At 55.7% G+C, this 57,671-nt stretch carries 41 protein-coding genes, 5 tRNA genes and 1 pseudogene (1 of these 47 running past the window's edge); 34 read left to right on the forward strand and 13 right to left on the reverse strand.

What is annotated here, in order from left to right; translation table 11 throughout:
- The first annotated feature begins 99 nt into the window (after positions 1–99).
- The 5 genes from IG627_RS16485 (at position 100) to IG627_RS16505 (ending at position 3,787) form a co-directional block, all read left to right on the forward strand.
- On the forward strand, positions 100–1,314 hold the full coding sequence (locus tag IG627_RS16485; RefSeq protein ID WP_193193640.1) for a Wadjet anti-phage system protein JetD domain-containing protein: 1,215 nt from the start codon (positions 100–102) through the stop codon (positions 1,312–1,314).
- Between the two features lie 123 nt (positions 1,315–1,437).
- A complete protein-coding gene (locus tag IG627_RS16490; RefSeq protein WP_193193642.1) occupies positions 1,438–1,875 on the forward strand; it encodes a hypothetical protein in 438 nt (145 codons plus the stop codon).
- A gap of 109 nt (positions 1,876–1,984) precedes the next feature.
- Entirely contained in the window at positions 1,985–2,470 is a 486-nt protein-coding gene (locus IG627_RS16495; protein ID WP_193193644.1) for a GAF domain-containing protein, read from the forward strand.
- Positions 2,471–2,481: 11 nt separating this feature from the next.
- Positions 2,482–3,228 carry a methyltransferase domain-containing protein gene (locus IG627_RS16500; protein ID WP_193193646.1) on the forward strand — a complete coding sequence of 249 codons (747 nt, stop codon included), beginning with the start codon at positions 2,482–2,484 and terminating at the stop codon, positions 3,226–3,228.
- 103 nt (positions 3,229–3,331) lie between these two features.
- Positions 3,332–3,787 carry a ferritin family protein gene (locus tag IG627_RS16505; protein ID WP_193193647.1) on the forward strand — a complete coding sequence of 152 codons (456 nt, stop codon included), beginning with the start codon at positions 3,332–3,334 and terminating at the stop codon, positions 3,785–3,787.
- Between the two features lie 175 nt (positions 3,788–3,962).
- On the opposite strand, the gene IG627_RS16510 is transcribed toward IG627_RS16505, so the two are convergent.
- From IG627_RS16510 to folD, 3 genes are read right to left on the reverse strand one after another with little or no spacing between them, the layout of a single operon-like run.
- Complete coding sequence (locus IG627_RS16510; protein ID WP_193193649.1) at positions 3,963–4,973, reverse strand: class I SAM-dependent methyltransferase; 1,011 nt, start codon at positions 4,971–4,973, stop codon at positions 3,963–3,965.
- A gap of 5 nt (positions 4,974–4,978) precedes the next feature.
- The gene (gene rsuA / locus IG627_RS16515) at positions 4,979–5,671 is read right to left on the reverse strand and encodes a 16S rRNA pseudouridine(516) synthase RsuA (protein WP_193193651.1); all 693 of its coding nucleotides are present in this window, start codon (positions 5,669–5,671) and stop codon (positions 4,979–4,981) included.
- Positions 5,672–5,675: 4 nt separating this feature from the next.
- Positions 5,676–6,521 carry a bifunctional methylenetetrahydrofolate dehydrogenase/methenyltetrahydrofolate cyclohydrolase FolD gene (folD, locus tag IG627_RS16520; protein ID WP_193193653.1) on the reverse strand — a complete coding sequence of 282 codons (846 nt, stop codon included), beginning with the start codon at positions 6,519–6,521 and terminating at the stop codon, positions 5,676–5,678.
- A gap of 394 nt (positions 6,522–6,915) precedes the next feature.
- Here folD and IG627_RS16525 point away from each other — a divergent pair.
- The 24 genes and pseudogenes from IG627_RS16525 to IG627_RS16640 all read left to right on the forward strand — a co-directional run bounded on the left by IG627_RS16525 (position 6,916) and on the right by IG627_RS16640 (position 35,685).
- Positions 6,916–6,992 (forward strand) — tRNA-Pro (locus tag IG627_RS16525).
- A gap of 20 nt (positions 6,993–7,012) precedes the next feature.
- Positions 7,013–7,089 (forward strand) — tRNA-Arg (locus tag IG627_RS16530).
- Between the two features lie 211 nt (positions 7,090–7,300).
- Positions 7,301–7,376 (forward strand) — tRNA-His (locus tag IG627_RS16535).
- Positions 7,377–7,557: 181 nt separating this feature from the next.
- A complete protein-coding gene (gene cysC, locus IG627_RS16540) occupies positions 7,558–8,184 on the forward strand; it encodes an adenylyl-sulfate kinase (RefSeq protein WP_193193655.1) in 627 nt (208 codons plus the stop codon).
- A 425-nt stretch (positions 8,185–8,609) separates the two neighbouring features.
- Positions 8,610–10,823, forward strand: a complete 2,214-nt coding sequence (locus IG627_RS16545; RefSeq protein WP_226865306.1) for a DUF6351 family protein — start codon at positions 8,610–8,612, stop codon at positions 10,821–10,823.
- A gap of 98 nt (positions 10,824–10,921) precedes the next feature.
- Positions 10,922–10,997: transfer RNA gene (locus tag IG627_RS16550), tRNA-Val, on the forward strand.
- 26 nt (positions 10,998–11,023) lie between these two features.
- A tRNA-Asp gene (locus tag IG627_RS16555) sits at positions 11,024–11,100 on the forward strand.
- Positions 11,101–11,406: 306 nt separating this feature from the next.
- Positions 11,407–11,772: an MbcA/ParS/Xre antitoxin family protein gene (locus tag IG627_RS16560; protein ID WP_193193660.1), complete on the forward strand. Its 366-nt coding sequence runs from the start codon at positions 11,407–11,409 to the stop codon at positions 11,770–11,772.
- Positions 11,769–12,554 carry an RES family NAD+ phosphorylase gene (locus IG627_RS16565; RefSeq protein ID WP_226865308.1) on the forward strand — a complete coding sequence of 262 codons (786 nt, stop codon included), beginning with the start codon at positions 11,769–11,771 and terminating at the stop codon, positions 12,552–12,554. The genes IG627_RS16560 and IG627_RS16565 overlap by 4 nt, the downstream gene beginning before the upstream one ends.
- A gap of 75 nt (positions 12,555–12,629) precedes the next feature.
- Positions 12,630–13,652, forward strand: coding sequence for a 1-aminocyclopropane-1-carboxylate deaminase/D-cysteine desulfhydrase (locus IG627_RS16570; RefSeq protein ID WP_193193662.1), 1,023 nt, complete (start codon positions 12,630–12,632; stop codon positions 13,650–13,652).
- 185 nt (positions 13,653–13,837) lie between these two features.
- Positions 13,838–14,710: an NAD(+) kinase gene (locus IG627_RS16575; RefSeq protein ID WP_193193664.1), complete on the forward strand. Its 873-nt coding sequence runs from the start codon at positions 13,838–13,840 to the stop codon at positions 14,708–14,710.
- 44 nt (positions 14,711–14,754) lie between these two features.
- Positions 14,755–16,176 (forward strand): mannose-1-phosphate guanylyltransferase/mannose-6-phosphate isomerase, encoded by a 1,422-nt coding sequence (locus tag IG627_RS16580; RefSeq protein ID WP_226865310.1) that lies wholly within the window; start codon positions 14,755–14,757, stop codon positions 16,174–16,176.
- Positions 16,177–16,226: 50 nt separating this feature from the next.
- Positions 16,227–18,989 (forward strand): glycosyltransferase family 4 protein, encoded by a 2,763-nt coding sequence (locus IG627_RS16585; protein WP_193193666.1) that lies wholly within the window; start codon positions 16,227–16,229, stop codon positions 18,987–18,989.
- 10 nt (positions 18,990–18,999) lie between these two features.
- Positions 19,000–20,835: a hypothetical protein gene (locus tag IG627_RS16590; protein ID WP_193193668.1), complete on the forward strand. Its 1,836-nt coding sequence runs from the start codon at positions 19,000–19,002 to the stop codon at positions 20,833–20,835.
- A gap of 25 nt (positions 20,836–20,860) precedes the next feature.
- Positions 20,861–22,099 (forward strand): glycosyltransferase, encoded by a 1,239-nt coding sequence (locus IG627_RS16595; protein WP_193193669.1) that lies wholly within the window; start codon positions 20,861–20,863, stop codon positions 22,097–22,099.
- Positions 22,100–22,169: 70 nt separating this feature from the next.
- On the forward strand, positions 22,170–23,108 hold the full coding sequence (locus tag IG627_RS16600) for a hypothetical protein (RefSeq protein WP_193193671.1): 939 nt from the start codon (positions 22,170–22,172) through the stop codon (positions 23,106–23,108).
- The gene (locus tag IG627_RS16605; protein ID WP_193193673.1) at positions 23,105–24,043 is read left to right on the forward strand and encodes a hypothetical protein; all 939 of its coding nucleotides are present in this window, start codon (positions 23,105–23,107) and stop codon (positions 24,041–24,043) included. Before IG627_RS16600 ends, IG627_RS16605 begins: the two co-directional genes overlap by 4 nt.
- A gap of 80 nt (positions 24,044–24,123) precedes the next feature.
- Entirely contained in the window at positions 24,124–27,849 is a 3,726-nt protein-coding gene (locus IG627_RS16610; protein WP_193193675.1) for a glycosyltransferase, read from the forward strand.
- Between the two features lie 180 nt (positions 27,850–28,029).
- Positions 28,030–29,199 (forward strand): annotated as a pseudogene (locus IG627_RS16615) (nucleotide sugar dehydrogenase).
- 31 nt (positions 29,200–29,230) lie between these two features.
- On the forward strand, positions 29,231–30,346 hold the full coding sequence (gene gmd / locus IG627_RS16620; protein WP_193193677.1) for a GDP-mannose 4,6-dehydratase: 1,116 nt from the start codon (positions 29,231–29,233) through the stop codon (positions 30,344–30,346).
- Between the two features lie 10 nt (positions 30,347–30,356).
- Positions 30,357–31,325: a GDP-L-fucose synthase gene (gene fcl / locus IG627_RS16625; RefSeq protein WP_193193679.1), complete on the forward strand. Its 969-nt coding sequence runs from the start codon at positions 30,357–30,359 to the stop codon at positions 31,323–31,325.
- Between the two features lie 89 nt (positions 31,326–31,414).
- Positions 31,415–33,328, forward strand: a complete 1,914-nt coding sequence (locus IG627_RS16630) for a WcbI family polysaccharide biosynthesis putative acetyltransferase (protein ID WP_193193681.1) — start codon at positions 31,415–31,417, stop codon at positions 33,326–33,328.
- Between the two features lie 38 nt (positions 33,329–33,366).
- Positions 33,367–34,569, forward strand: a complete 1,203-nt coding sequence (locus IG627_RS21215) for an adenylyltransferase/cytidyltransferase family protein (RefSeq protein ID WP_193193683.1) — start codon at positions 33,367–33,369, stop codon at positions 34,567–34,569.
- A gap of 6 nt (positions 34,570–34,575) precedes the next feature.
- Positions 34,576–35,685 carry a hypothetical protein gene (locus tag IG627_RS16640; RefSeq protein WP_193193685.1) on the forward strand — a complete coding sequence of 370 codons (1,110 nt, stop codon included), beginning with the start codon at positions 34,576–34,578 and terminating at the stop codon, positions 35,683–35,685.
- A gap of 196 nt (positions 35,686–35,881) precedes the next feature.
- Here the strand turns inward: IG627_RS16640 and IG627_RS16645 are convergent, their stop codons facing one another.
- From IG627_RS16645 to IG627_RS16655, 3 genes are all read right to left on the reverse strand, one after another.
- Positions 35,882–36,712, reverse strand: coding sequence for a hypothetical protein (locus IG627_RS16645; protein ID WP_226865312.1), 831 nt, complete (start codon positions 36,710–36,712; stop codon positions 35,882–35,884).
- A gap of 635 nt (positions 36,713–37,347) precedes the next feature.
- Positions 37,348–38,085 carry an ABC transporter ATP-binding protein gene (locus IG627_RS16650; RefSeq protein ID WP_193193689.1) on the reverse strand — a complete coding sequence of 246 codons (738 nt, stop codon included), beginning with the start codon at positions 38,083–38,085 and terminating at the stop codon, positions 37,348–37,350.
- Positions 38,082–38,849: an ABC transporter permease gene (locus IG627_RS16655; protein ID WP_193193691.1), complete on the reverse strand. Its 768-nt coding sequence runs from the start codon at positions 38,847–38,849 to the stop codon at positions 38,082–38,084. Before IG627_RS16655 ends, IG627_RS16650 begins: the two co-directional genes overlap by 4 nt.
- Before the next feature lie 222 nt (positions 38,850–39,071).
- Here IG627_RS16655 and IG627_RS16660 point away from each other — a divergent pair, with 222 nt between their 5' ends.
- Together IG627_RS16660 and IG627_RS16665 are read left to right on the forward strand one after the other, a co-directional pair.
- Positions 39,072–40,184: a glycosyltransferase gene (locus tag IG627_RS16660; protein ID WP_193193693.1), complete on the forward strand. Its 1,113-nt coding sequence runs from the start codon at positions 39,072–39,074 to the stop codon at positions 40,182–40,184.
- Positions 40,184–41,284, forward strand: a complete 1,101-nt coding sequence (locus IG627_RS16665) for a glycosyltransferase family 4 protein (RefSeq protein ID WP_193193695.1) — start codon at positions 40,184–40,186, stop codon at positions 41,282–41,284. Before IG627_RS16660 ends, IG627_RS16665 begins: the two co-directional genes overlap by 1 nt.
- A gap of 130 nt (positions 41,285–41,414) precedes the next feature.
- Here the strand turns inward: IG627_RS16665 and IG627_RS16670 are convergent, their stop codons facing one another.
- The 6 genes from IG627_RS16670 to IG627_RS16695 all read right to left on the reverse strand — a co-directional run bounded on the left by IG627_RS16670 (position 41,415) and on the right by IG627_RS16695 (position 48,814).
- On the reverse strand, positions 41,415–43,181 hold the full coding sequence (locus IG627_RS16670; protein ID WP_193193697.1) for a BatD family protein: 1,767 nt from the start codon (positions 43,179–43,181) through the stop codon (positions 41,415–41,417).
- Positions 43,175–45,031, reverse strand: coding sequence for a VWA domain-containing protein (locus IG627_RS16675; RefSeq protein WP_193193699.1), 1,857 nt, complete (start codon positions 45,029–45,031; stop codon positions 43,175–43,177). Before IG627_RS16675 ends, IG627_RS16670 begins: the two co-directional genes overlap by 7 nt.
- The gene (locus IG627_RS16680) at positions 45,031–46,071 is read right to left on the reverse strand and encodes a vWA domain-containing protein (RefSeq protein ID WP_193193701.1); all 1,041 of its coding nucleotides are present in this window, start codon (positions 46,069–46,071) and stop codon (positions 45,031–45,033) included. Before IG627_RS16680 ends, IG627_RS16675 begins: the two co-directional genes overlap by 1 nt.
- Complete coding sequence (locus IG627_RS16685) at positions 46,064–46,624, reverse strand: DUF4381 domain-containing protein (protein WP_193193703.1); 561 nt, start codon at positions 46,622–46,624, stop codon at positions 46,064–46,066. Before IG627_RS16685 ends, IG627_RS16680 begins: the two co-directional genes overlap by 8 nt.
- 199 nt (positions 46,625–46,823) lie before the next feature.
- The gene (locus tag IG627_RS16690; protein WP_193193705.1) at positions 46,824–47,789 is read right to left on the reverse strand and encodes a DUF58 domain-containing protein; all 966 of its coding nucleotides are present in this window, start codon (positions 47,787–47,789) and stop codon (positions 46,824–46,826) included.
- Positions 47,790–47,842: 53 nt separating this feature from the next.
- Positions 47,843–48,814 (reverse strand): AAA family ATPase, encoded by a 972-nt coding sequence (locus tag IG627_RS16695; RefSeq protein WP_193193707.1) that lies wholly within the window; start codon positions 48,812–48,814, stop codon positions 47,843–47,845.
- Positions 48,815–49,147: 333 nt separating this feature from the next.
- Between IG627_RS16695 and IG627_RS16700 the strand changes: the two genes are divergently transcribed.
- Together IG627_RS16700 and IG627_RS16705 are read left to right on the forward strand one after the other, a co-directional pair.
- A complete protein-coding gene (locus IG627_RS16700) occupies positions 49,148–54,055 on the forward strand; it encodes an NAD-glutamate dehydrogenase (protein WP_377516668.1) in 4,908 nt (1,635 codons plus the stop codon).
- A 70-nt stretch (positions 54,056–54,125) separates the two neighbouring features.
- Positions 54,126–55,151, forward strand: coding sequence for a quinone-dependent dihydroorotate dehydrogenase (locus IG627_RS16705; protein ID WP_193193709.1), 1,026 nt, complete (start codon positions 54,126–54,128; stop codon positions 55,149–55,151).
- Between the two features lie 115 nt (positions 55,152–55,266).
- On the opposite strand, the gene rmf is transcribed toward IG627_RS16705, so the two are convergent.
- A complete protein-coding gene (rmf, locus tag IG627_RS16710; protein WP_193193711.1) occupies positions 55,267–55,518 on the reverse strand; it encodes a ribosome modulation factor in 252 nt (83 codons plus the stop codon).
- 481 nt (positions 55,519–55,999) lie between these two features.
- Between rmf and rlmKL the strand changes: the two genes are divergently transcribed.
- Positions 56,000–57,671: the 5' portion of a bifunctional 23S rRNA (guanine(2069)-N(7))-methyltransferase RlmK/23S rRNA (guanine(2445)-N(2))-methyltransferase RlmL gene (rlmKL, locus tag IG627_RS16715; RefSeq protein WP_193193737.1), read on the forward strand. It continues 542 nt past the right edge of the window; 1,672 of the gene's 2,214 nt are visible here — the first part of the coding sequence; it begins with the start codon at positions 56,000–56,002; its stop codon lies beyond the right edge, outside the window.

Genomic DNA, 57,671 nt, shown 5'->3' on the forward strand with positions numbered 1-57,671 from the left:
GGGGGAAACCTTAATGGGGGGCGCATCCTCCGGGTGGGGGGGGGGGGGGGGAGGCCCCCCCCGCCGCTCCTAAAAAAATAGCCATAAAAGGAGACGCAGATGGCACGGCAGTTACCCGAGTGGGCTGCGGCAAATCCGGTGATTATGGGGCTGTTGGAATATGTGCTGGAAAAGCGCGACAAGCAGATTCTCAGCGGTGACGAAAAGCCGATTTCCGTTACCCTGAACCCGCAAAATCCCCCTCGTGCCCTGCGCGCCGCACTGGCGCCATTCAACGATCCCACCCACGATGACGGCCTGCTCTGGGACGAGCTGAAATGGCTGGCCAACGAGTACCGCTGTTTCTCCATCAGGCCGGCGGGCCGCCGCTCCGCGGGTCGTGCGCCGTGGGAAGGGGCGCGGCTCAGTTTCAGGGATGCCAGTGAACCGCTGATCCGAGACTGGCTGCAGCGACCGCGCCCGCTATTGGTGAATCCACAGTGGCGAATGGCGCTGGCGCGATTCGAAGGCTATTTCGAGAATGTGGACGCCTTTCCTGTGGACGGCCTGGATCTGGAGCCGGGATTCGAAGATTTCGAGGAATTACTCGCCTGCTGGAGCTCCATTGGTAGAGAACTGGAGACTTCCAGCAACATGTCCTGGCGACAGCTGTCGGCCCGCTGCTTTCTCGGCGACTCCAAATACCTGGATAGCGGCTGGCGCCAGTCCCTGGTTTCCGCACTCTTCCCGTCGATGGGCAATCGAATTCGCGAGCGTCCGCTGCTGATGCATCTGTACCTGCCGGCACAGATGGAGCGGGTATTGTTGATCGAGAACCAGGACACTTTCCTTTGGTTGGCGGATCTGGAGCCCGCTGTTACGGCGCTGGTGTATATCGAGGGCTACCGCGGCGGTGCGGCGCGGGTTCGCGCCCCCGGCATTGCCCGATTCAGTACCCTGAATGAAATCCCCATGGAGGCGCGACGAGACTTCCTGCAGTGGTGGCAGGGGCAGGCTTTGCGGGCGCTGCCGGTCTATTTCTGGGGCGACCTGGATTATGAGGGCATGCATATCGCCGCCGCGCTCAGGCGCAGCTTCCCGGATCTCGAATGCTGGCAACGGGGGTATCAACCACTGCTCGACAGGCTGCTCGCCAGTGGTGGTCACCTGCCGCAGCAGGCGGGGAAGGAGAGGCACAAGGCAATACTGTCGACGGGATGTGCCTATGCCGACAACCATCTGATCCCCGCTCTGGTGGATTCGGGGCGCTGTGTGGATCAGGAGGCGGTGACCGCCGGACAGCTGATTGCCTCAGTGGACGATAGCGACCTGTGAGTTGACCGGGGCTGCGCAGTCAGTTTTCAGTATTGCGTTTTATGCGCAACTTCTCGGAAGATGCGGCAACTTTGCTGTAAAAATAACCTTTCTATTGATAAAGGGAATTTTCCGGAGATTGCTATGCGTCAATTTTCCATTCTGGTCATTTTCGTTTTGGCATTTGGCGGCGCCGCTGTGCTGTATGAAAAAGAGAGCCGCAAGGTCAAGGGTGTCCTCACCCAGATAACCGAACTGCAGGCGCAGCTGGGCGACCTGCAGGCGGAGGTCAACCGCCTCAATGGCGAACTGGAGGCGGTCAAGCTGGCCGAGCGCCGCCGTCCGAACCTCAAGACCATCGCCAGCCGTATCCGCAGCGAGGAGCGCCCGGCCACCACCGCCACGGCCCCTGCGGCGACTACTGGCAATGCGCGCCAACTGATTGCCTCCGACGTCACCAGCGCGCCGCCGGCCATTCGAGGTCGTGACGGTGAGGAGGCGGATGACAGTGGTTGGAACAAACCCACAGTTGACGCCGAGCAATACCAGGCTGAGCAGCCGGTGACCGACCCCTATCAATAACTGGGGTATTGAATCCTGACCCAAAGCCCCCAGATTGTTCGCAGTCGCGGACAGTTTGGGGGCTTTGTCATTGCTGGCAAAGCCCGGATTTATCGGCCCGGAGCGGATTATGCCATCGAACAAATTCTACTCTTCACTCAACGAACAATTGGCTGGCCTGCTTTCCGGGGAGCGGGACTGGCTGGCCAATACCGCCAATGCCAGCGCGCTGCTGTTTATGGAGCTGGCGGATATTAATTGGGCCGGTTTCTATTTTCTCTACGGCGACGAGCTGCGCCTGGGGCCCTTCCAGGGCAAGCCGGCCTGTACGCGGATTCCCGTCGGTGCCGGCGTCTGCGGTACCGCTGTGGCGACCGGCGAGTCCCAGTTGGTGGAGGACGTACACCAGTTTCCCGGTCATATCGCCTGTGACGCGGTTTCCGCGTCCGAAGTGGTCATCCCGCTTTTTGCCGGCGGGCGCTGCCTCGGTGTGCTGGATGTCGACAGTCCCAGTGTTGCCAGGTTTGGCGTCGAAGACCTGACCGGGCTGCAGGAGTTTGCCCGGATCCTGTTGAACTGCTCCGAGATTCCCCCGGTTATTCCACACAGCCGCTAGAGTGCAGCTTTATGGCGCTGTTATGGCAGAGGCGGGCAGGGGGCAACCACTATGAGGTGCGCAGTCACGGTGCCAGCGTGCGCCTGTATAGCAACGGTGTCTTCCATTCCCAGTGGAATCCACGGGATCCGTTGAAGGGATCCCTGTGGGAGCTGTTGCTGTTGCCGGCCTTCTTTCTTCCCGGGCGCCAGGTCCGGTCCGTACTGTTGCTGGGTGTTGGCGGCGGCGCCCTGATCCGCCTTCTGCAGCAGTTTGTCGGACCGGAGAAGATTGTCGGTGTAGACCTGGATGCGACCCACCTGCGCATTGCGCGAAAATATTTCGGTGTACAGGGGGCGCAGCTGGTGTGTGCCGATGCCCGGGATTTCGTTGCCGATCAGCTGGCCTCCAGAGGAAAAAATTCCTTTGACCTGATCATCGACGACCTGTTCGGCCACGGAAGCGGCGAGGCGGAGCGCGCTGTTGCGGCGGACCCGGCCTGGTGTGGCAAGCTGTTGCAACTGCTGGGCGACGATGGGCTGCTGGTGAGTAATTTCGGCAGTCGGCGCGAGTTGCTGGACAGCGGCTGGCGCGAGCGGGATATTAGCACCCAGCTGCGCGGCGCCTGGACCGCGGAGATGACCGCCTACGAAAATGCTGTCCTGGCAGTCAGCAGGCAACCGCTGTCCCTGGCGGCGCTGACCGCGCGAGCGCCGGACAGGATCAACCCGCAAAACCCCTCCCGTCGGCTGAACTGCCGATTGAAGCGCCTGCCCTGACAAATCCGTAATTCGGGCTCTCTGCCGCGCCAATGGTGGTTGGCGCCCTTTGTCACTGCGTGTCTATACTGATAAAAGGCAATTGTTTTCCCGGGAATGGCCGATGCGCTACAAAACAGTGGAGGATGTGATCCAGGAGGGGCGGGATTTTCATGCCAAGCTGGCGCAGCAGTACGGTGAATACGAGCAGTTGGCACCCAACAAGCGGGTCGAGCTGCTGCTGGACCAGCTGAAACGGCGCGAGGATTCCATGAAGCATTCACTGGAAAATTTCCACGCCGACCTGACGCCCGGTGCGCTACACACCTGGGTTCAGTTTGCCCCCGAGGGGCGAGACAAGGAATTCCTGCAGCGATTGCGCAATATCGACATCAACGACCTGGACGAGATCGCCAGACTGGCGATGGATATCGAGATCTACCTGGCCGACCAGTACCGCGACCTGGCCCAGGGAGCGGAAACCCCCTCCGCGCGGGATGCCTTCGAGCGCCTGCGGCAACTGGAAGAGCTGGAAGAGCATACGCTGTCCATGAACCTGTTTAATCTGCGGGATTACTGACGCGCATACGATGGGAAATCGCGGGAATGAGGTATCAGAGCGGACCTTGCGCTCGCCCTTATAGCAAGGCTTTCTCGTCATTCCGGCGAAGGCCGGAATCCAGGCGTCCCCGAAACCGGATACCGGCTTGCGCCCGTATGACGAATCAATGAATGCTCGAACTGCAACAGAGTATCTACAGGTCGAGTCTGTAGACGCAAAAGCCCTGGTCTTTGGCCAGCAGTTGCACCCCTGAAAAATAATCCCGGCCCTTTCTCACCAGCGGAATAAATTCATTTACCACAAACAATGCATAGCCAGCAGTTTTGAGCAGGCGCGCGCTCTGTTTGAGGAAGCGATCAGTGAGATCGCCTTCGACTTGGAATCCCTGGTGAAAGGGCGGATTGCAGACCAGCAGGTCGGCAATTCTGTTTTCCAATTCGGCGCCGGCGTCCGAGGGTACCACGACGCCTTCCAGTCCCCGCTCGCGAAAGTTCCTCTCGCAGGCCTGCAGGGCGGCAGCGTTGTTGTCGGTGGCGGTAAAGTAGTAGTTTCCCCGGATGGCCAGTTGGGCACTTAAATAGCCGTAGCCGCACCCCAGGTCCACCACATGCGCGCCGTCATTCGGCAGGAGTGTGGCAAACTGCTCCGCGAGCAGGGCGCTGCCGCGGTCGATTTTGTTCCAGCCGAACAGACCCGGCTTGCTGTAGAGCCCGCCCAGTTCCTCGAGGCGGCGCAGTTGGGTGTAATTCAGGTCATCGATCTTTTCGCCGCCGCGGTCCTGCAGTGCATTGGTGCTTGAGTATTCTGCCCCGTGTTTCTGCAGTTGTTTTGCGCAGCCGAAGCGCTGTGCGGCCTTGGCCGCGTAGGTTTTGATGCCCCCCTGCTTGCCGCCCACCAACACCAGCTCGCCGCCCTCGCCGAGGAATTCCGCTGCGCGATTGACGATGTGGTGCACCAACGCCTTTTCCTTGGAGACCGTGTAGACGATGCGGCGGTATTTGCGCCCCAGCTCTTCGAAGTGAAAGTCGCTGAAAAAGCTGCGCCCGGCCTTGTCCTCCGCCAGTTTGGCGATATCCCAGCGGTTGCTGAGCAGGTCGCCGGCGAAAGTGAAACCCTGTTGCAACAGGGCCTTGCTGTTTTCATCGGCAATCCACAGGGTTTCCCGCGGAGAGACTTGGAGTTCCTGGTCGAGTAGGGCGGACATGGGCTTTATTGTACCGAGGCGATTTCTTCCGGGGTGAGGAAGCGGTAATCACCCTCGTGCAGTTCCTCTTCCAGCAGGATTTCGCCGATCCTTTCCCTGTGCAGTTCCAGAACCCGATTACCGAGCGCGGCGAACATGCGCTTTACCTGGTGGTAGCGGCCTTCACTGATGGTGATGCGCACCTCGTTGGCGAAGAGGATCTCCAATCGGGCCGGCTTGGTTCTCTTCTTTTCGTTGTCGAGCCAGATGCCCTTGGCAAACTTCTCTACCGCGTCTTCGCCGATCCTCTCCGCCAGGTGCGCATAGTAGGTCTTGTCGCAGTGGTGGCGGGGGGAGGTGACCTTATGGGACCACTGACCGTCATCGGTGAGCAGCACCAGTCCGGTGGTGTCGATATCCAGGCGGCCGGCGATGTGCAGCTTGTATTTATTGGGTTCATCGACCAGGTCGAGCACCGTAGGGTGCTCACTGTCCTTGGTCGCGCAGACATAGCCCAATGGCTTGTGCAGCATTAAGTAGCGCGGCCCCGGCTCCAGCAGCGGCTCTCCATCCAGGCACAGGGTGTCGGATTCCTCGACCTTGGAAGAGGGGGCGGTGACCACTGCGCCGTTGACGGTAATGCGCTCCGCCCTGGCGGCGCGCTTCACCTCGGCGCGCGAGAGGTCGGTTACCTGGCTGACGGCCTTGTCGAGCCGCATCGCACTAGCCAATCTTGCGCTCGCCGGAATCCACAGACTGGTAGATGAGGGTGTTGATGGTCATGGGACCGACACCGCCGGGTACCGGGGTGTAGGCGGCAGCACGCTCCGCCAGTGGGCCCAATTCGATATCGCCGACACCGCTGGGGTGGTAGCCGGCGTCCACCACGACGGCGCCGTCCTTGATCCACTCGGCCTTGATAAATTCCGGTTTGCCCACGGCGCCGACAACAATATCCGCGCGGTGGATATGATCGGCCAGGTCCCGGGTGCGGGAGTGGCAGATGGTCACTGTTGCGTTGGCGTTCAGCAGCATGGCGGCCATGGGCTTGCCCAGGATGGGGCTGCGGCCGACGACGACGGCGTGCTTGCCCTCCAGTTCGACTTCGTAGGCTTCCAGCAGCCGCATAATGCCCTTGGGCGTCGCGCAGCCGTAGGCCTCTTCGCCCATGGCCATACGGCCGAAGCCGAGGCAGGTAACGCCGTCCACGTCTTTATCCAGTGCGATGGCGTCGAAGCAGGCGCGTTCGTCTATCTGCGCCGGCACCGGGTGCTGCAAAAGTATGCCGTGCACATTGGGGTTGGCGTTCAGCTCTTCGATCTTGGCTAGTAGCTGCTCGGTGGTGGTGGAGGAGGGCAGCTCCACCTGCAGGGAGTCCATGCCGACACGACGGCAGGCGTTGCCCTTCATTTTTACGTAGGTGGCGGAGGCGGGGTCGTCACCCACCAGGATGGTCGCCAGGATCGGCGTCTGGCCGCCGCTCTTTTCCTTCAGTGCGGCCACACGGGCCGAGAGTTCTTCCTCTGTTTTCTGTGCCAGGGCTTTGCCGTCCAGAACCAGTGCAGACATAGATGCTATCTCAAACAATAAAGAATCTTGGGCTTATGGCCGGAGGCGATTTCCTGTAGGAGCAGCGGGGCGGCCATCCGCCGGTGGCCGCGATCAGGCTTTCAGGCAGCCCGTGAGATCGATCGCGGCCACCGGCCGCTCCTACAAGGTATCTGTCCATGGCATCCGGCCCGGATTGCGAAGCGCGCTATTTTCGCACAGGCCGCGAATAATTTCCCCACCTGGTCACAAGCCCCGACTGACGGTCTAAACTTCTGCAAAAAGAATAGCTTAGCGCCGTTGACTCACATGGGGGCTGTCAGTATTATGCGCGCTCTTCGCAGGGGAGGCGGCTTCGAAGCTGCATTACAGCAGCTGTTCGCGAGACGTGACCTCGGCGATGGAACAGGTTTTTCGGGGCATAGCGCAGTCTGGTAGCGCGCCTGCTTTGGGAGCAGGATGTCGGGGGTTCGAATCCCTCTGCCCCGACCAGACTTTTACCGGGTTACCTTGCGCCCGTAGCTCAGCTGGATAGAGCATCCGCCTTCTAAGCGGATGGTCGCAGGTTCGAGTCCTGCCGGGCGTGCCAAACTTTTGGGTGGCTTTGGGCTTGGCAGTTTCGATAGAATCCGCTGCCAGTTTTGAGTCGCAGGACTATTCCGGCCCATCAGCAAGCTGATGGGTGCCAGAACGACTGCAAAGCGGTGCTTTGCAAACGGTCGCTCTGGCCCTGCCGGGCTTTGTGCCAGGTTGGGGTTCTCAGCGTCGCCACAAGACGTTGATGCATAGCACTTTTAATGGTGGCCGTAGCTCAGTTGGTAGAGCACAGGATTGTGGCTCCTGAGGTCGCGGGTTCGATCCCCGTCGGCCACCCCATTTTCCAGAAAGCCCGGCTTATGCCGGGCTTTCTCGTTTTCGGGCCCAGATACTATAAGCAGGTGCTTTACGGTGCCTGCGCCGTTGCCTGATAATAAACGCCTCGATCTTCTGATAGCTTTTGGTTATAAGAGCTGCGGAAGAGACACGGAAATGAAATATTGAGACTTGGGAGTGATCGGTGACCGTTACTACACTTGAGCGCAAGGCGACCAATGTACATTGGCATGAGGGCGACGTAACCCGCGATGACAGGGCGAGCATCCTCGGTCACAAAGGCGTCACCCTGTGGTTCACCGGCCTGTCCGGATCCGGCAAGAGCACCGTCGCCGTCGCCGTCGAAAAGGCGCTGGCTGCCCGCGGTGTACTGAGCTACCGCCTGGACGGTGACAATATCCGCCTGGGTATCAACTCCAACCTGGGATTCTCCGCCGAAGATCGCCAGGAGAATATCCGCCGTGTGGGCGAGATCTCCAAGCTCTTCGCCGATAGCGGGGTGGTGGTGCTGAGCAGCTTTATCAGCCCCTACCGCGAAGACCGCGAGCTGGTGCGCCGCATGCATGCGGAAGGCGACCTGCCGTACCTTGAAGTCTTTGTCGACTGCTCGCTGGAAGAAGCGGAATCCCGCGACCCGAAAGGTCTGTACAAGAAGGCCCGCGCCGGCGAGATCCGCGGCTTTACCGGTATCGACGATCCCTATGAGGCGCCGATTTCTCCCGAGTTGCATCTGCGCACCGACCAGATGGCCCTGGAAGAGGAGGTCGATATGATCATCTCCAGCCTCCAGGCCCGCGGCATTATTGCCTGAGTACACCTTGTCTGACCGCCCACTCCCGTAAGGTGCGCCGCGCGCATCATATGGAAGTGGGCGCAATCCCCGATGCCCTTTGATGCGCTCGGCGCACCCTACCTCTCTACCTGTGGGAGCCTGCTCCGGTTCCGCCGTGAATGGCAGGCCACAGATCGCTGTCTATTGATGTTCCATTCGGCGCCAACTGCCGGTCGCTCCGCCTATCCCTACATATACTCAAGCTGTACCAAATAACGAAGTAAGCAGCTGTGGAGGCGAGTATGTCGGTGCGGAGAGCAAGGATACTCTCTGGGGTTGTATTGGCCATTGTGGCCTTGGTGGGGGTTGGCGCCTGGTATGGATATCAGAAGCTGCCGAGAATTCCCGGTGTGCCCGAAGCCCCGGTAGTCGGGGTTCCCAAGGGGGCGCTTGAGCACCGCCCCATGCCTGCCTATGCCGGGCCCCACCCGCGGGTGATGAAGCGCCCGCCGGAATACTTCCCCTTTCCGATCACTATCGGCGAAATAGGGCCGGTGGAGACGCTGTTTGCCGGCCCCTCGAGCTATCCCTTCTACTGCGGAGAAAACGAAGTCACCAATCGCCAACCGCTGGTGGATAACCAAGGGGGCGAGGGGGTTCCCGTATTTGCCCTGGATGAAAAAGGGCAGAAGACCGGGGAAATCATCGGCTACAGCCGCGATTGCAGCCACTCGACCCAAGTGACTTATTTCTACCGCAGTACCAATGACGGAGACTTCCATCCACTGGAAGAGGCCAATGGCGATATTGACCAGGTCACGGTAAACGGCGAGGTCACCGACTTCGTGGTGCGCCTGGAAACCGGCACCATCAACCGCTTCTTCTACGCTGTAGCGGCACTGAGAGGGGAGGGGGAATCGGCCGGCAGGCCCAGCGCCAGCAACTGGAATCGCCGCCTGATCTACCAGCTCCGCGGCGGTGTCGGCATAGGTCGCCGACAGGGGGATATCAGCAAGGGTGATATCGTCTCCCGCCGCGCGGACCAGCTGGCACGCGGCTATGCGATTGTCTATTCCACCGCCAACCAGACCAGCAATCACTACAATATCTGGCTCGCAGAGGATACCGCGTGGCGACTGAAGAGGCAGTTCACGGCCCTCTACGGCGAGCCGCTCTACACCGTTGGCCTGGGCGGGTCCGGTGGGGCCATACAGCAATATCTGTTCGCGCAGAATGCGCCGGGACTGCTGGACGCGGCCATCCCTCTCTATTCCTATCCCGATATGGTCAGCCAGACCATCTATGTGTTCGACTGTGAGCCGCTGGAGTATTACTTCGACGTGGTCGAGGCGGACAATCCGCGCTGGCGGGACGCAGCGGAGCGCACTGCCATACAGGGGTTGTCTGCCAGTAGTGACGCCACCAGCCGCTTCCATACGCTGAAGCTGGCCGCCTCCCTGTTCGACGGCCGCTACCGCGACGGTACCGAGGGCGCCACCGAGTGTACGCAGGGCTGGCGCGGGTTGGTGCCGCTGGTGAACAACCCCAATTTTGTCCACTTCATCAAGAACTTCGCCGACGATGTGGCGCGCAAAACACATTGGTCTCACTGGGAGGATCTGCGCCAGTTTTATGGTGCCGATGCCACCGGCTATGCCAACAGCGCCTGGGACAATGAGGGCGTGCAGTACGGACTGGAGGCGCTGGTCAGTGGCAATATCTCGGTGGATACCTTCCTCGAGATCAACGCCACCATCGGCGGCTGGAAGCCGCAGCAGGACCAGGGCGATGAAAAACTGTGGTTCCTGAATGGCGATGTCTTTCCTGCCCGGCTCTCAGTCTGGAGCGAGCAGAATATGAATCTGGGTAACCTGGACAGGCCCGCCAAACGCAGTCGTGCCAGTCGGGAGGCAATAGAGGGCATCTATCGCTCCGGTCATGTGTTCCTCGGGGATGTGGAAATTCCGATGATTGACCTGCGCCACTACCTCGACCGAGACCTGGATATGCACCACAGCTCCGCCTCCTTCTCCGCCCGCGAGCGCATTCGCCGCGCCCGCGGTCACGCCGACAACCAACTGATCTGGGTGAGTCACAGGAACTACACCCCCCTCGACGAAGCCCTGGATACCATGGATCGCTGGATGCAGAACATCATTGAGAATCCGGGTGCCGGCGTCGCCGCCAACAGGCCCGTAGATGCCAGTGACCAGTGTTTCGATAGCGAGGGCAACATATTGGCGGCAGGCCCGGATGTCTGGAATGGCGTGTGGAACAGCCAGGCCACTGGTGAGTGCATGCAGGAATACCCCATCTACAGCACCCCGCGTCAGGTGGCCGGGGCGCCGATTTCCGGAGATGTGTTCAAATGCGCGCTGCAGCCAGTTGAAAGGGCACTGGCCAAGGCCATCTACGCGCCCTACACGGATGAGATAGCGGCCCGTATCGAGGATATGGAGCGGATTTTTCCGTCCGGGGTCTGTAACTACAATCAACCCGACCTGGCGCGACCGCAGGAAGACCTGATACCCGGCGATAGCCCGGTGAAAATTGCCGGTCAGCTGATCGAGCCCGATTACCGGCGGTCTGTAGATCGCCTGGCGAAAGAAAAGCTGGAAGAGGAGAAGGCGCAGCCGGTATCGGTCACCCTGCCGGGAGGGCAGGGTGCGAGCCACTAGCCGAGAATTCTGGCGCGCTTTTTGTTGACAGGCCAGCGCAATCCGGTATGATGCGCGTCGCTCGAGGGGCAAGGCCCCGAACATCAGAGCAGCAAGATGGGTGGTTAGCTCAGTTGGGAGAGCGGCGGCCTTACAAGCCGTAGGTCACAGGTTCGACCCCTGTACCACCCACCACTCCTTCAAGGGAGTGCATCTACCGCGGACCGGTAGTTCAGTTGGTTAGAATGCCGGCCTGTCACGCCGGAGGTCGCGGGTTCGAGTCCCGTCCGGTCCGCCATTTTTCGAAAAGGCCCTCATGAGAGTGAGGGCCTTTTTCGTATGCGGGAATCTTTGTGCGGGCTGACTGCCGGGGTGGAACACGCGAGTTCAGGAGCCACAATCCTGTGCTCTACCAGTCCTGATTGAATCTGTTTAACAAGGCCCCGAGCATTCAAGTTACTGGGTAACGCTGGTGCATCGGTGCCTTATCCGTAGGATGCGCCGCGCGCACCAATTCCTTACCGATCCTTTCTGGCATTGCATTTTGACCGATTTAGCTCTATATTTCGGTCAAGTGACCAAATCCACTGTATGAGGCTCACCAATGAGCTCACTTCCTAATCACCAGCCCCAACCCAGCGGCGACGCAGTCCTCCTCGAAGCACTGCTAAACACCGCCGACCACCTGGGCTTGAAAAAGAAAGAGCTCGGCGAAATCATCCACCTGGACGACCGCACGCTACGTCGCAGAAGCGGCCTGGATCCTGATAGTGCTCCCGGTCAATTGGCCCTGCTGCTGGTGCGCGCCTACCGCGCCGCATTCGTATTGATGGGCGGTGCCGACGGCGCCCGCTACTGGTTCGCCACGCCCAACCGCGCCCTCAACGGCATACCGAAGGAACTGGCCAACCGCATCGATGGTCTGGTGCGCATCGTCACCTACCTGGATGCCATGCGGGGCAAGGTTTGAGCGCGGATATTTCCCGACGCATTGAATCCGGCAAGGTTCGCCTCCTCGGTCGCCTCTACCGCATCATCGAATCTCAGGAAGAGGTCGCCACCCGCAGCCTGGTCGACAACCTGCAGAAACAGCGGGTATTGGAAGAGTTGCTGGAGCAGAGCAAGCCGCAGCGGCTGCCTGGCAGCGAACAGCTGCACTACCTTCTCGCCACACCCTTTCGCTACCCGCCGCTGCCCTGGGGATCCCGCTTCGGCGGCACTGCGGAATCCGGCATTTTCTACGGAAGCAAGACAATTCCCACGGTGCTGGCCGAAGCTGCCTACTACCGGCTGCTGTTTATCCACGATATGGACCCGGCCCCGCCTAAGCCAGTGACCAGCTACCACAATATATTCTCCGCCAAATACTGCGCCGATCCGGGCATACGCTTGCAGGCTCCCGCCTGGGAGCAGGACTGGCCGGCGTTGACGCACCCAATGGACTACCGCTACTGCCTGAACCTGGGCCGCCAGCTGCGCGATGCCGAAATCGCCGGCCTCGAAGCGCCCTCGGCCCGCGCTTTGCTGGCGGGTTTGGCCCAGTTGCCAGCGAACAACTCCGAAGGCATTAACGTGGCCTTGTTCGAGCCCGGGGCGCTGCTCAAGAGGCCGCCAACACAGGAAGCGGATGTAACTGCGGAAACTGGTAGCGAAGAAGTAGTATTTCTGGTGAAGTCAGGCGACAGGACGGAAACGCGGAGTTTCGCTTTGGAGGCTTTCGAGATAGACGGCATACTGCCGCGGCCAGCCTAAGATCATCTCTACAACTCGCGAATCCGCTTATTACCGTAGGGTGCGCCATGCGCGCCAACACAACCCGGCCAACACATGCAGCTCCGCTATTTAACCAGCCTTGACTTGGACTCCTTCATCAAAGCCGCTAGCGAAGTCCCATACCATCGCATAGAAACCGACCTCTTCCCCAACATCCAAGTCTGGATCCGCCGAGACGATCTCCTCGACCCCATCATCTCGGGTAACAAAGCCTACAAGCTTCTCTATAACCTGATCGAAGCAACAGAGCAGGGCACCGACACTCTGATTACCTGCGGTGGCGCCTGGTCAAATCATATTCACGCCACCGCAGCTGCCGGTACCCGCTTCGGCTTCCGTACCATAGGCATAATCCGCGGCGAACGCCCGCCAGAGCTAAGTGCCACCCTACAGGATGCCGAACGCTTCGGAATGCATCTCAGGTTCGTCACTCGCGAGCAATACAGACAGCGCAGTCAGCCGGAATTTCTGAAGCTTCTGGGGATAGATGAGGGGAATGCCCTCTATATACCAGAGGGAGGCGCCAACCTGGCCGGTGCCAGAGGTGCGCAGTTATTGGGAAAAGTAATTGAAGCGACAGCTCCGATCAGATTCGATCAACTATGGCTAGCCTGCGGCACCGGCCTGACCCTGGCGGGCCTGGCTTCTTCAGTCACAAGCCTCCCAGTCTACGGCGTAGAAGTCCTAAAGGCAGGTGACTCAATTCGCCGCGACGCGCAGCACTGGCTGGAGGCACTGAAAAGCCCCTCTCCCGCTTGCGGGGGAGAGGTTGGGGAGGGGGGAACGGGAACTCCTACAAGCAACCTGTCTAGATTTCCAGCTGATTTTTTTTTGATCAATCAGTGCCACTGCGGCGGTTACGCTAAATATCCCCCATACCTACAGGAATTCCAGCGAACCTTCGAACACCAAACCGGCACCCTCCTGGACCCGGTGTATACCGCAAAGCTGATGTACGGCCTGCACCAAGAAGCCATTAGTGGTCGCATCCCCCCCGGCAGCAAGATACTGGCGGTACATTCCGGTGGCCTCCAGGGTCGGCGCGGATTTGAACCAACTGCGTCGAACAAAAAATGAATAGCTCGGTTCAGGCGAACTCCACTGACTCTCCATCCTCGTTCGACTCCCCAGGCAAGCTAAGGCATAATCGCCTGTCACAATTTTGGGGAAGCTTTTTCCACCGGTGCACAAAAAATAATCAGGTGGGCCGACAGGAAAAGCATCAATCGCCGGGCCCAGATTCGGGCACCATTGGGGGAGCGGTGTCGGAATTTCAGAATATTGGCCTGATTGGCCGTACAGAAAGCGATAGTGCCGTCCTCTCGCTCAAACGCCTGATGGCGTTCCTGGAGCGGGAGGGCTTCGCAGTGGTTCTGGAGCAGGAAACCGCCAGTGCAGCCCCCAACCACAACGCCCGTGTGGCACCAAAAGGCAAGCTTGGCGAACTCTGCGACCTGGTCATCGTCGTCGGTGGCGATGGCAGTCTGCTCGCTGCCGCCCGCGCGCTGGCCAAATTCAGCGTACCACTCCTGGGGATCAATCGCGGGCGCCTCGGCTTCCTCACCGATATCACCCCGGATGAAATCGAACAGAAAGTAGGCGAAGTGCTGGCCGGCAAATATATGGCCGAGAGTCGCTTCCTGCTGGATATGTCCGTTACCCGCGACGGCAAGCCGATTGGCAAGGGCTCTGCCCTGAATGATGTGGTACTTCACCCGGGTGAATTTATCCGCATGATCGAATTTGACCTCTATATTGATGGTCAATTCGTTTACACCCAGCGCTCGGATGGGTTGATTGTGTCGACCCCCACCGGCTCCACGGCATACGCCCTGTCAGGCGGTGGGCCCATCATGCACCCTAAGCTGGATGCCATAGTGCTGGTGCCACTGAACCCGCACACTCTCAGCAGTCGCCCGATCGTCGTAGAGGGCAGCAGCGAGTTCAAAATCATTGTGGGTGAACACAACACCGCCAATCCGCACGTAACCTGCGACGGGCACGATCAGGTCATCACCGAGCCGGGCGATGTGGTTCGCATTCACAAGAAACCGCATCGCCTGACCCTGGTGCACCCGCTGGAACACAACTTTTATGAAACCTGCCGATCAAAACTGAATTGGCAGGCCTCTTAGTGATTAATAAAACCAAAATGACGAGAAGTAAAAAGGGGATCGAGATGGATTTAAGCAGCGTAGTACCGGTCATTCTGTGTGGCGGCTCCGGTACAAGACTGTGGCCTAAATCCCGGCAGAAGCTGCCCAAGCAGCTGCTCAGCCTCACCGGCGAACACACCATGCTGCAGCAGACGTTGCAGCGCGTTACCGATTACGCGCGCCCTATCATCGTCTGCAACGAGGATCACCGCTTTATGGTGGCTCAGCAGGCCCATGAACTCGGCATAGAAGTATCCATCGTTATCGAGCCTGTGGGCAGGAATACCGCCCCGGCCATCGCCTTTGCCGCCATGGCCGCGCTGGAAGCAAACAAAAACCCGGGCCTGCTCGTACTCCCCGCAGATCACCTGCTGAGCGACATCGATCATTTCCACGATGCGGTCAAAACCGGTATCGAGAAGAGCGAGCAGGGCGGCTTGGTGACTTTCGGCATAGTGCCCGACGCCCCCGAAACCGGTTACGGCTATATCAAGATGGAAGGCGGCGACAACAAACTGATCGGCAAGATCAACAAGTTCGTCGAAAAGCCCTCCCTCGACACGGCAAAAGAGTACCTCGCCTCCGGCGATTACTACTGGAACGCGGGCATGTTCCTCTTCCAGGCCGAAACCTATATGGCTGAACTCGCCGTGTACGCCCCAACAATCGCCAGTGTATCTACTGAGGCAATGAAGACTTCTGCCAAGGAGAGCGATTTCACGCGCCTGGATCAGGCGGTGGTCGAGAAAATCCCGCCCGACAGTGTGGATTACGCAGTAATGGAGCACACCCAGAACGGCTATGTAGTGCCGTTGAAGTGCGGCTGGTCGGACGTGGGCTCCTGGGCTTCCCTGTGGCAGGCGCTGGATAAGGACGCCCAGGGCAATGTCGCCTTAGGCGACGTTATCCTGGAAGACTGCGAAAACTCCCTCGTATTCGGTGAAGACCATCTGGTAACGGCCATTGGCGTCAAGGATCTGGTTATCGTCGATACCAAGAACGCGGTCATGGTGGCCCCGAAAGACCGCGCCCAGGAAGTCAAAGCACTGGTCGAGAAAATCCAGCAAGCCGGCCGGGACGAGCATCTGCTGCACCGCGAAGTCGTCCGCCCCTGGGGTAAATACGATTCCATCGGCAATGGCGATCGCTTCCAGGTCAAGCGAATCACCGTCAACCCCGGTGCCAGCCTGTCCCTGCAGATGCACCACCACCGTGCCGAGCACTGGGTAGTTGTATCCGGCACGGCAATCGTTCAGCGCGATGAAGAGGAGATCATGCTTTCCGAGAATGAAAGTGTCTATATCCCCATCGGCGCCAAGCACCGGTTGACTAACCCCGGTCTGCTGCCCTTGGAAATCATCGAAGTACAGAGCGGCAGCTACCTGGGTGAAGACGACATAGTCCGCTTCGACGACATCTACGGAAGGCAGGCCCAGCCGGCATAAACCCGTATAAAGCCAGGGATGGCCTGAGCGGACGTCAACACAAGCCAGGTATGGCCGTAGGGTACGCCGCGCGTACCAAAGAAAAATTGGAACACATTCTTGCTGCTTATCTAGCGCGGAATCACTCCAGACAAAAATTCATTGCGGTTTCAGTTAAAACTCGAGTTGTACAAATGAACCAAGGCGTCAAAGAAAAATACGGTAGGCTGGTCATCGTCGACCCCCAGCTAAAAGACTGCAAGGGGCACAACTACCGCTACGCCAAGGGTATCGCCGAAGAACTGGGCCTCCCGGCTGTCGTACTCTCCCACAGGCAATTCGGTGGGGAGGGCGATAACGCCATCGACGTGCGTCCCTGCCTGTCATTCGACCAGTACAACAACAGCGCCTTCAAAGACGGCTACCGCCCCAGCTTCTTCGAAAAGCTCACCCGCTTCAAAGACCACGTCTTTACGCGCCTGCAGCAGAACAATGGCATCTGGGAAAAGAAGTCCCCGCTCGGTACCCTGGTTGCAATCTCCGTAGCCATCGGTAATTTCCTGTGGTTCCTCCCCGCGCTCTTCCACCAGCTGTACCTGCTCACCTTCGGCCGCGGCACTTCCGCCCACACTGACCTGGCGGCAAAGGAACTGAAAGCGGCGTTCGAAGATGTAGGCCTGCGTCAGGGCGATCTGCTGGTCATGCAGACCATGCTCTGGCCGACCTTCGAATCCCTGCTTGAACTGAAGATCCAGGCAAATAAAAACTACGGCTGCGATGCACTGTTCATCGTCCATGAAGACTGGACCATCTACAACACCGTGTACACCCGTTTTTCTCCGGCAAAACTGAAAAAGCGGGTGCTTGAATCCCTGCCGTTCAATCGGGCGAAAATCGTCTCGACCAACAAGCCCCTGAGCGAATACTGCCAGGAGTGGTGCGGCTACTTCCCTCAGGTGGTAAACGAAATCAATTTCCCGCTCGCCGAGGGCCTTCCGCACAGAGCCATCGACGACAAGGGTCGGACAAAAGTCCTGATACCCGGTGTATACCGCGGCGACAAGAACTTCGAAAGTCTGGAACAGTTGTTCGCCAGCATCGCCGCCGAAGAGCGCGATGTGGAATTCTGCATGCACGAATCGGTCGTGGCCCGTGTCCGCCTGCCCTCACAAGGTAACTGCACTTACAGTGGTTATTCCAGCGTGGACGGCGCCTACGCGTGGCTGGAGTTTTTGAGCAGCTTTCACCTGATCCTGATTCCCTACGGGCAGGAGTACCGACACCGCATCTCCGGCATTGTGCACGAAGCGCGCCTGCTGAATATTCCGGTGGTCTGCCACAAAGGCATCGCTGATGCCAGCCTACTGGCGGACGAGCGCTGCACATATGGTGACAACGGTGAGGGCATAGCTGATGCCATCCGGATTGGCGCCAGCCTGGCCAGCACGGGTGCCGCCTTCAAACCCGAACATGCGCCGGCGATCGATGCGGTACTGTTGGATGAAGCAGGCTGGGTAGAGGGCCGAGAAAAGCCCATAGCCGTGCAGGTCAAGCCTGCCTGGACCCGCTGTGGCACTTCCGTCGTGCTGGATACGCAGATGGATTGCCTGGTGGAGCAAGGCTACTTCGTAATTGAAATATATGTGAAGACAGAACCCTGGCAGCTGCGTCAGGGCCAGGTGGACACCTGTTACCAGGTAATGCGCGCTGGCCGCGAGTTCAGCGGCGGCATGGCCGTGCGCGTACTTCTCAAGAATATTACACTGCCGCGGATGGCTGCGTACTTCTACCAGCTACTGCGCAAGCGCATCCCCGCTTTTTTCAAGCGCGAGAATATCCACAGTACCTGGAGTGATCCTGACAAACCCCTGATCCGCTTCCTGCAGAGCAACAATGTTGAGCTGGCACTGGTCAACCATATCTTCAATAACGACTTCGCGCGCAAATATATTCCTGCGAAGAAGTTTGTCTGCGAAACCCACGATATCCAGATCAATCAGTTGCTGCTGCGCCGTCCTGAACTGCGGGATCGCTATGATGCCGAGCTGGACTATGAGCTGAAGCTGCTCAATACCTATGATGCGGTGGTAAACCTGAACCGGACGGAACACAAGATCATCGAGCAGGCCGTGGGGGACAAAGCGCATTTTATCGCTCCGCCAATACTGGCTCGGCGGCTTAAGAAACGCTACCCAAGCCTTGGAGCTCTTCTGGCAGCAGAATCTCGCTTCGATAGACTCGGTAGTCTGCCGGAGACATTCGACCTGTTGATCATAGCGGATGGCCACCCGGCCAATATCGAATCGGTAACACATTTTCTGGAACAGGTTTTTCCCCGTTTACCGGAAAACACTACCTTGGGATTGGTGGGAACCATCGGCAAGTACCTCAAAGTGAAACGCAGCCTGAAGACTCAAGTCTTCTCCATCGGATATGTGGAGGATCTCGCAAACCTGCACGAGTTTACGCGGGTGACTGTGTTGCCGGATATCGCGGGGGAGGGCATTCCCATCAAGACCAACGAGGTCCTGGCCCTCGGTTGTCCTTTTGTCGCCACCGTTCATGCACTGCGCGCATTTACTGCCGAAGAGCTGGAGTTGAGTGGTATTACCGCTGCGTCAGCTCCGCAGGAAATGGCTGAGCAGATCCAGGTTCTGCTCGAGAGGCAACAAATATGGAAAGAGGTCGGCCCAGCAATACAAAGGCTCGTGGGCTGTTACAGTATGAATGACTACCTGCGAAACTGGGAGTGTCTTCTGAAGGGGAGCCCAACAGCAATCTCTCCCCAGGAAGACAACCTGAACTCAGAAAGACAATTGAATTCGGTATCTTAGGCTTCAAAATATGAGTAACACCCTTATTGTCACCGGTTACGATTGCCCAATCTATAAGCAGGAACAACACTCCGTCGTAGGTGAGAGCTCTTCAGCTCCTCGCTTATTGGAAGAATTTTGTCAGCAGTTCGGCGACACCATCGAGTGGCGAGGTGTCCGTAGTCCGGGAAGCGTACTGCCAAGTGAAGCTGGCAATAGCCAGAAGGGCTGGGCGGATGCAAGTAGCTACAAAGTACTGGATCAACTGAAAGCTGCTAGTGCAGAGTACCGCTTCCTGCTGGTCTACCAAGCGCCGGAAGCGGTATTTGCCGGCGTATATAGAGCCACGGGTGGTGACCTGTCTAAGGTGAATATCGCGCTGGAAGCCTGGGCCCAGGCTAATCGGTCGATTCTCAACTTTTTCCAATGCAACCGGGAGACCAGTGCTCTAGTTCACATCTTTGCGCCCCAAGAGCAAGCTTTAGATTTCAGCGGTATCTACAGCAACTTGATGGGGGGGGAGGCATCGCTCGCTTTCATGAGGGCAAGGGCCGCGGATTCGGTGCTTGAAGCGCTGGCTCCTCAAATGGTTGAAAAGTTCACTGCCCACCAGGAGCTGTATGGAAAACTGCAGTTGGCGGCCTCCCTGCCTGGTGCGGATCTCGATCAAAGTGGCAATCCCTATTCGAGAAGCGAATACCTAGCCTCCCTCGCGGCCGAATCGTTGTTAACAGGGAATGGTAAAAGTAATAAGGAGCTCGAGGATGAACTCGGGCTGTCCCTGCTGCAGATCCATCAGCTGCAAGAAGAGTTGGAGCACTACTTCCTGAAATACGAAAAGTTCGGGGCCGGTGCAATAGAGCACGGCTCTCCGGCAGCCCTTTCCCACTCGTCGGATTATTCCTCGGTGTCGGCCGTAGAAATAGTTGGAAGCTATGCGGAAAGTGGATATAGAGATATCCATTTAAAGCTATCAAGCCTGGTATTGGCCGACGGCCGCGACTTTGACAGCCTCTCATGCAAACTAGTATTGAAGGCTGGTATGGCAGCGCTAGAGCTCCGCGCAAACGAAGGTGGTGTGAATGCCTTGTCGTCATGGCCGAATGAAATGCATGATGATCACGGTCCATTCTTGCTATTTATTCCTGATGCTGATAAAGAAGAGTGCACTCAACAGCAACAGTTGCTAGCGGAAATGAATACTGAAGATCGCCAGCTTGTATTTAGTATTGTCAATGTGCTGAGAGATCACTTTACAAGTGGCAGCATACAAGGTGCAGAAAGTCTCTCAATAGAAGATATACGCGACTGGCGTTTGGTTGCCATCGAGCTGGCGAAGAAAGCTGAGGGAGTGAATTCCTTCATTTCGGTTGATGACGTGCACCTCCGGGAAGAATTGGTCTCGGAAGGTTACAACCACATCTGGTTTGATTGTCGCAACTTACAGTTCGGTACGCGCATATACCCAAGTTACAGTTTTAAATTTACTGCAGCTGAACACAGGAACAGGTACAACTTGGCACTGGAATTCCGGGAACTGGAGGGCAATAAACCGCCGCTGGAGGCTTGGCCTACCGAGTTTTCTGACGAATTCGGCAACAAGTTGCAAGCCAGTTTGATTGTTAAAGCAGGAAGTATACATATTGATCTGAGTGAGCAGATAACCGGCGCGGACGGAGCAATGTTGTCCTCGATTATCAAAAAATTGCCAATCCTGATTGAGTCGCTGGCGGGAAGCGGCCTAACGTCAACTAAAGGCTGGGACTTCTGGTGGAAACAAGTTGCAGGCCTAGACCAGAAAACTGTGACTTATAGAGTCGAAAAGAGGAGCCTGATGGGGCGAGTGAAAGCGCGTCTAAGGCGGTAACCACTACTGTTTGAGAAGTCTCTGCATGTCCCGTAATGCCCTGAAAAAACTGGTGGTGGTGGATCCCGCGTTGATCGCAGCAGGAGGGCACCACACGGGGTTTGCCCTGATGGCGGCGAGATCCCTTTCCGAGCGCAACGAGTCCGTTGAGCTAGAGTTCGTCTGCAGCCACTGCATTGATGAGACGATAAAAGCTGAACTTGAGGGATATGGCTGCCGACTTAAACCGGAATTCCATTTCAACTTCTACGAAGTTTTCGGACAAGAAGTCAGGTTGGCGGAGGTCCAGCCCTTTATCAGACAAGCGACCCTAGAGTATGCCCGTGTGATAAGGGACGTCGAAGAACGTTCTTATGGGCAGGAATTGATATTTTTCCATCCGAGTCTGAGCTGGGAGCACGCATATGCGCTGTCCTTGGCGCTTAAGTTTATTGGTGATCAAAACACGTCGACCCATATAGTGTGTGCCATGTTCAACCCGGGTATAACGCATAATGGGGTGACCACTGACTCGAGGGCAAAAATGCAATATGCCCTGGGTTTTCGGTGCCTGCGGTCTCTGGCAAACGTAAAATTATATGCAAGTGATTATGAGTTAGCGGAAACTTACGCACGCTTGCTGAATTTGCAAGAAAAGTTGCCTATACACCCCTGCTATCTGGCGGACTGGGATCGCCTGTATCAGGCCCAGAGAGTTATGGATGGGCAGGGTAAAAATACGCGCAAGAGAGTGATCCTCTACATGGGGGATGCCAAGCGAGACAAGGGGTTCTATCATCTTCCAAGATTGATTAAAAATGCCTTGAAATCTGTGGGCGAAGATCAAGAATTGTATATTCAATTTTCGATTCCCTGGCCCGATACCGAATTGCACTCCGTCGCGATGGAGCTGCGGGACTTAGCAGCCAAGTACAGCAGTATAGTTATTGAAGAAGGGTTTTTAGGAGAGGCTGAATTGCATCAGCTGCTTGGCTGTGCATCGATGTTTACGTTCAATTACTGCTCCGAAATTTACAAAAACAAGAGCTCCGGGTTCTTCTGGATAGTGGCTTGGTATGGGATACCAATATACTGCTTTGGCAACTCCTGGATGAACAGGGAATCGCGCAGACTTGGGCGGCCATTCCTGAGTTCAAGAGGCGGTATGGTTGGATTCCGCAATGCTCTGGCGAATTTGCGGCATTCGAAAAACATACCACAAACGTCTGACAATCCGTACTGGAAAGCAGTATATCGGAGCTTTTGGAGCTGGATATGTCAGTGATGTCGTGGGGCTGCATAGATAATTGTGGAAATCCAGAAAAACAAAATTACAAAGATGAGGTTCTATTAGCGTGCTAGGCACTCAGGTTTTAGATTACGTTAAAGATAAGCTTTTATTATCTGGTGTCCCGGCTGGCTCCATAGTACATGTTGGTTGTGGCGCCAATGTTGAAATCGACTTTTACGTGGATATGCGATTCCAAGAAGTATATCTTTTCGACGCCAGCGAAGAAGTTTGTAATCAATTGGAATTCAGTACTGCTGCACATGCCGGTGTCCACATACGGCATGCGGTTGTGGCAGATACTAATGGAAGACGTAAGATACATCGGACCAATAACCAGGATTTTGATTCTCTGGAAGACCCAGGGAAGCTGACGGATTTCTTTCCAAATCTAAAAGTGGTGGCTACTGAAGATGTAGAGACAGTAGCCTTGGGTAAAGTACTGCAACAAGCGGCTGCAGATGAGGAGAGGTTTAATGTCCTTATTGCGGAAATTGGCGGGGACAGTTGCAAACTTTTCCAAACAGTGAGTGCTATTGATTTACAGAGGTTTTCGATTCTAATAATCAAGAGAGCTAACTTGAACGTCGGTAGTTCCGTTTCTGGCGGCGGTCTAGATTCTTGTCTGGAAAAAAAATATTTTAATCTGGAATTCCAGGATGAAAGTGAGTATCCATTCAGTTGCAGGATTTATCTGCGTAATGAAGATGCTATCCACATTGAAGCGTTGTCCGCGGAAAGAGATCAGTTAAAGGCGGAGAAAAATAAGATTGACAAGATTCTCGTCAAGGCACAGGCAGATCTGGATGACCTACGCAAGCAGTATGGTAATCTGAGGCGGGAAAAAGCCCGGCAGAACGGTGTGATGGTGCAGGTAGCACAGCGTCTTCAGAGCGCCTCGGATCAGTACCTCAAGCTTGTGGAGAAATATCCCGAGTTGCGGGAGCTAGGCGAGACGGTTTTCCTGCCAGTTATGGGCGGTGTTCCCGAAGGTAAAACCGAATGAACAGAGAGGAGCTGCAGAAAATAGACGGCCTTTTCCGAGAGCTTACGTCTATTTCCCAGCTGGCTGCGGATGGCGCGGTGGATGTTTTAGAGTCGGTAGCTCTTCCAAACGACTCCGTGTCTTTGAGCGAGCAAATACAGCAGCTAGGCTCGGAGAGCGAGCGAAGGCCGACCATCCGAACGATTCATCATTTTGCCTGTACCGGGGGGACATTGATTTCAAAATGCCTCAGTGCGCTACCGAATGTTTACTTATTAAGTGAGGTGCACCCTTACTCTCACCTGAGTCGTGTTGATGGACGCCCGCAATTTGTCCCTTCTGATATTAGAAAGCTATCTTGTTGGGCTGGTATTCCAAATGTTAATAATTTATCTGAAAAGCTGTTTCTTGAGTCAATGGTTGTGGCTGAAGAGCATGTGGATACATTAGGGGGTAGGCTGATTCTACGGGACCACACGCATTCTGATTATTGCGTTAACGCTTACTTTGACCAAGAATCTACAGTGTTGAGGTTGCTTCGTGAGCGCTTCTCTATCTTATCTGTAGCTACTGTTCGGCATCCAGTAGAAAGTTATTTATCACTCAAGGCTAATGGTTGGGTTCATTTTCAGCCAAGTACATTCGATGAATACTGCCGAAGGCAGCTGGCATTCTTGAAAAATAATTCTACTAGTGCGGTTTTTAAATATGAAGCATTTGTAGAGCAGCCAGGTTTACAGTTGAAGGCCATCGCTGATGTGTTAGACCTTAACTATAGCGAATCTTTTCAAATGATTTTTAATATTTTTAAGGTCTCTGGAGATAGTGGTCGAAGCTCTGGAGTGATCGAGAAAAGAGACAATAAAAATCTGCCCAGTGATTTTCAGAGCGAATGTATAAACAGTAAAAACTATTTCGAATTATGTGATTTCCTCGATTACCAGCCCCGCTGTTAAGCTTTCTATGGGTGCTGCTGGGTTTGCGCCCATTAATTTTTATAGAAAAAAGTAAGTTGAAGCTAAGTTGAGATTGATTTGTGAGCCATTTGTTAAAGATTAGAAGTCTGCTAAATTCAGGGGAGAATAAGCTGGCAGTGTCTGCTTGCAGGCAGGCAATTTCTTTGTATCCATCGTTTTATGTTTTTTATGAATTGTTGGCCGAGCTGTACTTGAAGATTGACAGCAAGGAATTGGCTCTCGAGACCATAAAGGCTGGCTTGAGGTGGCAGCCTGATTCGATCCGGCTGCTGAAATTGCATGAAACATTAATTGAGGTTCAGCCTTCTCGCAAAGACTGTGAAACATTTTGCGGAAAATATATAGAGTTGCCTTCCAATGAGAGCCGTCGGATCGTAAGTGGAGGGTTAAGGCTTAGTGGAAAATTAAAGCAAGCAAAACAAGGCAAGCCTCTTGTCTCAATCGTTACCGTAGTTTACAACAATCCTTCTTCGCTAGAGCGTTGCATAAAGTCAGTTATATCTCAAACTTATGAGAATATTGAGTATATAGTAATTGATGGTGGTAGTGACAATCCTACATTAGATATTCTTAAAAAATATAAGGGGGGAATTGATTACTTTGTGTCCGAAAGCGATAGAGGTATTTACCATGCGATGAATAAAGGGATTCAGGTCGCGCAGGGTGATTATATCTGTCTCTTAAATTCAGACGATTATTACCATCCGGATTTTGTGAGTCGGTCTGTCGATGCTGTGTTGGCTAAAGGTTCCGACATAACATATAGCGACTATTTTGCAGGTGGTTCGCAGCTGGTCGCTGAGCCTATTACTGATGGATTGTTCCTTGGGCATATGAATGTTTGTCATTGTACTTTTTTGGTTTCTAAAGAATGTTACAACATTGTTGGGCCTTATGATGAAGAGCTGAAAATCGTAAGTGATGTACTTTGGACACAGAAAGCGTACGAGGCTGGGTTTACTTTTTCTCATATAAATCAAGCCTTGCTTAATTTCAGTGAGGGGGGCTTGTCATCTGGCTCGACTGAGCAGAATCGCAGATTAATTGTCCACGAAATCGTAGACAGTTACCTGCAGCGCTTTCCGTTTCTTTCTCCTGCCGAGGCTGAAGATATATATTTCTTGCGGTTTGATAATACACGTCTAGTTGATGTTGCAAGTCTAGGGGGAAAGTACAAAAACAAAAAAATATTTTTAAGTGCTTTGCGCAATTATATTGTTTATTGCATGAGGAGAGACAACTATAGGCTTTCGCATGAAGAGGCATCTGGTGTTTTCCTCGACTACATCGCCGCATGTGAAATGCTCGGGATTGATAAAAGATACATTCGTATAAATACGAAGCATGGGTATCTTTCAGATGTTCTTGAAGAGATTTTAGGAGTACTTGACAGAAGGGATATAGGCCGTAAATGCGTTCTGCATTTTGCTTCAGTTTTCTCTGCGCCATCTGAGACGTTTATATACGATTTACTGGTTCGGATGGACAGCGATGGGGAGTATGAGAACTTTATACTTTGCGATGAAAGGAAGCTTTCTTCCGAAAGGCCTTTTCAAAATGCGATTTGTGTGCCGTGGTCCGATTTTCGGCCGGAAGTTCGGAATGAAATTTACAAATATATACTCGAGTATCTTAGCCCTGTTGCATTAATAGCGCATTTTGCGCTGAATGAGTGGAAGCTGAGCGTGCGCCTAGCCTCGCTAGGTATTAAGATTCCAACACTGTCCATGACTCATGGCATCGATGTATTTATGCTAAAGTCTAATGCGGAGTATAGGCGTTATATATTAGAAGATTTTTGTTCTCGGACTGATACAAAATTTACGGCAGTATCCAACTATCTTGTGGACGAACTTGTTAAAAATGGCGTTCCAAGGCACAAGGTGGAACGCATTTACAACACTGCAAATCCAGAATTTTATAGAAATAGAAAAATAGATAGTTTTTTCAAGTATGATCGACAGCTGAATATTTTAGCTGTGGGTAGGTGTATACCTCTTAAAGGTCATAGTGATCTATTGATAGGTTTAGGATGGTTTGTTAACAATTGCTGTTTAAATACGAAGTTAACTATTGTTTATGGAAGAGGAGATGAGTGCCTCAATGATTTAAAACAGCAGTTATTAAGTTTGAAGTTGCAAAACCATGTTGAGTTCATTCCGTTCGTGGATTTCACTCTTGAAAAATCATTTTTTACAAATTTTGACATATTTGTGCAGCCCTCAAGATATTCAAATGATATTTTAAACAGGTCTGAGAGTTTCGGGGTGTCGGTTCTCGAAGCAATTTTTTCAGGACTCCCAGTTATTACAACTGACGCCGGAGGCTTACCGGAGGTGCTTGGGCGGAATTCAGACTATGGCAGAGTTGTTCCGCACGGTGATGGAATAGAAATTGGTAAGGCACTGAAAGATTTTTATGAAAACCCAGAGACATTTACTGATAATGTTGAATATGCTCGAGAGCGATTTGAATATTTTTCAGAGGGAAAACAGCTTGCGTCTTTGAAGTATGAGCTTCATAGACTTACGGCTCCAGAAGTTAAAGTTGCTATGTTTACTTCAAGTACTGCAGGTGGTGCTGGTTATGCTGCTTTTCGATTGTTTAGAGGCTTGAGAGATCAAACAGCGATCGCTCCATCCTTGTTTGCAATTACACATAACGGAGACAAGGAATCTGATGTCAGGATTGTGAGACACCCGAGTGGAAATAATGAAGGGTGGTTTGCCAGGCAGAATCCACTGAACAGTAGGCCAGGGTTTACCATTTTTACTATCGATCACTCCAATATTGGAAAGGGTCATTTATTGGAAATGGTGGATGATTGTGATGTCATCAACCTTCATTGGACTGCCAGATTTTTGTCGGTTGACAATATAGCCTTTTTGAGTAATTTGAATAAGCCTATTGTAATGACTGTTCGTGATATGCAGCCAATTACAGGAGGGTGTCATTTTTTTCATGGCTGTGAGCAATGGAAAGCCGATTGTTCGGGCTGTCCGCAATTAATTGACAATTTTAGTGATTTTCCTAGCAAGGTGCTTAAGAAAAAGCGAAATAGTTATAATTTTAGTAATATAACACTGGTTGCATTAAGTGAGCACACTAGAAGAATATTACAGTCGGCTCCGCTCTTTAATGATTGCCGAATAGAGGTTATACCAAATTCCATAGAGACTGATGTTTTCTCTCCTGTTGATAAGATTAATGCGAGAAAAGCTCTTGGTCTTCCGCTTGATAAAAGAATAATTGGTTACATACCTTCATATTCGAGTGAAGTTAAAGGCTATAAAGAAGCGAAAGAAGCATTTGACATTTTAGATCAAATGATGGGTGAGGATAAACCTATAGTAATGTTGGTTGGCGATAAGACACCGGCGAACGAATCTATCTGCTTGGAAACAGTCTCGTTAGGGTTTGTGTCGGATAATGCCAAGTTGGCATTGGCCTATGCCGCTGCTGATGTGGTTATCGTTCCCTCTCGAGAGGAAACTTTTTCTAATACTACGGCTGAATCTATATCATGTGGAACCCCTGTTGTTGGGTGTAAGACTGGGGCGATTCCGGATCTAGTTCAAGATGGTATTACTGGAGTCGCAGTAGAGGTGGGTGATCCACGGAAGCTAGCGATTGGCATTTCTAAAGTTTTGAGGTCACCGCCTCTTTCTGAATCTTGTAGGAAATTTGCGCTTGAACACTTGGAGTTTTCCTTGCAGGCACGCAAGTATGACATGCTGTTTCATGAATTGGTTAGTGAGAGTGTTAGAAATCGCTCAGCATCATAGAGTTAAAGTGGCTATTTTATAACTACAGTGTAAAGATTATTTGTGTATTTAAAGTTTATATCTCAAGCTGTATGGCGGCTATTACCGTCATACCATGCTGAGGGGCGCATCATCTTAGCCGATTTTGAAGGCTTGGAGATTATCAATGATGCCTATTTTAAATTGATGTGAGAGTTATTGGTGGTTATTACTATAGTTGGTGCTGGTTACGTTGGTTTATCCATGGCTTTGCTTCTTGCAAAGGGGAACAGGGTTACTGTTCTAGATATTGATGAATCTCGGATCGATCTCATTAAAGATCGAGTTTCTCCAATTGAAGATCTGGAAATTCAGGCCACACTCCAAGATCCGTTGACAGAGCTTAATGCTACTACAGATGCTCGATAAGCTTTCATTGGTGCTGAATATATTATTATTGCAACACCAACAGACTATGATACAAGTGCAAATTTTTTTGACACAACCAGCATTGAAACTGTTATTGGTCAAATATTGCCAATCAATAAAACAGCAGTTTTAGTAATTAAGTCAACAGTTCCGGTAGGCTATACAGAAAAACTTAAGGAAAAATTTGGATACGAAAATGTTATGTTTTCTCCCGAGTTTTTACGTGAAGGAAAGGCGCTTTATGATAACTATTTCCCTTCGCGTATCGTGGTGGGAGAGAGGTCTGAGAGAGCCTCTCTATTTGCTGATTTTCTACTTGACGCTGCAAAGATTGATAATGTTCCAGTTTTGTTTACGGACTCGACAGAGGCTGAGGCCATAAAGCTTTTTTCAAATACATATTTGGCAATGCGTGTGGCATATTTTAATGAGCTGGATACTTATGCCGAAACCCACGGGCTTAATACAAAGCAAATAATTGATGGTGTATGCCTCGATTCCAGAGTGGGCTCACATTACCATAATCCTTCTTTTGGTTATGGTGGATACTGTCTGCCCAAAGATACCAAACAGTTGCGCGCAAATTATAAAGATGTGCCCAATAATTTGATTCGAGCTGTTGTCGATGCAAATACGACGCGGAAGAATTTTATTGCTAAGTCAGTCATTGACAGATGTCCAAAGACCGTCGGAGTTTACCGACTTGTTATGAAGCAAGGTTCTGATAATTTTCGTTTTTCCTCTGTCCAAGGTGTAATGAAACGTATTAAAGCTAGAGGTATAAACGTAGTTGTTTACGAACCTGGGCTGAAAGAGGATACATTTTTCGGATCTAAAGTATATAAGGACCTTGACTGCTTTAAGCTGGAAGCGGACCTGATTGTTACAAACCGTAACTGTAGTAAACTTGGAGATGTTTCCGAGAAGGTCTATACACGAGATATTTATGGTTCGGATTCCTGATTCGAATTTACTAATTTGGGGCTAATTTAGAATGAAAAAAGCTTTAATTACTGGCATCACCGGACAGGATGGATCCTACCTTGCTGAACTGTTGCTTGAAAAGGGCTACGAAGTTCATGGCATCAAGCGTCGAGCTTCATTGTTTAATACTGAGCGAGTCGATCATATTTACCAAGATCCTCATGAGAAGGATCCGCGTTTTTTTTTGCATTACGGTGACTTGACCGACTCTTCGAACCTTACTCGGATTGTCAAGGATGTTCAGCCGGATGAGGTCTATAACTTGGGTGCTCAATCCCATGTCGCCGTCTCTTTTGAGGCGCCTGAATATACCGCAGACGTTGATGCGATGGGGACACTACGATTGCTGGAAGCGATTCGTTTTTTGGGCTTGGAGAAAACAACTCGTTTTTACCAAGCCTCTACCTCAGAGCTTTATGGTCTAGTTCAGGAAGTTCCGCAGAAGGAGACCACTCCTTTTCATCCGCGCTCACCCTATGCGGTGGCAAAGATGTATGCCTACTGGATCACTGTCAACTACCGGGAATCTTATGGCATGTATGCTTGCAACGGGATTCTCTTCAACCATGAGTCGCCGCGCCGTGGTGAGACCTTTGTTACTCGGAAGATTACTCGAGGTATTGCCAATGTTGCGCAGGGACTTGAAGAGTGCCTTTATATGGGCAATCTGGATGCACTGAGAGATTGGGGGCATGCAAAAGACTATGTACGCATGCAGTGGATGATGCTCCAACAGGAGCAGCCCGATGACTTCGTCATTGCCACCGGCAAGCAAATTTCTGTGCGGGAGTTCATTCGCATGTCCGCACAGTATACCGGCATCGATTTGGAGTTCTCCGGCGATGGTGTAGATGAAATTGCGACGGTAGTTGCCGTGAAGGGAGATAGCGCATCTGGAGTTTCCGTTGGCGATGTGATTGTGCGCGTTGATCCGCGCTATTTCCGTCCGGCTGAGGTTGAGACGTTACTTGGCGACCCGTCTAAAGCCAAGGAAAAGCTCGGCTGGGAGCCTGAGATCACTGTGGAAGATATGTGTGCCGAAATGGTCGCTGCCGATTTGACGAAGGCCAAACAGCATGCCCTGCTCAAAGAGCATGGTTTCGATGTTTCCGTGGCAAAGGAGTAGAGGCTCCGCTATGAGTAGAAAGCGTGTATATGTTGCCGGCCACAGAGGCATGGTGGGGTCGGCTATAGTCCGCCAACTGAATTCCCGCGATGACGTGGAGCTGGTTGTTCGTACCCGAAAGGAACTGGACTTGATCCATCAGGGGGCAGTACTGGATTTCTTCGGTGCGGAAAATATCGATGAAGTATATCTTGCTGCAGCCAAAGTTGGTGGTATTCATGCCAATAACACCTATCCGGCTGAGTTCATCTACCAAAACTTGATGATGGAGTGCAATATCATTCATTCCGCACACCAGGCAGGTATCGATAAGCTGTTGTTTCTCGGTTCTTCCTGTATCTATCCGAAATTTGCCGAGCAGCCAATGAAGGAGTCAACACTGCTTACCGGGGTATTGGAGGAAACCAACGAACCTTATGCGATAGCGAAGATCGCCGGTATCAAACTGTGCGAGTCCTACAACCGCCAGTACGGGCGCGACTATCGAGCGGTAATGCCGACCAATCTCTACGGTCCCAATGACAATTTCCATCCGGAAAATTCCCATGTGATTCCGGCGCTACTGCGGCGCTTCCATGAAGCCAAGGAAAGAGGGGATGCCGAGGTCGTGGCCTGGGGCAGTGGCAAGCCGATGCGGGAATTCCTTCATGTAGACGATATGGCCGCGGCTTCCGTGCATGTCATGGAACTGGACGAGGCCCTCTATACCGCAAACACATCACCGATGTCGAGCCATGTCAACGTCGGCACTGGTGTGGACTGTACCATTCGCGAGTTGGTCGAAACGGTTGCTCGAGTGGTGGATTATCGGGGTGAGATTATCTGGGATTCCGGCAAGCCGGACGGTACGCCTCGCAAACTGATGGATCTCAGTCGTTTGGAGCAATTGGGATGGAAGGCGACAATCGGGCTCGAAGAGGGGTTGGCAGATGCGTATGCCTGGTTTTTGAACAATATGGAGGCAATTCGCACTCGGTGACGCTTCGGCGCGGCAGGTCAGATCCGGTATAATTGGCGGTTTCGGCCGTGCTTAGCGGCCTGATTTTGCATAAGTGGTGAATAAAATCAATGCAAAAAGTACTAATTTTGGCCAATTGCCAGGGCCCTGCGCTGGCTAAGATTCTGGACGAGGTCATCGACGGGCAGGGGAACCGCCTTTTCGAGGTGCTCAACCTGAAGCCGGTCTACGAGCTGACCAAAGAGCAGCAGCCCTTGCTCGAAGATCTGTGCCGCAAGTGCGATATTCTGCTCTACCAGCCTCATATCAAGTACAAATTCACCCCAGAATGGCGCACCAGTGACTACTGGGTCTCGGTAGCTTCCGCCAAGCATACTATCAGTTTCCCTTCGCTGTACTTTAGCGGCTACAACCCGGAGCTGACCTACCTGCGCAACAAGAAGAACCAGCACCTGAATGCTGGTTTCGTGGACTACCACGATAAAAGGATCGTCAAGCTGTTCCTTGAGGGCAGGTCGGATGACGAAATCAAGCACAGTTTCTGCCGCTTACAGCCTGTGCGCGAAGACGTTGAATCGGTGCTCAAGGAAACCCTGGCGGAGCTGCGCAGAAGGGAGCAGGAGCAGGGGCTGGATATTGGCGTTACGGACTTCGTTGAGCAAAACTTCACCAGAGAGCGCCTCTTCTATACTTACAACCATCCCGCCAATGCGGTGCTATATGAGGTTGTCCGGCAGTTTCTGGACAAACTGGGTTACAGCGAAGCGGAAGTGCCCAGGATCGAAAAGGAGCTGCTGCGCTACGACTACTTCCCGATCGCGCCTGCGGTAAGACAGTATCTCGGTCTGCAATTTGGCGACGATGGCAGGCAGTACCGGGTGCAGAATGAGGATATTCAGCGGGAACAGGTGGTGGATCGCTATCTGGATATCTACCGCAACAATCGCGCCTGGGTGGTCGAGGCCGCCACTTTTGCCGATGAAAAGTGGCTGAATCGCAAGAAGCTGATTCTGCATATCGGCCAGTCCAAGACGGGAACCACATCCTTTCAGAGTTTCTGCTTCAAGCATCGCAAGAAATTGTTGGCCGAGGGGACGCTCTACCCGGAGGCCGGGCTCCACTTTACCCACCACCGGAATCTGGCCAAGCACTACAAGGGTGAGCAGCGCGATGATGCGCTTGTCCAGCAGCTGAAACGAGAAATTGCCTCTACTGAATGCGAGCGAGTATTGATCTCCTGCGAGTCATTTGAGGACCTGGGCTATAACCAGGCCCAAGAGCTACTCGACGATTTCTCGGATATGGATGTCTCCATCGTTTGTACTCTGCGCAATCGACTCAATTGGGTGCAATCGATGTATGCGGAGTATGTAAAGAAAGCTTGGTTCAGCGGCAGCTTCTCGCAATTTATCGGGTACCGAAATGTGCACTCGCGGCTCGACCGAATCTTGAACTGGAAGATCGGCCTGACTCGCCGAGAGAACCAGATTATTCGCCATGTGCACAAATTGCTGAGCGACAGATCCAGCCTGAGCTTCTGGCTCGACCTGCTACCCCGGGAAAAACTGATCTTCGCAAGCACGGAGGAATCGCGCTTGTGGGAACTATTATCCCGTGAATGCGGTATCAACAAGCCTGATGTGGAAGAGGGAGCGGAAAAGAGATTGAATCCCAGCCCATCCGTTCAGGCGGTGGAGTTTGCGCGCATGCACTTCCGCCGCCAGGGTATTCGCGATCTGCATTATCCGATCGCCATACACTTTTCATTGCGACTCGACAAAGACTTTGAACCAAAAAATTCACCTGACAGCTTCTTCAGTTCCAATGCGCAGATTAAGAGTTTTCTGTCGCGATATATGGCGGACGATATCTGGCTACAGCAGAATTTTGGTTTCAGCCGCTCCGGTGTATCTCAGCTTTCCGGGAGGTCCCTGTCGACAAAAGGGCATCTACCAAAGGAGTTCAATGGGCGGGCAGAAGATATAGCCGCAACTTATCAATCGGTACTAAACAAATTTTCCTGAGATTCCCGAGCGGGCGTCTAATTAGAGACAAGACAGTTATGGAAGTAGCCGAACAGAAGGTGGATCTGCACGATTTTTTCAGGCGTGTGATTCTGAACGATGGCATTATCGCCAGCTATTACCGTTTCTACGATGTGTTTCGCCAGGTTCTGGAGCGCAACGGCGTAGAATTCTTCGCTCATTCCGGGACCATGCTCGGTGCTGTCCGCCACGAGGGCATGATTCCCTGGGACGATGACCTGGATGTGATGGTGGAGGAAGTATTTGAGGATGACTTCCTAAAACTGATCCCGGAGCTTGAAAAGTACGGCGTTACTCTCAAAGACAAGCTGTGTGAGCATCTATACCAGTTCAAGTGCACCAGCAAAAAAATCTGCCCATCGGGAACCTATCTGCAGATAGACGTTTTCATCGGCAAGCGCGAGGAAATCGATGGTGAACTCTGCCTGCACTACAAGACGCCTGAGTTCCGCAAGTGGTTCAAGAAGCGCTATATCCGCGTCCAAGACCTCTATCCACTGAGGGACTACGACTTTGGCCCACTTAAGATCAAGGGAATAGGGGATTACCGCCACTATTTTGCACAAAGCGGTTTTGGCCTGGATGAAGCGATAGTCGCCCGGCACAACAATTTCGACCATTTCAAGCCGGAGATCGAAGTCCTCAAGGAACAGGGCGTGTACCCGATTCGGGATGAGAGCATACTGAATTACTGTCATAACATTCCGGAATCCAGCGTAAATCACCCCCTGGATTACTATGCCGACGGAAAAGTTAAAACGGTTCTCACCTACGGTACTTTTGACCTGTTCCATGTTGGCCATGTGCGAATCCTGAAGCGGCTGCGGGCGCTGGGGGACCGGCTGGTGGTGGGGCTATCCACTGACGAATTCAATGCCAATAAAGGCAAGAAGTCCTTTTATTCCTACGAGGAGAGAAAGGAGATTCTGTTGTCTTCTGGTTATGTAGACGAAGTCTTTCCGGAAAACGATTGGGAACAGAAAAGGGCAGATATCAAGCGTACGGGCGCAACTGTATTCGGAATGGGGGGGGACTGGCGAGGAAGGTTTGACGAGCTATCAGAGGCTTGTGAAGTTGTTTATCTCGACAGAACGGAGGATATATCGACTACCGATATTAAAAAATCTCTTGCAGGAATAAGGCCGACAGATATTGAAGGTCTGGAGAAGTCACTGCATTCCGCTTTGGAAATCGTGCGCTCACTTGCTCAATCAGTTTGATTGCCTATGTTATCTCGACTAAGAAAAAAAATTACCGGTATTGGAGAATCTCAGAATAATAAGAATATCTATATTCATATAGGTATTTCCAAGACCGGAACAACAGCGATCCAAAAGTTTTTTCATCAGAATACGGGGCTGCTGGCCTCAAGAGGATTCCATTATATCCGTGCTGGTAGAGCAGAGGGCGGAGCGAGCCACCACCAACTTGCCAGGGTCTACAAAATGGATGATGCATGTTCTGGTGAAGTCTCTGCCATTCGAAATGAAATCGGCAACTCGGATTGCCATAGCTTTATCATTTCGAGCGAGATGTTTGAATATTTGACTCGTTCCCAGATTAAGCAGCTCAAGCGCGATTTTGAAGGATTTGAGTTGATATTGGTGGTGTATCTCCGATATCAAGACCAGGCTTTATCCTCAATGTACAACGAGCTGGTCAAAAAACATGCCTGCACCGTCTCGTTCTCTGAGCACTTACGTGATACGCCGAGAAAGGGCCTGTTGCTTTATGGGGACATGCTAAAATCATGGGAGAGGGAGCTCGGAAAAAAAAATATACGAGTGCGAATCTTTGATCGGGAGAAGTTGACCGGGGGAAACGTCATAAAGGATATGTTGACGGCAATTGGCATTAATGATTTGAATGTAGATACTCCCGGATTTGCAGCCAATCAGTCGGTGTCTTCCGCCGCTATTAGTGTGCTTCGCGATATTAATGCGCAGATGGATTATTCTGTCGATCATGCTGCACATTATGGTTTGGCCTGTCGGCTGGCGTTGATTCTCGATAAACTGGTCCGGAGTAAATTTCCTGAGCTTGATCACGATACGAATAATTACTTTTCCACTAAGAATGATTATGAAGAGTTAATGGAATACTATCGCCGGGACAATGTCAGAATTTCTAGACGCTATTTTTTTGGGGGTAATTTTTCATTGAGAAACTTTTCTCCTGCTGGAGAAATAACAGAAAAGTCCAAAAGAGATATTCTGATGGCGCTAGTGGAAAGGCTTGAAATTTCGGCGGAGCGCGTAGATAAGAGTGCGACTGAGTTGACAAAGTTAGTTGCGGAATATTGGTCTGAAGAGTTGAGGAGGTTGTGCGGTTCTTAATGGAGGTGCAATTAGCTTAGATTTGTTAATCTTCAGGTGTTTTTATTTCTGGTTGTAGGTTTTGTATGAAAAGCCATATCTTGGTGGTGCGCATCATAAAACTGGTTCCAAATGGACTTTAAAGGTTTTTCGAAATATCGCCATTAGGTTGAAGGATTCATGTATTAACTTATCAGGGTTTTTCTGATGGATTGGATTAACCTGGAAACATGCAGTTGGTTACACGCTTGGTATCGGTGTGAGAGCCGCAGCGAATTTTAATTTCTTGAACTAAATGGTTCGTTTTTTTTGTATTTAAGTTCGCGCTGATAGCGATAGCAGCACTAATGCAGTATTGAAGTTGGTCTGAATTGTGGCTGTGTGCAATTTTTTCTTTAAGTTTGCTATCCAAAAAGAGTCGTATTTCTTCGACTAATAGCTCTTCAACTACTTCTTTTCCTGGGCGGCTAGCAGGCATGGGTTGATTCTGGTTTAATTCCGTGACGGCGGCGGGATCAATTCCAAAGGCTCTTCCATTCAACCATTTTTCTGATAGCTGGCGGTTGCTCTGTGAAAAGCGATTTAAGAATTGTGTGCGTTCTTCTCTGGATGCCTGAAGTTGCGGTATTTCTGGTGAGTTATTTCTGGAATTTATAATGTGAGTTCTTAGCTCAGAGCATATCTGACCGTGCTCCCCGTTTGATTGCTGGATTTGACTCAATAGAAGCAGCAAGTTCTGTTTGTATCCGCTAAGGGCTGTGTTCTTTCTTGCTGGACGTAAAAATCCACACGGGCGTTCTATTTTAATTTCATTTAGGAAGTCTTTATAGAGGCACTGATTGTTGGATTTTATCTCGTCGAATAGCCGAATTGAAATGTTCTCTGTGCTAAATACGCTTGCCCACATCTCAATAAGATTGAGGTAGTCGTAATAGCTGCTGTCAGGGTTCTGTCCTGCGTAAAGCGGGTTATTTCCTGCGCCACCATATTTAAGAGCTTCATTGAACAGGGTCAAGGCCAGCTTGTCCTGGCGGCGCAGGTAAACCACTATTTTAAAGTGACTGTAATAGGGGCTTAAGAGCTCTTTAAGATTTATTATTTCGTCGACACTTTTAATTCGAGAGTGGAAATGCTCGGAAGTGATTACAAGGTTGTTATACGGATGCGCTTTCTATAATTGTCGGTCGACGTTTGATTTGAATTTGCTTTTCCAGTTCAGGTGCTGAACAGGATCGTTTATATTGAGTAAATTTAACAGCGCTTTTGTTGGGTGCTCGGATAGCGGTCAATACAATATGCGACGAAATCCATGTGATTGGTCGGGCAGTGGATGTTGGCGACATGGTAGCCACGCTCTCGAAGGACTGCGCTGTTTTCTTTAAGGAGTGCCTGGATCGATGTGGAACCGGTTTTTTCGGTTCCGATATGGATATATGCAGTTCTCATCGCCGCCGCTTCCCCCGATTTTCTGAGACACTCTTATTTCTGGCTGTGTTCTGCCAGTCTTTCTCAGTGGGAGTATGATGAGCGGCGACTGTTTCGGTATTAAGACAGCCAGGTTACGGTTTGGGAGCAGCGGTGAGCACTGGCTTACAGTTTCGATTGAGCTGTATGTGTTTCGATTGGAAGCTGCTATTCGTGCAGTCGTAGGGCGGGCAGGGAGCTGCCCGTACGGTTGGCTTTTCAGGCGGCCGTAGCTGTTGTTGTTTTGCTGGGGCTATTACCGCGAGTCGGAGCTGTTTCTTCGTATTCGTCCAGCACAGTATCAGCTGGGCCGAGGGCTTTGACGGCACCTTCTTCGATCCACAGAACCCTTTCGCAGAACTTGCGGATAGTCGTGGGAGAATGGGAGACAAGCACCGCAGTCTGGTCGGACTGTACCCGTTCTTTCAGGGCCTTGCCGGATTTAACCTTGAATTCCTTGTCGCCGACGCCCAGCATCTCATCCAGGAGCAGAATGTCCGGCGTTGCCTGCATGGCTATGGCAAAGCCGAGTCTGGCCCGTTCGCCGGCGGAATAGGTGCTGACGGAGTGATCCATCAGGTGTCCGATGCCGGAGAAATCGATTACGCCTGCCACCAGCTCATGGGCTTCTTTGATAGTCTTGCCCTGAGTGACCAGCGACATGATGGCATTATCGAAACCGCTGAGTTTGTGAATAAAGCCCAGGTTCAGGGTCAGCAGCTGCGAGCGGATGCCTCTTTCCTTGCTTATACTGCCCTGGTTCGGCGCGATAATTCCGGCCAGCAGTCGCAACAAGGTACTTTTCCCCGCTCCGTTGCGGCCGATTACGCCGAGCACTTCACCGCGGTACAGCTGGAAGCTTATGTCCTTAAGCACCCAGTTCTTTTCAGAAAAGGGGTTCAGGCTGCGACGATAGGCGAGCCCGACATTGTCAAAGGTCATGATCTCGCGATTCATGGTAGGGCTCTCGGGTAGTAGCGGTCGAAACGAACAAGCAGTGCAATTCCCGCGGCAAAGGCGGTGATGCTGGCTATAACGGGGTAGGCAAGTGCCGAGAAACTGGCTGTTCTCCCGTGCAGAAGAACATCCCGATATCCTTCCAGAATAGTCACGAAGGGATTTAGGCGCAGTATTGCCTGTATCTCATCGGGCCTTTCGCTGATATCAAAGAAGATTCCAGAGGTGAACATCATCGCCATGATGACCAGCGGAACCAGGTGTGTCAGGTCCGGGATCAGGGGCACTGATGCGGCCAGGAGAAAGCTGACGCTCAGATTAAACAGTATCTGACACAGGATCACATTCACGATTGTCAGCCAGCCTGTACTGGGTTCGTAGCCGCCTATGATTACCAATAGCAGCATGAGAGGAAACACGAACGAAAATCTGATCAAAGCTGTCAGGTTGGCAACCGAGGGAAATATCCACTTGGGCAGGTAAGTCTGGCCGAGTATGCCTTTACTATTGATCAGCGAGTTGGAGCCGCCTGTCAGAGCGGAGGCTGTCCATTTAAAGGGAAAGAGCCCTGTGAGCAAAAAATAAACAAAATTGCTGCCGGATTGACCTTCGCCCCTGACGCCACTCGCAAATGCCAGATAGAAAAGGGCGGCCATAAGTAGCGGCTCAAGCACCCACCAGAGCATGCCGAGATAGGACTGCTTGGTGTCGGCCTTGAGCGCGCCGATTCCGCGCAGCCAGATGAGATCCAGGTATTTCCGCATATATGTCTAACAGCCTAAGGCGGATATTCGCATTTAGTCCCGTCGCGAGAATTGAGAGGGGAGCTCAGGAGGCGCAAGATGCCTGAAAATCGACATTCTTCATGGCGCCAATCAGCCGCTTAATATACAGTAACCTCCGTAAAAACAACAGGTTAACGGCGGCGCGGAAAACCGGTAAAGCCGTGCCGCTCCAAAAGCGATCAATAAATATACTGCTTATCTATGAAGGTTCTCCACTGCTATCGCACTTTCTACCCGGAAACCCAGGGGGGGATCGAGCAGTCAATTTTTGAGATGGCGCGTTACACGGCTGGTTCCGAGGTGCTGACCCTGTCCAATACGCCCGGCGCGGTGTCGGTGAACGGCATCCCGGTAAAAGCTGAGCGCCGCTGGCTTTCCATGGCTTCCTGCTGTATGGGGCCGAGCCTGGTATCGGATCTGTACAAAAAACAGGCTGATATTGTGCATTTGCACTTTCCCTGGCCATTTGGGGATCTGTCGTACTTGTTGGGTGGCCGGCGCCGGCCGCTGATCGTGACCTACCATTCCGATATTGTTCGGCAGCGAGCCCTTGGCGCCGTTTATGGGCCCCTGATGCGGTTGTTCCTGAATCGGGCCGACAGGATCGTTGCCACTTCGCCCGATTATCTGGCCTCCAGTCCGGTGTTGCGGGAGTTTGTCGACAAGGTGGAGGTGATACCCTTGGGTATATCCGAGTCCAGCTACCCGCAACCTGCCGCCAAGTCTGTCGAGACATTGCGTGAGCGTTTCGATGACGGATTTATGCTGTTCGTCGGGGCGCTTCGCTATTACAAGGGGCTGGAATTCCTAGTGCGCTCTGCGCCCGGCTTGCCATTTCCCATCCTGATCGCTGGTAAGGGGCCGGAAGAGAAGCGACTCAGGGCCCTTGCGAATTCCCTGGGGGCGGAGAATGTCCACTTTCTCGGCCATGTCGACGACGAAGAGAAGATGGCACTGCTCCACCTTTGCCGGGCGGTGGTCTTCCCATCGCACCTGCGCTCTGAGGCTTTCGGGGTCACGCTGCTCGAGGGCATGATGGCCGGCAAGCCGCTGATTTCCTGTGATATCGGCACCGGAACCAGCTTTGTGAATCTCGACGGAGAGACCGGGCATGTGATTCCACCGGCGGACGTGAGCGCGCTGCGAGCGGCCATGCTGGATCTCAGCGGAAATCGGGAAAAGGCGGCTGACTGGGGCAGTGCCGCGCGAGCGAGATATGAGGCGACGTTTACCGGTCGGAAGATGGCGGAGGCCTACGGGCACTTGTATCGCCGGGTACTCACCGAGCGCGCCGACAAGCAGGCAGTTGCCTGATGTATCGAATAGCGGTAGATGCAAGGCCCCTGTCATTTCCGACTACCGGAATAGGGCGCTATACGCAGGCCATTCTGTCTCGCCTGGTTGAGCAGGGCTGGGATTGGTACCTGTATAGCGACAGGCCTTTGTTATGGCCAGAGCAGTTGCCTGAGAATGTTCGGGTTCGTTTCCCGGGATTTATGCCGCCGGCGGCCGGCTCGTTTTTTTCCCAGCTAGCGTACCCGGTCTGGTGCCGAAAGGACAAGATCGATCTCTTTTGGTCTCCCCGGCATCATCTGCCATTGCTGTTGGGGAGCGGCATTCGTTCGGTAGTGACGATTCACGATCTGGTGTGGAAGCGCTTCCCGGAAACCATGTCCCGCTTTGGGCGTATTCTGGATGCGAACCTGATGCCGCCTTCCATTCGCAAGGCGGATGGAGTGATCAGCGTTTCCGATTCCACTACGGACGAAATTCAGTTCATCTGCCCCGAGGCAGACGTCACTACGATTTACGAGGCACCATTCCTTGCGCCCGCCGAGGGTTGTTGTGAGGGTGACTACTTCCTGTTTGTGGGCACGCTGGAACCGCGGAAAAACCTGTCGAACCTCCTCCGGGCATACCGTCAGTGCGTGAAGTCGTGCGGGGAGCCTTTGCCCTTGAAGATCTGCGGCGGCAAGGGCTGGGGCCTGCCGGCGTTGCAGCAGTTGATCGCCGAGCTGGATCTGGGCGCGCATGTGGAGTTACTGGGCTATGTACCCGATACCGAGCTACCAGGCCTCTATCGAAATGCCCGCGCATTGTTGATGCCGTCGCTGTATGAAGGGTTTGGTTTGCCCATTGTTGAAGCCTACAGCCAGAACACGCCGGTAGTGACTTCGGACCGAGGCGCTATGCGGGAAGTGGCGGGTGACGCGGCGCTGCTGGTGAACCCGGAGAGTGTCGAGCAGATGGCAACGGCTTTAATTTCTTTGACGCAAGAATCCGACACTGTGCGTTCATTGCAACAAAAGGCACGGCTTCGAGTTCAGAAATTTTCCTGGGATTCGGCGGCGGAGCAGACGTTGGGGCTTATGGAGTCTTTGCTAGGGCGAAGGTTCGGTCATAAATCTTTGTAGAGCGGCTGGACTGATCGCGGCCATGGGCGGATGGCCGCCCCGCCGCTCCTACATTGTGTCCGTAGGGTGCGCCGTACGCACCAACTGGGCTTGCACCGCGCAGAGATGGTTCTGGTGCGCGCGGCGCACCCTACTGGGTGAATAAGTCCGGCAGGGGATTGTCGCTCTCCGTTTTGCTATCTTTCAGCTCTCTTTTCAATAACCGGCTTACCAGTATCTGCACCTGCTGCCGGTTTAGCGGCTTTGGCGGTGTCAGGTAGAGGGCCGCGTCCAGCAGTTCCTGCAGTTTCTCCAGCTCTTCGAAATTCAGTTGCCGGTTGGCTTCGCTAAGGCTGTTTCCGTTTACCCGGGGCCAGCGGGTGCGGAGCCAGTTCAGGGCGGCCTGCTGGATATGTGCGGGGTCTCCGCTCTCTACGGCTCTTTCCAGCGCCCGTGCCTGCTGTTCGGCATTCGGCGGGCGCTTCGCGGCTGCGGGGCTCTGGTTGTTGGTTCCGCCGCGCCGGCGATAGAAATACAGCAACCACAGCAGGTGCGAGGCGAGGGCGGCTATGGCCAGGTTGCGCCAAAAGTTGTCCTGCATCGCGGTCGGCGTGGCGCCGGGCTTGAGGTCGGGGATGCTGCCGGGCTGTTGTGTTGTGGTGGCTGCCGCGCCGCCGGCGACGGTGAAGCGAAAGGCGGGCAGCTGGGTGGCCCGCTGGCGGCCGGTTTTGGTATCCCACCAGGTGATGGTGACCGGCGGCAGTTGGTAATCGCCAGGTTTGGTGGCGACTATGGCGGTGGTCTCTATGCGACTGCCGGTGATGCCATTCTGGCCGACTTGGTCGTCCTGTTGCGGTTGGTCGGGGTAGGTCTTCAGGCCCTCGACGTTGAGTCTGGGCAATGGCGGCAGCTGGGCGGCGCGCAGGCCTTCGGCGCGCAGGGTGACTATGCGGGTGATGGGCTCGCCGACGGTGAAGGATTCGGGATCCTGGCTCCAGCTCTGCACAATTCCCACGCTGGCGGCGGGCAGCCAGTGGGTGCCGCTGTAGCTGTCGGGCTTGGGCTGCACTTCGATGCTCTCGGCCTGGGAGCGCAGGCGCAATCGCTGGCTGTTGCGGTTGAACAGGGAGAAGGGGTCGCGGCGGCCGGCGACGGCGACGTAGTTGAGTGCCGGTATGGTCAGCTGGCCGGAGCTCTCCGGGAAGACGGCATAGGTGAGTTCATAGACGGCGTGGCCTATGCCGTTGATGCGGCGCTCGTAGCGCTGTTCATCGACCTTTTCCACATGGGCGCCGGGAATCTGCAGGGGTTCTGTGGCGATATCGTGCAGGCCCACCTTCGTGTAGAGGCGCACTTTTACCAGCAGTTGTTCCTGTACGTAGACCTTTTCCTTGTCCAGTTCGACTTCCAGGAAGGCCTGGCGATCGCCGGCATCGGGGCCGGCGCCCGCTTCGCTAACGATGATCGGAATGGCGTCGGACACCTGGCCCTTGTAGTGCAGGGAGGGGACGAAGAGGTTGCCCTCGCGTTTGGGGGCCAGGGTCAGCATCCACTCGACGAAGCTCTCGGCGCGGCCGTTAATGACACGGTACTGGTTGGACTGCTGGCGGGAGAGGATGTCGAAATCCTGTTCCAGCAGTTCGAAGTCGGGCTGGCCGCCGGACTCGTCACCGGAGTAGCGCAGGCGCAGGTTCAGGGTTTCGTCTATGCCGATTTTGTTGCGGTCTACGGTGGCGGTGAGGTCGCTGGCTTGGGCGAAGTTGGTTATTAGCAGAAGTAGGAGCGCCTGCAGGATTCTGGCGATCCAGAGGGTACGGGGAGATCGATCGCGGCCATGGGCCGCTCCTACAGGTCCGCGCGGGGAGAGGTTGCGACCAATTCCGCATTTCGCATTCCGCTTTCCGCATTTACTTACCATCGTTGCGTGGCTCCGTTTGCCGGGGGCTGCCATTCGCCGCTGCGGTAGGCGCGGCGGCGCTGCAGGCTTTCGTATTTGAATTTCTCGCGCATCAGGCCGGCGGGGTCGTCGGGGATCTGGCGCAGCCACTGGTCCAGGGCCTGTTGTGTCTCGGGGTCCAGGGGGCTCTCTTCGGCGCCAGCCTGTTGTTGTTCGCCCTGCTGTTGTTCCTGTTCCTCGCCTTGCTGCTGGTCGGCCTGTTGCTGCTGCTCTTGCTGATCCTGTTGTTCGCCGTTCTGTGCCTGCTGCTCGGAGGGCTGCTGCTGTTGTTCGGACTCGGACGGCTCTGATTGGGAGCCGGCATCCTGCTGACTCTGTTGCTCCTGGCTCTGCTGTTGTTGGCTGTCACCGGATTGCTGCTGTTGTTGCTCGTCGGACTGCTGTTGGTCCTGTTGCGATTGCTGTTGCTGTTGTTGCTGCTGTTGTTGCTGCAGATCTTTCAGCTTTTCGGCGATGTCGCGATTGTGTTCGGCATCGGCAAGTTGCGGATCCTGCTTCAGCGCTTCGTCGTACGCATCTATGGCCTCGTTGTAGAGGCCCTGCTGGGTCAGGCTGTTGCCGAGATTGTACAGGCCCTCGGCATCGCCGCTGCGGGAAAAGTCTTGCTCGGCCGCGGGGAAGTCGCCGGCGCGGTAGTTGGCGGCGCCGCGCCACTGTGGGTTTTCGAAAGTCTCCGCGGCCTGTTCCGCTTCGCCTTGTTGCAGCAGGCGTTCGGCCTGCTGGTCTTCGCGCTGCCACAGGTCCTTCCATTCGAATGCCTGACTCTGTTGGGGTGACGAGAGTAGCAGCGCCCCGAAAGACAGGGGCAGGGCGCAGGCGAGAGCGCCGCGGCGGAACAGCAGGGCGGCCAGGGGAAGCAATAGTAGTACGAGCCAGGGGCCCTCCTCGCGCCACTGATCGAATTCCCGCTCGGTGAGCTGGGCCTGTTGCGGCGCTTCGGTATCCGGCAGCAGCTGGGCGATATCGCTGTCGTCGACACTGATCCTGGCGTAGAGGCCGCCGCTGTCGCGGGCCAGCTTTGCCAGGTCTCTCGCATCAAAATTGGCAATGATAATGGCCCCATTGTCGTCGGTGATAAAACCACCGCCGTTGCCGCGGGGAATTGGGCTGCCCTCGCCGCTGCCGACGGCGAGAATACTCAGCTCAATGTTGGCGCCGGCCGCCAGTCCGGCGACGGTATCCAGGGCCATCTCGTCGATACCATCGGTAATCGCCAGCAGCTGTCCGCGGCCGGCGGCGCCATCCTTCAGCAGGCGAATGCCGGTTTCCACCGCCATCTCGATATTGCTGCCGGGTACCGGCACTATCGACGGCGACAGTGCCGGCACCAGGTTGGCGATGGTGGCGGTGTCGTCGGTCAGTGGCGTCACCACATGGGCTTCGCCGCCGTAGGCGACCAGAGCGGTGAGGCCGTCCTTGCGTTGGCGCAGTATGTCGAGGATTTTCAGGCGCGCGCGGGTCAGGCGGTCCGGCGACAGGTCGGTGGCCATCATCGACGGCGACAGGTCGAGCAGTATCACCAGGGCATCCTGGTTGCTGTAGACCGGTGTTGGCAGTTTGCGCCAGCTGGGGCCGGCGAGGGCGACGATGGTGCCGGCGAGCAGGGCGAAAATCAGAGCGAATAGCCAGGGGCGTTTGGCGCCGCCGCGCAGAATCAGGTGGGGCAGTAAATCCGGGTCGACGATTCTCTGTAGCTGGCCGCTGTTCAGCACCGTGCGCGCCAGGGCCCAGCAGAGCAGGGCAGCGGGGATCAGCAGCCACAATAGATGGGGGCGCAGTAAGTGGAACTGGTGGAGTTCGGAGAAAAACATCAGGCTGATCGGCTCCGATTGAAGGTTTCGCTAGCGGGGCCAGTTCCCACGGAAAGGCGATTAATCAATAGCGGCACTGACGCCCAGAGCAGGGCTAGCAGCAGCGCGGCGCCCAGTGGCCAGATATACAGAGATTTCAGCGGGCGGTAGCTCTCGGCCTCCTGCTCAACAGGTTCCAGCCGATCCAGCTCGGCGTAGATTTGTGCCAGCTCCTGCGGGCTGTGCGCGCGGAAGTAGCGGCCGCCGGTCTTGTCGGCGATGGCCTGCAGGGTTTCGCTGTCCAGGTCGCGAGAGGGGTTGATTCTGCGGCTGCCGAAGCGGCTGCCGAGCAGGCCCGGCTGCACCATCTCCTCGGCGCCGACACCGATGGTATAGACGGTGACACCCGCCTGTTGCGCCAGCTCGGCGGCTTTCAGTGGCGACACCTCGCCGGCGGTGTTGGCGCCGTCGGTCAGCAGTATCAGTACGCGCTGTTCCGCCGGGCGCTGGGTCAGGCGTTTGACCGACAGGCCGATGGCGTCGCCGATGGCGGTGCCCTGGCCGGCGAAGCCGATCTGCGCCTCTCGCAGCAGCGTGCCGACGGTTTCGCGGTCGTAGGTCAGTGGCGCCTGCAGATAGGCGCGGGTGCCAAACAGCACCAGGCCCAGGCGATCGCCCTGGCGACGCTCGACGAAATCGCCGACCACCTGTTTGACCGCATCGATGCGCATCGCCGGGCGGCCGCCCAGCAGCATATCCGGGGTTTCCATACTGCCGGAAATATCCACCGCGACAAGCAGGTCGCGTGCACTGCTGACCTGGGAGATGGGTTCGCCATACCACTGGGGTCGCGCCGCGGCCCCGATCAGCAGAATCCAGAGCAGGGTCAATAGCAATAGATTCAACAGATTGCCCTGTTCGCCGGAGCCGCGCAGGGACAGCTCCGAATAAAAGGGTACTTTCAGGGCGCTGCTGAGCGGCCTGGCGCGTGGCAGCAGCCAGCGGGCCAGCAGTGGCAGTGGCAGCAGGGCGAAAACCCAGGGCCAGGCGAACTCAAACACGGCTTGCCTCCGCTGCGGTCTGGCCGGCCGCGGGGAAGGTATCGCCGTGGCCCTGCACCCATTGCATAGCGTAGTCGCGAAATGCCTCGTTGCCGGCCGCATCGGTTGTGTCTTTGCGGTAGAGGTGTTGCAGCACCACCTGTCTTACTTGGTTAGTGCAGTCGACGACGGCCGTGACCTGCAGAAATTCCAGCCAGGCCTGGCCGGTCAGGTTGCCGCAGGTGGTGCGGCCGTAGCTGGTGACGGCGACGCGTTTGAGGAGTTCATTGATTTCCTGGGGGGCCACCGGGTCGGCGGTGTCTATCTCTTCGAGAAGTCTGACGGCCTCGACGCGATAGCGGTTGTGCAGCTTTTGCCGGCGTTTGTGGCGCAGCCATAAAAAGATGACTGTGGCGCAGGCCAGCAACAGGAGCGCCAGCAACCACCAGCCGGGAGCGGGCGGCCACCAGCTGATCGGGGCCGGTTCGCGGATATCGCGCAATTGGGCCAGCAGCTCCTGGGCTTCGGGCGACAGCGGCGGCGTGGATTGCTGCTGTTGGAGAAGTTGTCTCACGATGCCGGCTCCCCGGTTGTTGCGGAGATCGATCGCGGCCAACGGCGGGCGGTCGCCCCGCCGCTCCTACAGGGAGTGCTGCGGAAAGTATCGAAGTACATTGAATGCAGTCGGTTACCGCTTCGTAGGGTGCGCCGTGCGCACCATTGGGGTCTTTCGGTGCGCACGGCGCACCCCACGGAAGCGGGAATTGGAGGCTTCACTTTGCCCGCCTCCGGCGGGTCTGCTGGCGCGCGCCGTAGAATGACAGCAGGGCCGGCATCAGCGGCTGGGTGTTGTCGAAGTCCAGTAGTGGCAGCCGGTGCTTGCGGCAGAGTTGTTCGACATCCGTGCGGGCCTGGGCCTGCTTTTCGGCAAAGTGTTCGCGCAACGGGCGGCTGGCCGTGTTCAAAAAGGTGCGGCGGCGGCCGTCGGAGATGGTCAATGGCTGGGCCGGTAGTTGCCGTTCCAGCGGGTCGGCGATGCGAATCACCTGCAGGTCGGCGTGGCGGGTCAGCAGGTAAAGTGGTTGGGAGCAGCGATGGTCCAGGTCGTGGCAGTCGCTGATCAGGAAGAGGGCGCTGCCGGGGCGGGCGATGCGGCGCGCCTCCTCGAGCAGCGTTTTCATCGACTGACTCCCGCTTTCGGCAATGGGGCTCGTCAGTTCGCCCGCGCGGGCGACTATGGTGTGGATCATCGCCAGCACCGCGTGGTGGCTGCGGCGCGGGCGCACAGTGTCTATGCCGTCGTCGGCAAAGAGCAGCGCGCCTATGCGATCACTGTGTTGCAGGCCAGCCCAGCCGAGGGCAGCGGCTATACCGCTGGCGGCGACAGACTTGAACGCCAGGTGGCTGCCGAAAAACATCGGTGAGCGCAGGTCGAGCAGTATGACCACGGGTCTCTCCCGCTCCTCCTGGTACAGCTTGGTATGGGTTGCCCCGGTGCGTGCGGTCACGCGCCAGTCGATGGAGCGCACGTCGTCGCCGGGCTGGTAGTCGCGCACTTCCTCGAAGTTCATGCCGCGGCCGCGGTAGCGGGTGAGCAGGCCGCCGGCCTGGTCGCTGCGGGCCAGGCGGGGCCTGAACAGCTGCAGCTGGCGGGCGACATGGCGCAGCTGCACCAGCGGCTCCACCTGGGGGTAGGCGCCGCGGAGTTCCAGTTCTTTGTGGTTCAATGCTTCGACCAAGGTGATTTTTCCCTCTCCCCCGGCCCCTCTCCCGCAAGCGGGCGAGGGGGAACTCAGATCGCCGGCACCTGATTCAGCAGCCGCGCAATCACCTGGTCGGCGGTGACGCCGGCGGCTTCGGCTTCGAAACTGAGCAGCAGGCGGTGACGCAATATGTCCGGGGCCACTTCCATCACATCGTCCGGGGTGACGAAGTCGCGGCCGGCGAGCCAGGCGCGGGCGCGGGCGCAGCGGTCCAGTGCAATGGTGGCTCGCGGGCTTGCACCAAAATCTAGCCAGGATGCCAGCTCGCTGTCATACTTCGCCGGCTCGCGTGTAGCAATGACAAGTTGGACAGTATAGGTCTCCACCGCCTCCACCATCTGCATCTCCAGGATCTGGCTGCGGGCGCGGAAAATGGTTTCCTGGCTGATCAGGTCGGAAGGGCGATTTTCGCCAAGGCTTGCCTCGGATCTGGCCAGGCGCAAAATTTTCGCTTCCGCGTCGGCACCCGGATAGGCAAGATTCACCTGCATGAGGAACCTGTCCAATTGTGCCTCCGGCAGCGGATAGGTCCCTTCCTGTTCTATGGGATTTTGTGTCGCCATCACCAGGAATAAATCCGGTAGCGGATAGGTCTTGCGGCCCACGCTGATCTGGCGCTCGGCCATGGCCTCGAGCAGTGCCGACTGCACTTTGGCCGGCGCGCGGTTGATCTCGTCGGCCAACACCAGGTTGTGGAATACAGGCCCGGGCTGAAAATGGAACTCTCCGGTTTCCGGTCGGTAGATATCGGTGCCGGTAATATCTGCCGGCAACAGGTCCGGCGTAAATTGGACGCGATGGAAATCACCCTCAATAGCCTCGCCCAGCGTTTTGATCGCCTTGGTTTTGGCCAGCCCCGGCGCCCCCTCCACCAACAGGTGGCCGTCCGCCAGCAGGGCAATCAGTATGCGGTTGACCAGGGTCTCCTGGCCGATGATCTGCTGCCCCAGCCAGTCGCCCAGGGCGATGATACGTTCCCTGGTGTTTCGGTTTGCTTCCATAGCGTTAGCGTCTGCCCTATTAGTGTCACTTCTGTTGCGAATGATCCTGTCCCCGTCCGCCCGGACGGCTATCTATCATCTTCTATATATAGTCGCCGCCAATTCGGCGGACGTGTTGATTTTAGCGGCACCTGTTACAGAGGCAAGCGCCGGGCTGCCGGTAGACCCCTGTCACTGTGCAAAGTTCAGCCAGGGGTGGCGCCAGGAGTTGATTCGGCAAAATTTTAGATACCTGTTGCGGTGAAATCACCGGGGCGGGGATGAGACGACAGTTATTTCGGATCTGGAGCAGCCGGAGCCGATGTTAAAAAGAAAGAACTCGGGAGGTTCTGCGTGAATATGGCGACGGTTATCACCGACAGCCGCGAAGAATTGGTGGCGCAGGTCAGCGCATTGATTCGGGAAAAGTTGGCGGAGCAGGCGGGGCCGGTTGTGGCTTTTGCCGAGCAGTTTCTGCACCAGTATCCACTGGAGGATCTGGCGGGCCGACGATTGGTCGATATCTACGGTTGTATCTACAGCTGGTGGAACTTTATCCAGCAGCGCTCCGGTGACAAGCCCAAGGTGCGGGTATTCAACCCGCGTCTGGAAGATGACGGCTGGGAGTGTACCCACACGGTGGTGGGGGTACTGCAGCGGGATATGCCTTTCCTGGTGGACTCGGTGCGTATCGAAATCAACCGCCGCGATACGGTGATCCACTCCATCAAGAGTACGGTGCTGCAGCTGCAGCGCAGTAAGGGCGGCAAGTTGCAGAAGCTGCTGCCGCCGCGCTGTGAAGCCCCGGATGAACCGGCCCAGGAGAGTATATCCAGTGAGGCGTTGATCTATGTGGAGATCAACCTGGATACCTCTGTGGACTTTGCTTCCAGTCTGGCCTCGGCGCTGCAGGACGTGCTCGGCGATGTGGAGCTGGTGGTGGACGACTATGTGCCCATGCTCGACACCTGTAGTGCCATGGAGGATCAGCTGCACTCCGGCCTTGGGGGCAAGGGCCCAGCCGAGGGCGACGCCCACCTGCAGGAGGCCTGTGCCTTCCTGCAGTGGATGCGCGACGGCAATTTTACCTTCCTCGGCTACCGCGAGTACGAATTCTGCCAGCAGGGCGACAAGAAAATCCTCTGTGAGGTGGAGCAACGCCGCCTGGGAATCTTCAAGAAACTGGAAGAGCCGGCGGAGCCGACCCCGGAGGCCGCCTTCAATGCGGGCAAGCAGAAGTTCTACCAGGGGCCCAACTTCCTCACCTTCGCCAAGTCGTCGGTGAAGTCGCGGGTGCACCGCGCCGCCTACTCAGACTACGTGACCATCAAGCGCTACAACGCCGAAGGAGAGGTGATCGGCGAGTCGGCCTTTATGGGGCTCTACACCTCGCCCGTGTACACCGAGAGCCCGGTCAAGATCCCGATTATCCGCCGCAAGATGGCCTCGATCATCGAATCCAGTGGCCTGGCACCCCACAGCCACGACGGCAAGGCCCTGCGCCGCATACTGGATACCTTCCCCCGCGACGAGCTGTTCCAGAGCAGCACCCAGGAGCTGTTCGATACGGTGATGGGTGTGCTGTCGATGAACGAGCGCGCGCATATCCGCCTGTTTATGCGCCGCGACCCCTTCGGCAAGTTTGTAACCGCAACTGTCTATGTGCCGCGGGAGCAGTTCACCAGCAGCGTGCGCGAGCTGATCTGCGCGCATATTGCCCGGGCCATCAAGGCCAGAGAATCCGATTTCACTACTTATTTTTCTGAATCCATCCTCGCGCGGGTGCACTTCGTGTTCCGCGTCTCCCCGAGTGAGCCGGTGGATATCGATATGGCGCGACTGGAGGCGCAGATCGTGGATATAACCCGCTCCTGGGAAGACGTATTGCAAAGATCTCTGATCGAAAGTCACGGCGAGGAAGAGGGCGGCCGTCTCAACAGCGTTTACGGCCGCGCCTTCCCCGCCGGTTATCGCGAGGATTTTGAACCGCGCATCGCGGTACAGGATGTGGCGGCTATCGAGGACTTGAACGAAAACAACCGGGTGGCAATGAGTTTCTACCAGCCGGTGGGCGCTGCCGCCGGTAGCCTGCGCTTCAAGGTGTTCAACTGGGGCAGCGGCCTGACCCTGTCCGACGTGATCCCGGTGCTGGAGCACCTCGGGCTGCGGGTGATTGGCGAGTTCCCCTATACGATACGCCCGGCCGGTAAAACCGATGTGTGGATGCACGAGTTTCACCTGGAGTTCGGCCTGCCCACGCGCGTCGATGCCCAGGCATCCCGGGGCCTCTTCCAGGACGCCTTCGCCGCCATCTGGAGCAATGTGGCCGAGAGCGATGCCTTCAACCGCCTGGTGCTGGCGGCGCGCCTGAACTGGCGCGAGGTCTCCATGCTACGCGCCTACGCCCGCTACCTGAAGCAGACCAAGTTCAGCGCCAGCCAGGAATATATCGCCGCAACCCTGGCCAACCATGTGGAGATCACCCGCAACCTGGTGGCCCTGTTCCGCGCCATGTTCGACCCGCGTGTCAGCAGTGGCAAGGGTGACCAGACCCGTATCGAGCGGCTGATCAAGAAGGTTCACGAAGGCCTCGACGGTGTTGACAACCTGAACGAGGACCAGGTGATCCGCCGTTATCTGGAGCTGATACTGGCCACATTGCGCACCAACGCCTTCCAGCCGGGCGAAGACGGCCAGCCCAAGGACTATATCTCGATCAAGTTCAGCCCGCGCAATATCCCGGGTATTCCCGAACCGCGCCCGGAATTCGAGATCTTCGTCTACTCGCCGCGGGTGGAGGGCGTGCACCTGCGCGGTGGCAAGGTGGCGCGCGGTGGCCTGCGCTGGTCCGATCGCCTGGAGGATTTTCGCACCGAAATCCTGGGGCTGGTCAAGGCACAGAATGTGAAAAACGCGGTGATTGTGCCCGCCGGGGCCAAGGGCGGCTTCGTGGTGCGCCAGCCGCCGGAGGACACCAGTCGCGAGGCGATCATCGAGTCGGGTATCGCCTGCTACAAGACGTTTATCCGCGGCCTGCTGGATATTACCGACAACCTGAAAGACGGCGAAATTGTACCGCCGGAGCAGGTGGTGCGCCGCGACGACGATGACCCCTACCTGGTGGTGGCAGCGGACAAGGGTACGGCCACTTTCTCCGATATCGCCAACGGCATCGCCGCCGAGTACGACTTCTGGCTCGGCGACGCCTTTGCGTCCGGCGGAAGCCAGGGCTATGACCACAAGAAGATGGGTATCACCGCCCGCGGCGCCTGGGTGTCCGTGCAGCGCCATTTCCGCGAAATGGGCGTGGATGTGCAGAAGGAGGACTTCTCCGTTATCGGTGTCGGCGATATGGCCGGCGATGTCTTTGGCAACGGCATGCTGCTGTCCGAGCACATCTGCCTGAAGGCCGCCTTCAACCACCTGCATATCTTTATCGACCCCAATCCCGATGCGGCGGCCAGCTTCGCCGAGCGCAGGCGACTGTTCGAACTGCCGCGTTCGAGCTGGACGGATTACCAGCAGAAACTCATTTCCAAGGGCGGTGGTATCTTCGAGCGCCGCGCCAAGTCGATCAAGATCACCCCGGAAATGAAGGCCGCCTTCGCGATTGAGGCGGACCAGCTGAACCCGAATGAATTAATCAGCGCGCTACTGCGCGCGCCGGTGGACCTGATCTGGAACGGCGGTATCGGCACCTACGTCAAGGCCAGCACCGAGTCCCATGCTGAGGTGGGGGACAAGTCCAACGATCACTTGCGCATCGACGGTCGCGAGCTGCGCGCCAAGGTGTTCGGCGAAGGTGGCAACCTGGGCATGACCCAGCGCGGGCGCATCGAGTTCGCCCTCTCCGGCGGCCGCTGTAACACCGACTTTATCGACAATGCCGGCGGCGTGGACTGTTCCGACCACGAGGTGAATATCAAGATCCTCCTCAACAAGGTGGTGGCCAATGGTGACCTGACCGACAAGCAGCGCAACCAGCTGCTGGAGGAGATGACCGATTCCGTGGCCGAACTGGTGCTGGACAACAACTACGACCAGACCAGCGCGCTCAGCGTGGCGGAATACCAGGTGCCCGCGCGACTGGACGAGTATCGCCGCACCATCAACGCACTGGAGAGCGAGGGGCGCCTCAACCGGGCCCTGGAGTTTATCCCCGATAACGAACAGATCACCGAGCGCCAGAACAAGGGGCAGTTCCAGTACCTGACGCGCCCAGAGCTGTCGGTGCTGATTTCCTATGTGAAGGTAAAGCTGAAGGAGGAGCTGCTCGGGGCCGAGCTCATCGACAACCAGCGCGTGCAGGAGGCGGTGGAGTCCGCCTTCCCGGCGGAACTGGTGGCCCGCTACCGGGAGCTGGTCTACGACCACCCGCTGCGCCGTCAGATAGTCTCAACCCAGGTGGCCAATGAGATGGTCAACAATATGGGGATTACCTTCTATCACCGTATCAGCAGTGCCACCGGGGCTGATATCAACGCCGTGGCTGCGGCCTATATCAGCGCCCGCGACGTTTACCTGATGCCGGAGTTCCAGGATCAGGTGGCGCTGCTGGACTACCGGGTGCCGGCGAAGCTGCAGATAGAGCTGACGAACTCGATGATTGGGCGCGTGCGCCGCGCCACGCGCTGGTTTATCCGCAACCGTCGCAACGAACTGGAGCCGGCGCAGAACCGCGCGCTGTTCCAGGAGTCGGTGCAGCGGGTGATCAAGGGACTACCGGAAGTGCTCTCCGGCGAGCCGCGCCGCGACTGGGAGTCCCGCTACCAGACGCTGCTGGAGGCCAAGGTGCCGGAACAGGTGGCACTGTTGGCCGCGTCGCCTACCTATCTCTACTCGGCACTGGGTATTTCCGAATCCGCGCGTACCAGTGAGCGGCCGGTGGAGGAGGTGGCAACTGTCTACTTCCGCATCGCGGATGCGCTGAAGTTGCATTGGTTCGGTACCCTGATTATCGATCTGCCGGTGGAGAGTTTCTGGCAGGCCCAGGCCCGCGAGACCTGTATGGACGACCTGGACAGCCAGCTCGCCAGCCTGGCGGTGCACATACTACGCCTCGCCAACGAGGCAGATATGGACCTGGATGGTGCAATGTCCCGCTGGAGCGCTATCATGGCGCCCGCAATCCAGCGCTGGAACAGCCTGGTTGCGGAGCTGAAGGCGACATCGGTGAGCGACTTCGCGATGTTTACCGTGGCGCTGCGGGAACTGATGTACCTGGCCAACGCCACCGCGGACCAGGGATCCCTGGCAGAGTAGCTGGCGTACCGGAACTCGCGTAGGGTGCGCCATGCGCACCCTACGGAGAATGACGGAAATAAGGAAGGAAATGTACTCACATCTGCGCAAGGCCCTGTTCGCGCTAGACCCCGAGCGGGCCCACCACCTGTCGCTGGATGCCATTGGCGCCGCAGAGCGCCTGGGGCTGATGTCGCTGTTCAGTAAGCCAGTGGCGGACGACCCGGTGGAATTGATGGGCCTGACCCTGCCGAATCCGGTGGGGCTGGCCGCCGGGCTCGACAAGAATGCCCAGGCGTTCAATGGCCTGGGGGCACTGGGTTTCGGCTTCGTCGAAGTCGGCACCGTGACGCCGCGCCCGCAACCGGGCAATCCGCAGCCGCGCCTGTTCCGGTTGGAAGAGGCAGAGGCGATCATCAACCGCATGGGCTTCAATAACCTGGGTGTGGATTACCTGGTGCAGAGGGTTGTGCGGCGCCGCTATGGCGGTGTGCTGGGTATCAATGTGGGCAAGAATCTTGATACGCCGGTGGAGAAGGCGGCGGACGACTACTGCCTGTGTATGGAGAAGGTGTACACCCACGCGGATTACATCACCGCCAATGTCTCGTCGCCGAATACCAAGGGCCTGCGCGACCTGCAGTTTGGCGACAGCCTGAACCGTCTGCTGGGCTCTATCAAGGAGAAGCAGCAGCAGTTGGCGCAATTGAACGACCGCTACGTACCGCTGGCCGTGAAGATAGCTCCGGATATCGAAGGCGACGCCGTGGCGCAGATTGCCGAGGCACTGCGCGAATTTGAAATCGACGGTGTTATTGCCACCAATACCACCATCGATAAATCCACGGTAGCGCATTTACCTCACGGCAGTGAGGAGGGCGGCTTGAGCGGAAAACCGCTGCAGGAAAAGTCCACCGAAGTGATTGCGCAGCTGGCAAGGGAATTGCGCGGGCAGATTCCGATTGTCGGTGTGGGTGGAATCTTTGACGGCGATAGCGCAGCGGAAAAGATTCGCGCGGGTGCGACGGCGGTGCAGATCTATACCAGCTTTATTTACCGCGGCCCGGCGGTGATCCGGGAGGCCGCCGAGGCCATAGCGCTGTTGCGTAGGAGCTAGGGCGCGGGCAGAGCGAAACCTGGAAAAATTGAAAAAGCACTGTCTCCGGGAGTCAGCCAGGCTGACTCCCGGAGTTAAATCTCAGTGCTTTTGAAATGGTCTGGGCCGGATGCCCTTACGCGGTACTCCAGCCGTCGGGATGTTGAACCTCCGAGCTTACCGTACTGAAGGTCTCCAGTTTCTGCGCAGTGGTTGAACCTCCAAACCCGCTCCAGTAATCCTCGCGACCCTCACGCCAGCCATTGACCCACGCCTGGTGAAGATCCCCATTTTCATGAGGGCAACTTTCCATGGCTTTGTTTTGGGTGGCGGCCAGGTAGCCCTTGTAAAAGGCTCTTTCGGACTGGTTACGTTTTTGGCGTTTCATCGTATGCAGTACCTCTTTGTGTAGGTGCATATGGCTCTTGCGGATAGGCACTACTGGCACTATCGCGAGTGGTTTTTTAACGTTTTTTACACCTGTATTTCTAAGCTTAGTGAATGTTTCAGTCGGGTTGCCAGGCACCTCACTATTTGGACCACTCTATGGACAAGAATACTGTGAGGCCGGGCAAATCAAAAAAGCGCTCGCCGCGACGCACTGTTTCATTGGCTGAGCCGCCGTCTCCCTAGCTGAGCGGGTGGGCTGGCTCCTAAAAGCTAGCGGAAATGAGCGCAGACCTCAGTAGAGCAAAATGTGATTAGTGTGTGAACGAACACTTTTGTCTTAAGGTGGCGCCTGATATAAGGATTGTGTATAGGCCCGGGAACCTGATAGTTATCCTTGCGCCAGAAAAGAGAATTCTGTGCCTGACGGTGGCCGAGGGACGGGAACAAATGCAGTCCCGACGAGTGAGTAAGAGATTTTGATCGAACTAGAGACCGAAAAACTGGCGTTTACCGCTACCTGTCCCAAGGGCCTCGAAGGACTTCTGGCTGTTGAGCTGCACGAGCTCGGTGCCGTTGAAATACGCGAGCAGCCGGCTGCAGTGCATTTCTCCGGCACCCTGGAGCTGGCCTACCGCTGCTGTCTCTGGAGTCGCCTGGCGAATCGCATACTGTTGCGCCTGGCGCAGGCGCGTATCGGCAACGCCGAGGATCTCTACGGCGCGGTGGCGGCCCAGCCCTGGGAGGAGCATATCAACCCGTCCGGCAGGCTGTGGCTGCAGTTCTCCGGAACCAACCGCGAGATACGCAACAGCCAGTTTGGTGCCCAGAAGGCCAAGGACGCGATCGTCGACCGCTTGCGTCGCCAGAGCGGTGCGCGGCCGCTTGTCGACAAGCTGAATCCGGACCTGAGCGTGGCCCTGCGCCTGCAGCGGGACCGGCTGGACATCGCCATCGACCTGAGCGGCGACAGCCTGCACCGGCGCGGCTACCGCACCCATATAGGTGCGGCACCATTGAAAGAGAACCTGGCGGCAGCGTTGCTGCTGCGCGCGGGCTGGCCGCAGATTGCTGCGGACGGCGGTGCGCTGCTGGACCCCATGTGCGGCTCCGGCACCATCCTGATCGAGGGGGCCATGATGGCGGCGGATTTTGCGCCGGGCCTTCTGCGTCAGGGATTCGGCTTCGAGCGCTGGCTGAATCACCAGAGCGATATCTGGAACCGCCTGCGGGAGGAGGCCCTGGAGCGCCGCCGCGCCGGGCTTGCGCAGGAAATACCGGAGATCCGCGGATACGATGCCGATGCTAAGGTCCTGTTCGCTGCCGAGGCCAATATCGCCCGCGCCGGCCTGGAGCGCCATGTACGCGTCAGCTGCCGTCCAGCGGCGGCCTTCAAGGTCCCCAGCCACCGCGAGGTCAAGCCGGGGCTGGTATTGACCAACCCGCCCTACGGTGAGCGCCTCGGCGAGCAGGAGGCCCTGCGCGAGACATACGCCGAACTCGGCCGCCAACTCAAGAAGGAATTTCCCGGTTGGCGGGCCGGTATATTTACCGGCAATCCGGAGCTGGGGCACGAGACGGGCCTGCGCTCCCACAAGCAGTACCAGTTGTACAACGGCAGTATCCCGAGCCAGTTGCTGCTGTTCCAGATTCGCGAACAATCTGCGGAGGCTGCTGCAGGGGAGGGCGGTCCCAGGCTCTCCGCAGAGGCGGAAATGGTTGCTAACCGGCTGCGCAAGAACCTGCGCACCACCGGCAAATGGGCGAGGCAAAACGGCGTCGACTGCTACCGACTCTACGACGCGGACCTGCCGGAGTATGCAGCGGCGATTGATCTTTACCGTTCCACAGAAGGCGTATTTTGCGCCCATGTGCAGGAGTACAGAGCGCCGGCCAGCATCGACGAAAACAAGGCGCGCACACGACTGCGCGATCTGGTGCGCGCGGTGGAGCTGGTGCTGGAAGTTCCCCAGCGCAATATCAGTATCAAGGAGCGACGGCGCCATACCCATAAGGGGGGGCACAAAGGTGGCGAAAGCCAGTACCAGAAGCGCACCCAGGAGCGGAAACTGACAGGGACCGAGGCTTTCTGGGTGAACGAGTACGGGGCCGAGCTGGAGGTGAACCTGTGGGCCTACCTGGATACCGGGTTCT

This window comes from Microbulbifer taiwanensis (assembly GCF_014904815.1).
Lineage (GTDB): Bacteria > Pseudomonadota > Gammaproteobacteria > Pseudomonadales > Cellvibrionaceae > Microbulbifer > Microbulbifer taiwanensis.

Coding starts and splice junctions, on each gene's coding strand:
- IG627_RS16485 (WP_193193640.1), top strand. CDS start 100: ATGGCACGGCAGTTACCCGAGTGGGCTGCGGCAAATCCGGTGATTATG.
- IG627_RS16490 (WP_193193642.1), top strand. CDS start 1,438: ATGCGTCAATTTTCCATTCTGGTCATTTTCGTTTTGGCATTTGGCGGC.
- IG627_RS16495 (WP_193193644.1), top strand. CDS start 1,985: ATGCCATCGAACAAATTCTACTCTTCACTCAACGAACAATTGGCTGGC.
- IG627_RS16500 (WP_193193646.1), top strand. CDS start 2,482: ATGGCGCTGTTATGGCAGAGGCGGGCAGGGGGCAACCACTATGAGGTG.
- IG627_RS16505 (WP_193193647.1), top strand. CDS start 3,332: ATGCGCTACAAAACAGTGGAGGATGTGATCCAGGAGGGGCGGGATTTT.
- IG627_RS16510 (WP_193193649.1), bottom strand. CDS start 4,973: ATGTCCGCCCTACTCGACCAGGAACTCCAAGTCTCTCCGCGGGAAACC.
- rsuA (WP_193193651.1), bottom strand. CDS start 5,671: ATGCGGCTCGACAAGGCCGTCAGCCAGGTAACCGACCTCTCGCGCGCC.
- folD (WP_193193653.1), bottom strand. CDS start 6,521: ATGTCTGCACTGGTTCTGGACGGCAAAGCCCTGGCACAGAAAACAGAG.
- IG627_RS16545 (WP_226865306.1), top strand. CDS start 8,610: ATGCCTGCCTATGCCGGGCCCCACCCGCGGGTGATGAAGCGCCCGCCG.
- IG627_RS16560 (WP_193193660.1), top strand. CDS start 11,407: ATGAGCTCACTTCCTAATCACCAGCCCCAACCCAGCGGCGACGCAGTC.
- IG627_RS16570 (WP_193193662.1), top strand. CDS start 12,630: ATGCAGCTCCGCTATTTAACCAGCCTTGACTTGGACTCCTTCATCAAA.
- IG627_RS16580 (WP_226865310.1), top strand. CDS start 14,755: ATGGATTTAAGCAGCGTAGTACCGGTCATTCTGTGTGGCGGCTCCGGT.
- IG627_RS16585 (WP_193193666.1), top strand. CDS start 16,227: ATGGCCGTAGGGTACGCCGCGCGTACCAAAGAAAAATTGGAACACATT.
- IG627_RS16590 (WP_193193668.1), top strand. CDS start 19,000: ATGAGTAACACCCTTATTGTCACCGGTTACGATTGCCCAATCTATAAG.
- IG627_RS16595 (WP_193193669.1), top strand. CDS start 20,861: ATGTCCCGTAATGCCCTGAAAAAACTGGTGGTGGTGGATCCCGCGTTG.
- IG627_RS16605 (WP_193193673.1), top strand. CDS start 23,105: ATGAACAGAGAGGAGCTGCAGAAAATAGACGGCCTTTTCCGAGAGCTT.
- gmd (WP_193193677.1), top strand. CDS start 29,231: ATGAAAAAAGCTTTAATTACTGGCATCACCGGACAGGATGGATCCTAC.
- fcl (WP_193193679.1), top strand. CDS start 30,357: ATGAGTAGAAAGCGTGTATATGTTGCCGGCCACAGAGGCATGGTGGGG.
- IG627_RS16630 (WP_193193681.1), top strand. CDS start 31,415: ATGCAAAAAGTACTAATTTTGGCCAATTGCCAGGGCCCTGCGCTGGCT.
- IG627_RS21215 (WP_193193683.1), top strand. CDS start 33,367: ATGGAAGTAGCCGAACAGAAGGTGGATCTGCACGATTTTTTCAGGCGT.
- IG627_RS16640 (WP_193193685.1), top strand. CDS start 34,576: ATGTTATCTCGACTAAGAAAAAAAATTACCGGTATTGGAGAATCTCAG.
- IG627_RS16650 (WP_193193689.1), bottom strand. CDS start 38,085: ATGAATCGCGAGATCATGACCTTTGACAATGTCGGGCTCGCCTATCGT.
- IG627_RS16655 (WP_193193691.1), bottom strand. CDS start 38,849: ATGCGGAAATACCTGGATCTCATCTGGCTGCGCGGAATCGGCGCGCTC.
- IG627_RS16660 (WP_193193693.1), top strand. CDS start 39,072: ATGAAGGTTCTCCACTGCTATCGCACTTTCTACCCGGAAACCCAGGGG.
- IG627_RS16665 (WP_193193695.1), top strand. CDS start 40,184: ATGTATCGAATAGCGGTAGATGCAAGGCCCCTGTCATTTCCGACTACC.
- IG627_RS16670 (WP_193193697.1), bottom strand. CDS start 43,181: ATGGTAAGTAAATGCGGAAAGCGGAATGCGAAATGCGGAATTGGTCGC.
- IG627_RS16675 (WP_193193699.1), bottom strand. CDS start 45,031: ATGTTTTTCTCCGAACTCCACCAGTTCCACTTACTGCGCCCCCATCTA.
- IG627_RS16695 (WP_193193707.1), bottom strand. CDS start 48,814: ATGGAAGCAAACCGAAACACCAGGGAACGTATCATCGCCCTGGGCGAC.
- IG627_RS16705 (WP_193193709.1), top strand. CDS start 54,126: ATGTACTCACATCTGCGCAAGGCCCTGTTCGCGCTAGACCCCGAGCGG.
- rmf (WP_193193711.1), bottom strand. CDS start 55,518: ATGAAACGCCAAAAACGTAACCAGTCCGAAAGAGCCTTTTACAAGGGC.